The organism is Pseudomonas palleroniana (assembly GCF_003031675.1).
Lineage (GTDB): Bacteria > Pseudomonadota > Gammaproteobacteria > Pseudomonadales > Pseudomonadaceae > Aquipseudomonas > Aquipseudomonas palleroniana.
In genome coordinates this window covers 56,667-111,542 of sequence record NZ_PYWX01000031.1, presented here as the reverse complement: position 1 = coordinate 111,542, position 54,876 = coordinate 56,667, and the positions used below count along the sequence as shown (strand labels likewise).

Below are 54,876 nucleotides of genomic sequence, written 5' to 3'. Positions count from 1 at the left end.
ACGACCGGCGCTGAAACCGACAAGTTTGCCGCTTACGGCCTGCAAACTTTTAGCGGGGAGCACACCGAAGCGCCGCTGCTGGAAGGCTGCGTGGCCTGGTTGGAATGCCGCTTGTTACCCGAACCCCACAACCAGCAGACCTACGATCTGTTTCTGGGCGAAGTGGTTGCCGCCTACGCCGATGTGCGCGTGTTCAGCGAGGGGCATTGGCATTTTGAAGGGCATGATGAGCTACGCACCTTGCACCACATTGCCGGCGGGAATTTCCTGAGCATCGGCGCACCGGTTGTCGGGCGTCAACTTTTGCCCTGAATCCACCCTCTGTAGGAGCGAGCAAGCTCGCTCCCACACATAGGGCGAGCCAGTTTTTTCAGCGCCCGAGCATCTTCACCCAGCGCGACGGCGGCATGCCGTAGGTGCTGCGAAATTGCCGGGTCATATGGCTCTGGTCGGTGAAGCCGGCGGTCAGTGCCGCGTCTACCAACGATTGCCCCTGGGCCAGCAAGCTGCGTACCAGGTCCAGCCGCCGCATGGTCAGGTAGCGATAAGGGCTGGTGCCGAACAACAAGCGAAAATCCCGCGACAAGGCCCAGCGATCACGCCCGCAGTGGTCGGCCATTTCATCCAGGGTAATGCTGCGGCCCAGCGCGCTGTGGATAAATTCCCGAGCGCGCTCGGCGGCGACGTAGTCGAACGACTTGCGGCTGACAATCACCCCCGAGGCGGCGTTCAGTGCCTGGGCCAGGTCGTACAGTGCGTCCTGCTCCTGCATCGGGTCGATCGGGCAATCGAGGCTTTGCAGCAACACTTCGCTGGCGCGAAATAACCGTGGGTCTGTCGATAGGCCCTTGTGGATAAACGGTAAAGGCCGGCCTCCGAGAATCTGCTGGATCAACGCCGGTTCTACATAAATCATGCGGTACTTGAAGCCTTCCACGCTGCTGGCGCGGCCGTCATGGGTTTCATCCGGGTGAATCACCATGGTCGTGCCGGGCAGGCTGTGGGTCATGCAGCCCCGGTAGTGATAGCTCTGTACGCCAAACAAAGTGCGCCCGATCGCATAGGTGTCATGGCGATGGGGATCGAATGCAAAGCCCGCAAAGTACGCCTCGATACGGTCCAGGCCGCTGGCGTGCGGGGCGCGGTGCAGCCAGTCGAGGGTGGAGGTGGGTTGGCCCATGGTGACTTGTCACAAATAGAGGTGGAAACACGTTAACCCAGTCTGTGCAGGTTGTGGGGCGTGGTCTTGAACGATTGTGCAGGTTTTTTTGGGGAGGATGAGCGATTTTAATCGTTTATCGGTAAATTATTATTGTTTTACGATAATAAATTCGCTATTTTGCCTCGACATTAATTCAACGAGGTTGTTTATGAACACTCAACGTCTTGCCCTGCTTAGCCAACGAATGTCAGTGATCACATTGTTGCTGATTGTCGGCATGCTGGTCCTGAACGCGGCTGTGTGGTTGTTTCCAACCTTGAGCTCCTCTACTGGTGGGCGAGGCTTCAGTTTTGCGCTGAGCGATCGCCTGATCCAGGGGCGCATGGACCAGGTAGCCCTGTTCCCGCTATGGCAAACCCTGGGCGCCATTGTGCTGTCGAGTATTCCGCTGATGGCCTTGGCGAGTGGCTTGAATCATCTGCGCAAGCTGTTCCAGCGCTATTCGCGGGGTGAGTACTTTTCCAGCACGGCCGCTTCGCACTTGGGCAAGGTTGGGAAAGCCGTCGCGATCTGGGTCTTGCTGGACTTCCTATGCGAACCATTGCTGAGCGCCTGGATAACAATGACCTTGCCGGTCGGCGAGCGATTGATCACCCTGAGCGTGACGGCGCCCAGCGTTGTGGCACTGTTTCTAGCCGGTTGTATCGCAGTGATTGCGCGTATTCTGTGGCAGGCCAGTGAAGTCGATTCCGAAAACCGCACCTTTGTCTGAGATTGAAATGCCCATTGTGATTGAGCTGGACGTCATGCTTGCCCGGCGCAAGGTCAAATCCAAGGACCTGGCGGCCGCCATCGGAATTACCGAACAGAACCTGTCGTTGCTCAAACAAGGCAAGGTCAAGGGTATACGGCTGGGGACGCTGGATGCCATCTGCACCTATCTGCAGTGCCAGCCCGGTGATCTGTTGGTGCATATGCCGGAACCTCCGGTCGAGCGGTAGCGGCTAACTATTTTTCGAACAGGGATCGGCTTATGCTGCTTTCACACGGATTGGCGATTTTTTCGAGCAGGGGTCAGTTTATGGAGCTTTCACACTGGGTCTATACCGCGCCATTGCTCTCGTTAGCGTTGCTCTGGATAGTTGCTGTCGTCACCCCGGGGCCGAATTTTTTCAACATCGCCCAGTTAGCCGCCAATGCCTCGCGCCGCCATGGTGTGGCGGCCTCGGCAGGTGTCGCCTCGGGTACGGTGCTGTGGGGAGTGGCCGGTGGCCTGGGCATCAAGTCGTTGTTTACGGCGGCGCCCATGTTGTACCTGGCGTTCAAGATTATCGGTGGCTGCTACCTGATTTACCTGGGGCTCAGGCTGTTCAAACGTTCGGTACCGGTCGCGGGCCGGAACCCGCTGGCGGATGGGCAGCGACGCTCGCTGTTGTCGGCTTGGCGGCTGGGTTTGCTCGGTAATTTGTCCAACCCGAAGTCCGCCTTGTTTGTCGCGACGATCTTCGCCTCGACCATGCCTCCTTCGCCCTCGCCGTTGCTGCTGACGCTGGCTGTGGTCGTCATGGCCAGCTTGTCGTTCAGTTGGTATTGCGCCGTTGCACTGGTGTTTTCCAGTGAGCGCATGGCCAACCTCTACAGTCGTTCGCGCAAGTGGCTCGACCGTTTTGCCGGTGGTTGCTACGTACTGTTCGGTGCACATCTGGTGGCGAATCGCTAACCGCCCGTGTTAAGAAGCCTTACTTTCAACTGTGAGGCTGGGTCATGAGCAAGGTGCGGGTGGGTATTATTTTTGGTGGCCGTTCGGCCGAGCACGAAGTCTCTTTGCAATCGGCGCGCAATATCGTCGACGCCTTGGACCGTACGCGCTTCGAGCCCGTCCTGATCGGCATCGACAAGGCCGGCCACTGGCACCTCAACGACACGTCGAACTTCCTGATCAACCAGGAGAACCCGGCGCTGATCGCCCTCAACCAGTCCAACCGCGAACTGGCGGTGGTGCCAGGCAAGGGCAGCCGGCAAGTCGTGGAAACCTCCGGGCAGGGTATGCTGGAACACATCGACGTAATCTTCCCCATCGTCCACGGCACCCTGGGTGAAGATGGCTGCCTGCAAGGTTTGCTGCGCATGGCCGATATGCCTTTCGTTGGCTCCGATGTGCTCGGCTCGGCGGTGTGCATGGACAAGGACATCAGCAAGCGCCTGCTACGCGATGCCGGTATTGGCGTTACCCCGTTCATCACCCTGACCCGTGGCAATGCGGCGCGCACATCCTTTGAAACGGCCGTCAACAAACTGGGCTTGCCGATGTTCGTCAAACCCGCGAACCAGGGGTCTTCGGTGGGGGTGAGCAAGGTTGCCAGCGAAGCCGAGTACCACGCAGCCGTCGAGCTGGCTTTGGGTTTTGATGAAAAAGTGCTGGTGGAATCTGCCGTTCAAGGCCGCGAAATCGAATGCGCCGTATTGGGCAACGACAACCCCATCGCCAGTGGTTGTGGCGAGATCGTGGTGAGCAACGGCTTCTATTCCTACGACAGCAAATACATCGACGAGCAGGCCGCCCAAGTGGTGGTGCCGGCCGCTATCAGCCATGACGCCAGTGAGCGTATCCGCCAGTTGGCCATCGAGGCATTCGGGGTGCTGGGCTGCTCCGGGCTGGCCCGGGTCGATGTGTTCCTCACCGAGGATGGCGAAGTGCTGATCAACGAAATCAACTCACTGCCCGGCTTCACCCGCATCAGCATGTACCCCAAGCTGTGGCAGGCAGCGGGGATGAGTTACAGCGAGCTGGTGAGCCGCTTGATCGAGCTGGCACTGGAGCGGCATGCCGGGCGCAAGGGGCTCAAGATCAGTCGGTAGTCATCGACCGACAGCTCAGTAGCGTCATCAGGCGTTACTGAGTACTTCCCGGAAAACGTCTGGCCGTATGGCTGCTATGTGCAGCAGTGAGCGTGCGGCCCCGGAAGGAGAGCGACGCCCTTGTTCCCACTCTTGAAGTGTTCTTACCGAAACCCCTAAAAGCTCGGCAAACTTGGGTTGTGACAATCCGGTTTTACTCCTGGCTTCTGCAGCTTGAGTGATTTCAACCTGATGCACTGCGCCGTAATGTCCCGCTTTGACATCCTGTATGGCGGCCAGTAACTCTTCGCCAATATTACGTTTGGCGTCACGTTCCTTCAGTTGCTTCTCAGTGAGTGGCATGGTTCATGTCCTTTGCGATTTTGTGCAGGATATGCGCTGGAATATTCTCGGTATCCTTTGTAAGTTCTCTCTCACCTGTCTGAGCGAGCAATCCACGAATAGATCAACGTCTTCGGTTCCTGCGGGTGATGAGTTCTTCGGCGGTAGCTGGCGAAGGTGGGTGATGTGCAATAAGTGCACACCTTACTGACCTCGATCTGCTCACGCTTGAGTCCCGCCGCTTGCAGAAGCATCACCCCATACCCGCTCAAATCGAACCAGGCACTTCCCGCTTGCCTGGCATACGGCGGTGTAATCCGGGGTGGCAGCAATGGGGTCGGTTGCGCAAAGCTCCATGGCGCCAGACCATCACGCCACAAGTGGCCTTGATCGATCTGGAACTGCCCGATAAACCCCTCGCTCACTTCATAACAGCACGGCTTGATCGACGGTCCGATGGCCACTCGCAATTGGTCCACGGGAATGCCTTGGTCGGCAAAGCGTTGCACCGCGTTGGCGATGATCCCGCCTTGCAGTCCCTTCCAACCGCCATGCACGGCGGCAACCATTGCGCCGTTTTCCGAGGCGATAAGCACCGGCAGGCAGTCGGCTGTAATCACCGCAATCGCCTGATGCTCGCGGGTGAACACGCCGTCCGCCTCAAGGGTGTTGGGCACCTGATCGGCCTGCCATTCAATCACCGAGGCGCTGTGCACCTGCTTGCAGATGAACACGGTTTCTGGCCGTAGAGGATCATTGATCGAGCAAAAGCCATGGTCGACGCCGGGGACGGCGCCGAGATTGTCTGCCTGCTGCACAGGATGTCTCCGCTGAAAAAATTAGTCGCCGACCGCTTCGCCTTCACGCCGAGGGTCCGCGCCGCCGCTCAGCGACACCTTGCCCTGGGCATCCCGCGTGCGCACGATGGCCTGGATGCCGCTGGTCATCTCAATCTCGCTCAACGTATGGCCTTTGTCCTGCAACGCCTGTTTCAACCCTGGGCTGAACAGGCCAGCCTCCAGTTCGGTCGCACCGTTGCGGCTGCCGAAGTTCGGCAGGCTGATGGCGGCTTGCGGGTCGAGGTTCCAGTCGAGCATAGCCACCAAGGATTTGCTCACATACTCGATGATCTGTGAGCCGCCCGGCGAGCCTACCGTGGCCAGCAATTCACCGCTCTTGCGGTCGAACACCAGGGTCGGTGCCATGGCCGAGCGTGGGCGTTTTCCCGGCTCGACGCGGTTGGCCACCGGCTGGCCGTTTTCTTCGGGGATGAACGAAAAATCGGTCATCTGGTTGTTCAGCAGAAAGCCTTGGACCATCAGGTGCGAGCCGAACGCCGCTTCCACCGTGGTGGTCATCGATACGGCGCCGCCCTGGTCGTCCACGGCCACCACTTGTGAGGTGGAGATACGCAGCGGCGAACGGTCCGGCGCGTACGCCACCTGGATGCCCGCAGGTCGGCCCGGTTTGGCGATGCCCATGCTGCGCTCGCCGATCAGCGTGGCGCGTTGGGCCAGGTAGTCCGGTGCGACGAGGCCCGCGACGGGGACGGGGGTGAAGTCTGAATCGGCCACATACAGTGCGCGGTCGGCGAAGGCCAGGCGACCGGCCTCAGCGATCAGGTGCACGGCTTCGGGGCTGGGCTCAAGACCGGCGGGCGAGGCACTTTTCAAGGGTGCCATCGGCGCGATGGCCAGGCGCGGGTCGCGGGCCTCCACGGCCTGCAACGTGCCGAGGATTTGCGCAACGGCAATCCCGCCCGAGGAGGGGGGCGGCATGCCGCACACGCGGTACTGTTTGTAGTCGGTGCAAAGCGGTGTGCGCTCCTTGGCGACATAGCCCTTGAGGTCGGCCTGCGACAGGCTGCCCACATTGCGATTGCCCTGGACCTTGCGTGCGATCTCGTCGGCGATCGGGCCGTGGTACAGCGCGTCGGGTCCTTCCTTGGCAATGCGCTTGAATACACTCGCCAGTGCCGGGTTTTTCAACAGCGTGCCGGCGGCTTTAGGTGTGCCATCGGCGTTCAGAAAGTAGGCCGCCATCTCCGGCGACTGCGCGATGTAGCGGTCGGCGGCAATCAGCGCGTGCAAGCGTGGGGATATCGCGAAGCCCTGCTCCGACAAACGAATGGCGGGCTCGAACAACTTGGCCCATTGCAGGTGGCCGGTTTGCTTGTGTGCCATTTCCAGAGCACGCAAGACGCCCGGCGTGCCGACCGAACGCCCGCCGATCTGCGCCTCGGGAAACGCCATGGGAGTGCCGTCGGCCTTCAAGAACAAGCGCTCGGTCGCACCGGCCGGCGCCGTTTCGCGACCGTCGTACGCGTGTACGGTTTGCCCATCCCAGAGCATGATGAACGCACCGCCGCCGATGCCGGACGACTGCGGTTCCACCAGGGTCAGCACTGCCTGCATGGCGATCGCCGCATCAATGGCCGAGCCTCCTTGGCGCAACATCTCACGCCCGGCTTCGGCCGCCAACGGGTTGGCGGCGGCGGCCATATGGCGCTCGGCGTGTTGCGTCACAAGATCGCTGCGGTAACCCGAACCCAGCTCCGGTGCTGGAGGTTGTTCAGTGACGGGGATGTGACAGCCGGCCAGGGCGAAGGCTGCGGCAACCATTGACAGTTGACGGCGGGAAATCGAAAGCACGTGCTGAACTCCGTTCATTGTGAGAATGATCTGTTGTCCTTGGGTGGCTCCTTTTTACAGGTAAATCGTGCCCTTGAGGTAGAGCACTGCGTGCCCGGCGATAATCACGCGGTCGCCCTTGAGTTCGCAACGCAGTTGTCCACGACGGTTGCCTCCCTGTTCGGCGCTCAATTGCGACTTGCCCAGGCGCTCGGCCCAGAATGGCGTCAGCGAGGTGTGCGCAGAGCCGGTGACAGGGTCTTCATTGATACCGACATTCGGGCCGAACCAGCGAGAAATGAAATCAAACCGCGTGCTTTTGGCCGTCACCGCAATTCCGCGTTTAGGCAGGCCCTTGAGGCGAACGAAATCCGGCGTCAGGGCGGCGACCTGGGCTTCGTCTTCCAGCAGCACGATGTAGTCATCGGTGGCATACACCTCGGCGTGCTCAACCCCCAAGGCGTTCAACAGGCCGGTGGGTGGCTCACAACGCTCGGGCTGCTTGGCCGGGAAATCCATCGCCAGTTCGTCGCCATTGCGCGTTACGCGCAACTCACCGCTGCGGGTGGCGAAGCGCAACACATCCGGTGCATCCGGCAACTGGTGAATCAAGACCCATGCCGCCGCGAGCGTGGCGTGGCCGCACAGGTCCACCTCGACTTCCGGGGTCAGCCAGCGCAACTCGTAAAATCCATCACGGGGCACGAAGAACGCGGTTTCCGAGAGGTTGTTCTCGGCGGCGATGTTGTGCAGTTGCTCATCGGTCAGCCATTCGGTCAGCGGGCAGACCGCCGCCGCGTTACCGCCAAAGGGATGTTGGCTGAAAGCATCGACCTGGTAGATATCCAATTTCATCAGGAGCACTCCGTGTAGGGGAGGCCGGACACTAACAGTGGGTCCCCGGAGCGTCAAAATACAGATACGAAGTTTTTTTGAGCGCAAACGCTGTTCAGCCCAGGCGCAATACCATCGCCCCGCCGGCAATGATGCAGGCGGCGAGGAGGCGAGCCCGCGTCAGATGCTCTTTGAGTACCCATGCACAGATCACCACGCCAAACAGGATGGAGGTTTCCCGTAGCGCAGAAACCGTGGCGATCGGTGCGGCAGTCATCGCCCACAGGGCCAGGCCATAGGACGCCAGTGTGCCGAAGCCGCCCACCACGCCAAGGTGCCAGTGGCGCCTGACGTATTCAATGAAGACGCCGCGCTGTGTGGCCAGGGCCCATGCGCAAAGCGGGATGCCGGTCAGCAGGAATATCCACAGGGTGTACGCCGCCGGCGCGCTGGATTTACGCACACCCACGCCGTCGATCAGGGTGTAGCCCGCGATCACGCCGGCGTTGATCAAGGCCAGCACCACGCCCTTTCGCGAACCTGCCGAAGGGACGGCGGCCATGCTCAAGATGCCGAGGGAGATGATTGCGATGCCGAGCCAGGCGAATGCCGACAATGCCTCGGACAACAGCAGCACGCTCACCGTCGCCACCAGCAGTGGCGCGGTACCGCGCATGATCGGATAGGTCTGGCTCATGTCGGCCACGCGGTAGGTCGAGGCGATGAGGGCGAAATACAGCACCTGGAAAACCACTGATGCCCCTATGAACGGCCAACTGCCTCGCGCCGGGGGCTCCAGGAACGGGACAGTCGTCAACGCGATCAGCGAAGCGACTGAGGCGATCATGCAGGTGGTCAGGAGCTTGTCGGCCCCCCCTTTGACTACGGCATTCCAGGTGGCGTGAAGTGCGGCGCCCAGCAGAATGATGGCGAATACGTCGAGGCTCATGAAGGGCGTTCCTGCTGCGCTCAAGGGTATGTCAGACAGGCAAGAGTGTGATGAAGTAGCTCACAAAGAGGAAGACCCGTTACGGGCTGCATCCTTGCAGCCCGTAACGGGTCGGTGTTGCAGTGAGCCGGGCGGGATACTCGATCCTATCCACAACGGGCTCTTTATCGAATTCGAGCCCGCTGCCCAAACACCCTGTTTCGCTGTTATTGGAGTGCTACATCGAGCATCGGCGGAATGTAACCGTAGTCATACTCGGCCACCACGAACGTCTGCTGCCCTTTGATCTTGATCCCCACCGTCGGTGCTTCGGTACCGCCGATACGAATCTGCTTGCCGGTTTCGTCGGTCGGCACACTGTCGATAAACGAGGTCACCAGGCCGTTGGGCATCACACAGTGCGAGTAGGTCTGGAACGGCTGGGAGGACGGGTTGCCCAGCACCAGGCCGGAACCGTTCAACGGCACGTAAGGGCCGAACAGCGAATCGGCGACGAAACCGTACACCCCGTCCGGCCCGGTCACGCCGTCGGCATAGGTAAAGGTGTGGCTGATGGTGAACAGGTAGTACTTGCCGTCCTGGAACACGAAGTGTGGGCGTTCGGTCTGGTCGTTGACGCCGACCGCGGTCAGCAGCGGCGGCAGCATTTCCCAGTCGTCCCCGTCTTCGTCACGGGCCACGGCGATACCGACACAGGCGGTCTGGAAGCGCGAGTTGCCGACGTCTTCATAACCCGGCGGCACATCGCCGATTTCGGCTTTCCCGACCTTGTGCGAACCGCGCTCGCCGGCCACGTTGCCTTCAAACAGCATGTACAGTTTGCCGTCGTTGGGGTCACGGAACGGCCAAGGATCGCGAAAGCCCCAGAAGGCGTTCTGCGCTTCGGTCTGATACATGTGGCCGTCGGCTTCGAACAGCGGCTTGACCTTTTCAAAGCCGACCATGCTGACACCATGCTCGGTCGTCACCACCCGACCGCGCACCTTGACGATGGTCGCGCCTGGCGTGACGGCGGTGTAGTACAGGTCAATGTCCCCCTTTTCGTTCAACAGGATTGGCGTGCCGGCCCATTCGCGAGCGGTCGGCGAAACCCCTTCGGCCATCACTCGGCCACCGAGTTTCCAATCCTTGCCGGTACGGGAAAACCAGTAGTACATCTTTGCCCGGCCATGGCGGTCGTTCCAGTCGCGGGTGATGTCGTAGTTACCGTTCTCGTCGATGTACTCCGGGTCGTTAGGATGGCGATCCGCGGTCAGGGTGAAGATCACCGACCAGCCATCGACGGAGGTCACGTTTCCGTCCAGATCGCGCAGCGGCATGGTGTCCCAGATGAACACCTCATTGCTCAATACCGGGAAATCCGCACTGACCAGTGGCTGGGTCGTAGTGGGATCGTCCGCGTGGACTTTCAGCGCATCGGCCCGAGTCCAGAGGCTGGGTTGATGGGGGATCTTGCCGAATTTTTCAGTGTTGCTTTTCATGGGTAATACCTCGTCCGTGAAGGAAGTTATAAAAAATACTGTATGTACATACAGTAATTTCATCTTAGGCAAACCGGTTTTTGGGGTCAAGCGTAAATTTGCATTTGTGCATAATTTGACTTTTTACACAGGCTGATACGTTTCAGCTTGATGCGTTTCTAGAAGTTAGCTTTAAGCCTGATCGGCGACGATGTCTGCACGATATTCGCGAGAGAGCACTGTGGTGCGTTGGTCTGGGCGTGGACGGGCGTCTTCAAAGCCTGAAGCACAGGCATGATCAAGCAGCCAGGTTGGCGAGTGTCGTATTGGAGAGGGTGAGTTTGACGTCGCTGGACCCGCATGGATGTCCAGAAACAAGAAAGCCCGCACGAGGCGGGCTTCTTGAGGTGATTCACAGACTGCTGTAGACATCTATGGATCGGTACTTGGTGGCTACACAGGGACTTGAACCCCGGACCCCAGCATTATGAATGCTATGCTCTAACCAACTGAGCTATGTAGCCAAGTGGCGCGCATTATTCGCGTAGAACGGGAATGCGTCAAGCGTTTTTGTTGAAAATTTTTCTACGCTTTCAACTGTTTAAGGAAAATCGGGCTAAACAGCGACGAGTGGCGGGTTGGGCGTCAGGTTTCGGCGGGATGGGCACGGCCTTGCTGTCGCGCATGAAAAGGCTAGATCGAGTTGGGCTGATATCCCTGTCGCCCAACGATGGCCAGCTGGTCTGGCTTAAGGTCGCAACGGCGTGTGGGTGACGCGCTTGAGTTGTTCACGTGCCCGTGACAGGCGCGAGCGAACAGTGCCGATAGGGATGTCCAGTGCATCGGCGGTGTCCTGATAGCTGCCATCCGTCTCCAGCGAGGCATACAGGGTTTTGCGCATTTCCTGCGGCAGGTCCTTGATGGCTATCAGGGTTTTTTCCAGCCGGCGATTGACCTCGAACTCCCAGTCCAGATTACGGCTGTCCTCCTGGCCATGCCACAGCGCCTCGTCGAATTCGCAATGCACCGGTTTGGCATACAGGCGCCGGAAGTGGTTGCGAATCAGGTTCTGCGCGATTCCGCACATCCAGGTGCTGAGTGTCGCCTGGCCGCTGTAGCGCTCGCGGTTACGCCAGGCTTCCAGGTAGGTGAGTTGCAGAAGATCGTCCGCATCTTCCGGGTTGAGCACGCGCTTATGAATGAAGCGCCGGAGTTTTTTTTGTTGGTCGTCCGTCAGGTGGAGCATGAATTGAGGCGAGCTGCCAACAAGATGAGCGAGGGCACCAATAGGGATATCCATGATTTTTTCCTCTGGGTGGACACGGTCGAAGTGGTTTCGACGTGACCCCTTTTGCACTGGCTGTGCCAAAGGAAAAAAAGTTTTAATTCGTTGATTTATAAGTAGATATTTATTTTTTTTGTGCTGGGTTTTGTGCAGTCTTTTGCAAAAAGCGGGGATGCTGTTGTGCGGGTATTTTCAAAAACGCCGCAGGGATAGTTCGATGGAACCGTATGGCGCGCGCCTGCCACATAGGGACACAAACTCCCTGTCCTGGCCCGCCCATGAAAGTCGAACCGTTCAACGATGTGCAACCGATCCTGAGCCCGGATCAACCCCGCATCGGCGTTACTCAAACGCAGGCCGGTGCCACGGCTATCGACGACATTGCCCAGATATTCAACGAAGAAATGGCGCTCAATGGCGTGGCTCTGGGCCGCCGTTCGATTGGGCGGCAGGTCACACCGATTGAGCACATCACCCAGCTCTATGAACAACTGGGCCATCCTGCGCAGGCGTCATTGGCAACCGTTGCTCGCCAGGTCCGCATGCAACTGTTGCTACAGCCTGGTATCGACACATTGCTCGAACTGACTGGCCGCGATCCTGCGCGCACCTTCGTGGTACTTCAGCGGGTGGCGGCCGAGGCCCAGGCTGAAGCGCGCAAAGTCGAGGCGGCCCTGGCGCGAGATGCACTCGCAAAGTTGGAAATCCGCTTCAAGCGGGAAATCCAGGCCGGGCTGAATATCGCACTGACGCTGCAGCAGGCCAGTGGTGACCCAGAGGAACGCCAAGCGGTGCGTGCGTTGTATTACGCCAGTGTGGTCATGCGCCAATCCCTGGCGTTCATGATGCAATCGCTGCTCGGGGTGTACGGTGGCGAGCAGTTTGGCGCCGGGCTCAACCTGATGCGTCGTGCTTTGGCCGACGATATCGCCGCCCACACGCCTTCGGTACCCACGGCACAACTGCGTACGTTGCTGCTGGGTTTGCAGAGCTGCAGCCAGCTGGGCGGGGCGTTATCCAATTGCCAGGCGTTGATCCAGCGCCTGGATGCGGAGCTGGATGCGGTAGGCCTGCTGCAACGGCTTCTGGGTTATGCCGGCACCGGTATCGAATCGGCGGAAGTCCAGCGGCTAGCTTGCGATTTTGGCGGCGCGCTACCGGCTGCCCAACTGGTGTCTCTCAACGGCTTGTACCCGGTGATGCAACGTTTGCCCCTGGCTCTGTGGCGTGACAGCCGTGGGCGTGAAGAAGCCCTGCATAACATCTTGCTGGTGATGGACGAATTCACCCGTGCCGAGCGCGGTCACCTGCACTTCGACGGTGAGTCGAGGAGCCTCCCGTGACAGTGCTGGCCGCCATCAACGCTGTGCTGCTCAAAGTGGCGCAGCGTGCTGAAGTGTTAGGCGCGGTGGTGGTCATGGCCATCGTGTTCATCTTTATTGTGCCGTTGCCCACCTGGTTGGTGGATATCCTGATCGCACTCAATATCTGCATTTCCTGTTTGCTGATCGTGCTCGCGCTGTACCTGCCCGGGCCGTTGGCATTCTCGTCGTTCCCGTCGATTTTGCTGCTGACCACAATGTTTCGCCTGGCATTGTCGATCGCCACTACGCGTTTGATCCTGCTGGAGCAGGACGCGGGTGACATTGTCGAAGCCTTCGGCAATTTTGTGGTGGGCGGTAACCTCGCGGTAGGCCTGGTGATTTTCATGATTCTGACCCTGGTCAACTTCCTGGTGATTACCAAGGGCTCCGAACGGGTCGCCGAAGTCGCCGCGCGCTTCAGCCTGGATGCCATGCCGGGCAAGCAGATGTCGATCGATAGCGATTTGCGCGCCGGGCTGATCGACGGTGGGCAAGCTCGCGACAAACGCGAGCAGTTGTCCCGTGAAAGCCAGCTGTTCGGGGCCATGGACGGGGCCATGAAATTCGTCAAAGGCGACGCCATTGCCGGCTTGATCATCGTGCTCATCAACCTGCTGGGTGGTTTCTCCACCGGGATGTTCCAGCATGGGATGAGTGCGGGAGAATCGATGGCGTTGTATTCGGTGCTGACCATTGGCGATGGCCTGATCGCACAGATTCCGGCGCTGCTGATCTCCCTGACCGCCGGCATGATCATTACCCGTGTGGCACCGGATGGGCGCAAGGGCGCCAATAACATGGGCGCCGAAATTGCCCGGCAGATGACCAGTGAGCCCAAGAGCTGGATGATCGCCTCGGTAGGCATGCTCGCCTTCGCCGCGCTGCCAGGCATGCCCACGGTGGTGTTTATTCTGATCTCGCTGATGACCGGCAGCCTGGGCTACTACCTGGCGCGCCAGCGCCAGCGCGAGGCTGCCCCGCCGCCGCAGGCTGAAAAAGTGGTGCGGCCCGAGGAAAACGGCGACGAAGACTTGCGCGGTTTTGATCCGTCACGCCCCTATCTGTTGCAGTTCCACCCGACGTTGTACGCAACGCCGCAGGTCATCGATATCGTTCATAAGATTCGCCAGGCCCGGAACGGGCTGGTCACAAGCATCGGCCTGACGCTGCCGCCGTTTGAAGCCGAATTCGATGACTTGCTGGCGCCTGACGAGATGCGCTTCTGCGTGCACGAAGTGCCGGTGATGGCGGCGACCCTGAGTGATCGCATCGCCGTTGAATACGCATCGCTGACGCCACCCTTGGAGCGAGGTGAGAGAGGGCTTCCTGAGCGCGATGAGCAGGATTGGTTATGGCTTGCTCCCGATGACCCTTTATTGGACGACCCCCAGGTCGAGCGTTTCACTGCCCCGAGCCTGATCATCGAGCGCATGACGCGAGCGATGATGCTTAGCGGGCCGCGCTTTCTCGGTATCCAGGAGAGCAAGGCGATTCTCAGTTGGCTGGAACACAACCAGCCGGAACTGGTGCAGGAACTGCAACGCATCATGCCGCTTTCGCGGTTTTCGTCAGTGCTGCAGCGCCTGGCCAGCGAAGGCGTGCCGTTGCGTGCGGTGCGCTTGATTGTCGAGTCGTTGATCGAGTACGGCCAGCATGAGCGCGAACCGGATGCCTTGGCCGATTACGCGCGCATTGCCCTCAAGTCGCAGATCTACCACCAATACAGCGAGCCCGATGGCCTGCATGCCTGGCTGCTGTCGCCCCAGACTGAAAACATCCTGCGCGAAGCGTTGCGCCAGACCCAGAGCGGCGTGTTCTTTGCCCTCGACAACGAGAGCAGTGCAGCCCTGATCAACCTGCTCAACCAGGCATTTTCGGCGCGGCCCAAAAGCAAGAGCGTGATGCTGGTGGCACAGGATCTGCGCAGTCCCTTGCGCACTTTGTTGCTGGACGAATTCAGCCATGTGCCGGTGCTGTCCTTCGCCGAGTTGGGGAGTACTTCCAAGGTCAGGGTACTGGGGCGTTTTGACCTGGGCCAGGACGAGTTGATGCGCGGAGCAGTGGCATGACACCGCCGTTAATGCTGACACCACAGGTGCGATGATGTTCGAGCTGCGGGTACTCGATGGACTGCAAAAAGGCGCCGCTTTGCCGTTGTTTGGCGAGCAGTGGAGCCTTGGCGCCCACGCGGATGCCGACCTGTTGTTGAGGGACCCGGGTATCACCGAGCACCACGCCCGTTTGCAACTGGTCGACGGACATTGGACGGTGCAGGCCGAAGCGGGGCTGTTGCAAAACAGCGACGGGCAAGTGCTGGCGCAGATCGGCGACCTGGCACTCGATACGCCTTTTGTGATCGGTGCCGTGCGCTTGTGTGTGGTGCCGGCTGATCAGCCTTGGCCGCAGGCGCCGCCTGACCGGCCAACACCGTTGGCGCCGCCGCCTGAACCCGCCCAGCGGCTGGTGCTGTCGTCGATCTCCCCGTCGCAACAGAAACGTTTGATCAGCCTGGTGTTGCTGTGTGCCGTGGTCATCGTCGCGATCGGTATCGTCTCGACGCCAGGGCGCGGGGCACAAGCGTCGCTGATGCCCGCCGTGGAGCAAAAGCAGGAGCTGATCTCGCCCTTCGAGGTGCGGCAGCAGTTGTTGAAGATGCTCAGCGAACGTGAGTTGGCCCAGCGGGTCAGCTTGCAGGTGATCAATGCCCAGATTGTCCTCAACGGCGATGTTTCCCAGGAAGAGGTCGAGTTGGTCGCCCGCATGCTCAGTCGTTTCGCCGAGCAGTTCGACACCGCCGTGCCGGTGATCAGCCGCGTGCAGGTACGCGATAACACACTCCCCTTCAAGATCCTCCAAATCGTCGGCGGCGCCAGCGGCCATGTGGTGCTTGAGCACGGCGTTCGGTTGTTCGTGGGCGACGAACTGAATGGCCTGCGGTTGGTGTTGATCGACAACAACAAAGTGATTTTTGACGGTACGCAACGGTATGAGGTGCGCTGGTGAACAACTCGATACAGGCGCGCCTGGAAGCGTGGCGGCTGAACCAGTCACACGCGTTGACCCGCTTTGCGCCCGTTTCGATGCGCGGTCGCATACAGCGTGTGAACGGCATGCTGTTGCAATGCCGGTTGCCTGACGCACGTATTGGTGACTTGTGCCAGGTGGAGAAAAAACCGGGTGATTGCATGCTGGCCGAAATCATCGGGTTCGATCAGCAGGACGCGGTGCTCAGCGCCCTGGGTAACCTGGAAGGTGTGCGCGTAGGCGCCAGTGTTGAGCGCCTGGGCGTGCCACACCGAGTACAAGTCAGCGAGGCGCTGCTGGGGCAGGTGCTGGATGGCTTTGGTCGGCCTATTGCGGGGGACGGTCCCAGTGCGTTTGTCGTGACCGACACGCTCGATGCCAGCACCGTATTGTGCGAAGCGCCGCTGCCGACCGAGCGACCGAGGATCAATCGGGCGCTTGCCACCGGGGTGCGTTCGATCGATGGCCTGTTGACCTTGGGCGAGGGCCAGCGCGTGGGCCTGTTTGCAGGGGCCGGTTGTGGCAAGACCACCTTGTTGGCCGAGATTGCCCGCAACGTGGACTGCGATGTGATTGTGTTCGGCCTGATTGGTGAGCGAGGCCGCGAGCTGCGTGAGTTTCTCGACCATGAGCTGGATGACGCATTACGCGCCAAGGCGGTATTGGTCTGTGCCACCTCCGACCGTTCCAGCATGGAGCGCGCCCGCGCCGCTTTCACCGCAACGGCGCTGGCCGAAGGGTTTCGGCGCAAAGGCCAGCGGGTGTTGTTGCTGATCGATTCCCTGACCCGGTTCGCCAGAGCCCAGCGCGAGATCGGCCTGGCGGCCGGCGAACCCCTGGGGCGCGGGGGCTTGCCGCCGTCGGTGTATAGCTTGCTGCCGCGGTTGGTGGAGCGGGCCGGGCTGACGCGAGACGGTGTGATCACCGCCATCTACACGGTGCTGATCGAACAGGACTCCATGAGCGATCCGGTGGCCGATGAGGTTCGCTCCCTGCTTGATGGTCACATCGTGCTGTCGCGCAAGCTGGCCGAGCGTGGTCACTATCCGGCGGTGGATGTACTGGCCAGCTTATCGAGGATTTTGAGCAATGTGGCCGAGCCCGCACATATCCGGGCCGGCACCGCGCTGCGACGCTTGTTGTCGGCGTATCAGCAGATCGAGCTGATGCTCAAGCTGGGTGAGTATCAGCCCGGCAGTGATGCCTTGACCGATATGGCCGTGGACAGCCGTCAGTCCGTCGATGGTTTTCTGCGCCAGGACTTGCGAGAGCCATCACCTATCACGACGACCCTGGAGCAACTGACGGAGCTGACAGCGTATGTCCCCTTCTGAGTCACTGAGCGTTGAAGTCGAGACACTGCGGCGCTTGCGTCGGCATCGCGCGGATCGTGTCGAGCGAGCGTTGAGTGCCGCCCAGCGAGCCCAGCGAACCCTGCTGGAACAGATCGCGCAGGCGCAGCAGGCGCTTGAACACACACGCCTCGAAGAGGCGCGGCAATGCGCACAACTGCTGAGTCAGCATCAGGGGCAGGTCATGACCTTCAAGGCGTTGAAAGATTGGAGCGCCCAAGAGCGCAACCTGTCGGCCGGCACCCAGCGTGAAGAAGACCATCTACACGCCTTGCATGAGCAAAAGGCGCAGCAGGCCGAGCACATCAGCAGCGTGCAGAAGCAGGTCAGCCAATGTTTGCGTGAGGTCGAAAAGCTTCAGGAACTGGCCAGTTTATTGATTCAGGAGGAGGCGTGACTCAGGTGCCGGCAGACAAGGTCGAGCGTCCGCGCCTGCGGGAGCTTCGTGAGGCGCGTGAGGCCGGGGCCGGCGTGGCTATCCCTGAAGAACAAGGGCAGTTGTTCCGCCGGCTATTCGCTGATGAAGGTGAGCCCACGGGCTATGGCAGCCACGCTGCGGCGGGACGAAGCGCAGCCGCAGAGATCGCCATGATCGAGACATTGACCGAACAGTTGGCCCCTCGGTTACACATCGCTTCGCAGTGGCCGCTGGAAGCGATGCTGTACGTGCCTCGGCTGGGGCGGATTCAGACCCGTATCCGCCGAGAGCAGGGCGCCTGGAGCGTTGAGTTGGAGGCCGAGCAGGACACGACGACGCGTTGGCTCAGTGGTGTGCGACAGCGCTGTGAGGATCGGATTGCCCAGGCCGTTGGCCAGCCGGTCAGCCTGCATCTGGCGCATCTGGAGCGCACGTGATGATGCCGCCTCTGGCCTTGCGCCCGGTGCAGGGTGACGTGGTCGCTGCGCTGCGTCGGTTGGGGGGCGGGTTGCGCCTGCCCTTTGAGGTCGACGGCCAGCGCGGGGAGTTGCGGCTTGAGCCCGCGCGCGCACCGGAAGGCGTAACGCCGTTGTGTTTTGAAACGGCCTGCGGGGTGCTGGCGTTCGGTGAGCCTTCTCCGCAGCTCAGCCTGTTGGGCGAGTGCCCGGTGACACTGGCCCAGGCCGGCAATGATCCGGACTCCTGGTTCTGGGCGCTGTTTGAACAACATCTGAGCCCACAGGTTCGCGCGTTGTTCGGCTACCTGCGTTTATCCCCCGCGGTGCCGGTGTTGGACTTCGGTTGTCGGCTGTGGGTGTGCCTTGGCGCATCCAGGGTCGCGGGTTTTCTGTGGATGTCTACGCATAGCTTCCTGGCACTGTGCGAGGCCGGGCCTTGGCAGCCGACAGCCGCGCCGATGCCGGACCGATTCCAACTGACGCTCGCGGTCACGCTGGGGCATTTGCGTTTGTCGATCGCGCAGCTGTGCAGCGTCCGCGAAGGCGACGTCGTGGTGCTCGAACACACCTATTTTCAAGTGCAGGGCACCGGTTACTTGCCCGTCGGCAAGCATCGCCTGCACGGGTGCATTGACGATGCAAGCGGGTCGCTGTGCCTGACCGTGACTTCAATAGAGGAAACAACTGTGGATGAAGATTTGGTTGCTCATCACGCTCCGCAAGGCGGGGACGACCGACCGGTGACGGATGTGTTCGGTCATGAGCCATTTGATGAGTTGAGCATGGCGCTCAATGTACGCTGCGGCACGCTGAACCTGAGCCTCGGCGAGTTGCGCAACCTCGCCCCCGGCGCCGTGTTGGGGATAACCGGATACGCTCCCGGCATGGCCGGGCTTTACTATGGCGACCGGCCCATCGGCCAGGGCCAGTTGGTTGAGGTGGATGGGCGGCTCGGCTTGCAGTTGTCCCGTGTGGTGTTCTCCCGATGACCTTTCAAGGCGTGGACCCGCTCGTTCTCGCGCTGTTTCTGGGTTCATTGTCGCTGATGCCGATGTTGTTGATCGTGTGCACGGCGTTCTTGAAGATCGTCATCGTGCTGATGATTACCCGCAACGCCATCGGCGTGCAGCAGGTACCCCCGAGCATGGCGATCAATGGCATCGCCCTGGCGGCGACGCTGTTTATCATGGCGCCCGTCGGCTATGAGGTGGCGCAGACGCTCAAGGCGTCACCGCTGGACTTGAGCAGCGTGCAGACGATGCAAGAGACTGGCCTGGTGGCCATCCAGCCGTTGCGCACGTTCATGCAGCGCAATACCGATCCGGATGTCCTGACCCACCTGAAGGAAAACAGTGCGCGCATGTGGCCGCCGGAAATGGCGCAGCAGGTTCAGCGCGAAGACTTGATCCTGTTGATGCCGGCCTTTGTTCTCTCGCAGTTGCAGGCGGGTTTCGAGATCGGCTTCCTGATCTACATCCCGTTTATCGTCATCGATTTGATCGTCTCCAATCTGCTCCTGGCATTGGGCATGCAAATGGTCTCGCCCATGACCATCTCACTGCCGCTCAAGCTGCTCCTGTTCGTCCTGGTGTCCGGATGGTCGCGTCTGCTCGACAGCCTGTTCCTTTCTTATCTGTGAGTGGCCTATGGAACCGATCGTGCTGTTCAAGCAAGGCATGTTGCTGGTGGTGGTCCTGTCGGCGCCCCCGTTGATCGTGGCGGTGGTGGTCGGTGTGCTGACATCGCTGGTGCAGGCGTTGATGCAAATACAGGATCAGACCCTGCCCTTTGGCATCAAGTTGGTCGCGGTGGGCGTCACGCTGATATTGACCGGGCGCTGGATTGGAGTGGAGTTGATCCAACTGATCAACCTGACGTTCGACATGATCGCCCGTTCGGCACTGAACTGAGGTTACCGGCTTGCTGCTTCTCGTTGATTACCTGCCCAGCCTGCTGGTCGCCATGGCGCGCATCTATCCCTGTGCTTTTCTGGTGCCTGCATTCTGCTTCCAGCACCTTAGGGGGATGCCTCGACACATCATCGTCATGGTCCTCGCGCTGATTCCGGCACCCGGCATCTACAGCGTGCTCAACGGCCAGGACTACTCGGCCTTGATGATCGCTGGGTTGGTGTTCAAGGAGCTGGTGCTGGGGTTCCTGCTCGGGATCTTGCTGGCCATGCCGTTCTGGATGTTCGAGTCAGTGGGCGCCTTGCTGGACAACCAGCGTGGCGCCCTGGCCGGTGGTCAGCTCAACCCTTCGTTGGGGCCGGATGCTACGCCCGTGGGCCACCTGTTCAAGCAGTTGGCGATCTACCTGTTGATCGCGACCCTCGGGCTTGGCGTATTGACCCAGGTAATCTGGGACAGCTACCTGATGTGGCCGCCGACGGCGTGGCTGCCGGCGGTGGCGGTGAATGGCTTCAGCGTATTCCTCGGGCTGCTTGGCGATACGCTCATGCACATGATGCTGTATGCCGCACCATTCATTGGCGTGTTGCTGTTGCTGGAATTCGGCGTCGCCTTGCTCGGGTTGTATAGCCCGCAACTGCAAGTGTCGACCCTGGCGCCGCCGCTCAAAAGCCTGGCCGGGTTGATGATCCTGATTTTGTACTTTCCCCTGTTGCAGGATTTGATCGTCGGTCGCATGAGCCTGCTGGGTGATCTCAAACACGCCCTGGGCCTATTGCTTCAGGGCTCGACGCCATGAGTGACTCCGGTGAGAAAAAGCACGCGGCGACGCCGAAGAAGTTGCGTGACCAACGTCAAAAAGGCCAGGTCGCGCAGAGCCAGGATGTCGGTAAATTGCTGGTGTTGACCGCCTTGAGCGAGATCGCCTTGTTCACGGCCGAACCCAGCATGCAGCGCTTCCAGCAGCTGATGGTGCTGCCCATGTCGCGAATGGGCCAACCCTTCGCACGTGCTTTGGAAGAGGTGTTGCTGGAAAGCCTGATCGTGTTTTTTGCGTTTGCCCTGATGATGGCCGGCGTGGCGATCAGCGTGAAGTTGATCAGCAGCTGGATGCAGTTCGGGTTGCTGTTTGCGCCACAGAGCCTGCAGCTCAACTTCAGTCGCCTGAACCCTCTGAGTCAACTCAAGCAGATGTTCTCGGCCCAGCAGGTCATGAACCTGTTGATGAGCCTGGCCAAGGCCCTGCTATTGGGCGTGATCCTGTATGCCGTGATCGGTCCGTCCTTGGGAACCCTGATCAAGCTGGCCGGTAGCGACCTGCAAACCTATGTCCAGGCGCTGATTGTAGTGTTCCGCCATCTACTGCATGCCTGTCTGGGCTTGCTGCTGGTCTTGGCGTTGATTGACCTGGCGTTGCAGAAGCATTTTTTTGCCAAGCGCATGCGCATGACCCAAGTGGAGGTACTCAAGGAATACAAGGATATGGAAGGCGACCCGCACGTGAAGGGGCAGCGTCGCTCCCTGGCTTATCAACTGGCCCAGGAAGAACCCAAGGTCAAGCTGCCCAAGCTGGAGGAATCCGACATGCTGGTGGTCAACCCGACGCACTTTGCCGTCGCCTTGTATTACCGCCCAGGCAAGACGCCGCTGCCGTTACTGGTGGACAAGGGCACGGATGCGCAGGCACGCGCGTTGATCGACCGGGCGAAAGCCGCCGATGTCCCGGTGGTCCAATGCGTCTGGCTGGCCCGTACGCTGTACGAGAAAAAGCTGGGGATGGGGATTCCTCGCGAAACCTTGCAGGCGGTCGCCTTGATCTACCGGACCTTGCGTGAGCTTGACGCTGAAGCCAAGCGCGAAACCCTGGAATTGCCGGGACTGGAGCGGCGTTGATTCAGCGAGCGGCGCGCCGGTCCAGCGTCTCGAGATTGGCCAGCGAGAGCAGGCGGCTGATGGTTGCGTCGAGCGCCTGGCGCTGGGTCGGCAGTGCATGCCAGATCACCAGGTTGCCCCTGGCGTCCAGGTAGACAAAGCAGCCACTGAAGGCCACTGCTTGTTCAAACCGGCGCTCAAGTGCCCGCTGCAATTGTCGGGGTTGCAGGGCGTCACGGTTCACCTGCAGGGCCAATCCCGGACCGGCAGCCGTATCCATGGCGTAGATGGCAATGCCGGGGCCGACTGGCAGGTGGGCGCCAGGGCCACCCACCCATGCGTCGCGGAATGCCTCGCGACGCTGCCGGTTATCGGCAAGTGCGTGGGGCGTCATCGTTCCAGCGATATCGTCTGGTAATCCGAACGCTCGCCTGACGGGCCCGACTCGGCCCGCATCTGCGGTGGCCACCAGACCACCAGCGTGTGCTTGCCTGACTGCGGACGTGAGCACGAGTCGCCTTGGCAGGTCGGCGTGCAGCCGGCGACGAGCAGTGCCGCACCGATGAGTGTGGAGCACAACAGTAAAGGCTTCATTGCGGTTGGTTCCGGGTTGGGGTGAGCAGGGAAGGGCGGGAGACGCCGATGTGTTCGTCTTTCACCACGGGACGCATGGCAATAAAGACCTCGGCTTCTTCACCCGGCTTGAGCCAGGCTCGCGGCCAGACGCTGACGGCCAGGGTGTGTGAGTTACTGCACTCCTTTTCATCAATACGTACGTTGCGCTTGAACTGGTTGCGCAGCACGACGACGGCCACGTTGAAGTCCGGGCCGGTGTACCACTGGCTGCGGTCGGTATTGAGCGCCAGCAGATCGCGCGTGACGCATAGGGTATTGAGCCCCAAGGGCAAGGGAGCCATCTTGAAAGGCTTGGGTACCTGGCCGCTCACCAGATGCGCCAGGGTGCTGGTGATATCGCTGCGCTTGATCACCGGTTGGTGAGGGGCATCGCGCCTGGCCAAGGGTTTGAGGGCGGCTTGCAACTCGGCCTGATCGTCTTGTGGCAGGTAGCGCGAAGGGTCGGCCTGATCGCCGATGACCCGCGGGGTCAGGATGAACAGCCTTTCGCGGCGATTGTTCTGGCGTTCAGTGGAAGAAAACAAGGCCTTGCCCAGCAGGGGAATATCTCCCAGCAATGGGACTTTGTTGTGCTTGTCGGTGCTTTCGCTGACGTGGAAGCCACCGATCACCAGTGAGCGTTTCTCCGCCATCACCGCCTGGGTGCTGACTTTGCCACGGCTCACATCCGGTGTTGTGCTCAGGGGGTTGGACTCATTGAAGTTACCGTCTTCGATGTCCACCAGCAGGTGGATCTGATGCTTGCCCCGGGACGTGATGACCCTGGGCACGACCTGGAAGCTGGTGCCGACCGTGACGGGCAAGATGGTTGCGTTCTCGGTGCCGCCGACCAGATATTGAGTGCGGTTGAAATCGATCACCGCGGGGTGGTTTTCCAGGGTCAGGACCGACGGATTCGAGACCAGGGTTGCCAGGCCGCGTTGTTCCAGGGCACGTATGTCTGCGTAGAACCGGTCGCGATTTTCAAATGAAAGTTGTGATGACGTACCGGGGCTCGTGTTCACGCCGCCTCGGAAACGGCTGTTCTGAAACCCCCAGTTAACCCCGAATTCACGCAGTTGAGTGCGCTCGATATCCAGGATGATTGCGTCGATTTCCACCAGCTTGCGCGCTACGTCGAGTTGGGCAATCAGGTCGCGATACATGGCCTGGCGTTCGGGCAGGTCATAGATCAGTACCGCGTTGTTGCGCACGTCCGCCTCGACGCGGATTTTGCCGCTGCCGACGGGCGCACGCGGCGTGACCATGGGGCCAGTGCCTGGGGGCTCCGAAGGTGCCGTGGTGCCCAGCATCTGCCCCAGCAACGGGTTGCTCAAGCGAGCGCCGCTCGCCGCGAGCGGTGCGGGTGCGGAAGGGGGCGTGGTACGGGGTGACAAGGCTGAGGCTGGGCGCGTTTCCAATAGCCCGCGCAGCATATTGGCGACGCCGGGGACGTTGTATTTTTCGCCACGATAATCAATCTGCCGGTCTGCGGCATTGGCAAACTTCAGAGGGAACGTCAGTACGCTCTGTTTTTCATCGGGCGACCGGCGCTGGCTGGCGAACTGTTTGATCTGCTCGATGTAGCGTCTGGGGCCGGAAACCAATATCACACCGTCCTCGGGGAGCTCGCCCCAGCCGAAGCGGCTTTCCAGCAAGCCGATATCAGTCAATGCCTGCTTCAAGTCCGCGATGGTTTCCGAGGAGACCTCGAGGCGTGCGGATTCCTGTTGGTCCAGGGTGCTGATATACAAAGTGTTGTTGTACAAGTACCACTGGAAACGATGCTCAACGCCCAACCTGTCGAGCAGCGACTGGGGGGTATTGGCGCGGATCTTTCCATTGACGACACCCTCCAGCAGGCCCTCGATCTGCAACTGCGTGCCGAAGGTCTGGGCGAAGTCTTCAAGTACCTCGCGCAAAGGCTTGTGTTCGGCTTCATAGGCATACGCGGTGTTTTTCCATTCGCTGGGAATGGCGGCCTGTGCGCTTTGCCAAGGGATCAGCAACCATGGCAGAACGAGCAGGCCGCGCCAGCCGGAGCGCTTTGCAGTTAACCGGGGCGAGGGGGCATGCAAGCCATCAGGCTTGTCGGAGGTATTGTTCATAAGGCGTTCTCTGATTAAGGCGAAAGCGGATGTCGCGAGGTGGTGCGCAGCGCACGGGCAGGGCGTGCAAGGCGGGCCATGACTGCCCGCCAGGTGTCACGCTGATTGAGCAGCGCCTCGAGGCTTTTCTGCACCTGCGTCGGGTGTGGCGCGTCGTGCAGGCACTCGAGCAACCACAGCGCGCCATGGGCCGGGTCTTGGGCGAGCGCCCCTGGAAAATGATGCAAGCTGGCGGCGCCCGGACGCATCCAGTTCTCCAACTGGGCATTGGTGGGCACGTGCTGAGTGAGTTCAACGCCCAGTACCAGCGCGCCGCTGTCACGTCGCAGGACGATACGGCTATCGCCTTCAGTCAAGGTGATCTGCGGATCGGAACCGCTCAACCAGTGCGCCAGGTCATCCTCACCTTCAAGGGATTCCATCAAAGACGATCTTCCCTTTATCGGCCATGTGATTGGTCATCGCGAAGGTTGAGGTCACCAGTTGGTTGGCATCCATTTTTAGCTCGAGGGCTTCACCCAATAACGCCTCGAATGTTTCGTTATCGAGCGCCTCTTCCGTAGCTTTCTTCATCTGTTCGATGCGGCGGTTGACGGTATCCAGTTCCCTGTATTGCCGTTGCTGCTGGCGGTAATCAAAACTCATGGGCGGCTCTCCGGTGGCTTTGCCGTTATAAGTGGCTAAAGCCTGGTAACGGTTCCACGCCAAGAGTTTTGAAAGGCAATGTAATCAGCGCTGCCGGAAATTCCTTACCTGCCGCGGGACACGGGCTCAAGCAATAGCAGGCTATCAACGGTAGAGCGCCACTCGATGTGGAAGCGGCCTTCTTCGGTTTCCAGTATGAGTGTCTCGGCCGCCAGGGAGTCATCAAGGCGCAGGCACCAGGGGGCCTCAGTGTGAAGCTGCAGCCATTGCTCGACCTGCGCGTGGTCCTGCGGGTGGCAGACCAGGTTGGCGGCGATTGCCGGGACTTGCGTGTTCAGCAGTTTTTTAAGCAGTGCGCTGAGGCGCTCGGCGGGAGGTGTCAGCTCCAGCAAGCTGATCAGCGCTTGATTGGTGACGGAGGTGGCAATCTGCTCGAGGCGCTCGCAAATGGCCTGCCGCTCTACTTCCCAGCGTTCGAGCTGGCGATTGGCACGCTGCCAGAACTCGACCTGGGCCTGTTCAAGCAATTGCTCGCTGTGTGCCTGAGCCTGGCGCAGCAGCGCGTCGGCTTGGGCCTGGGCGTTTTCGAGCAACTGCTCGGCCTGTCGGCTGTCGGCAAGGACAGCTCGGGGAATCAAGGCATGCGGCAGGCTTGCGGTGGGCATCGACAGTTCAATCTTGCGTCGGCATAACATGGTGCGGGGGCACTCCGGAGGGGGCAGCGTGAAAGTCGTCTTCCGCCGCAGCGGTGGCACGCCAGATCACTGCCTGCCAGACAGTGTCCAGTTTGCTTCCCACTTGCGGCAGGTATTGGCTTTCGAGTTCCAGTACCCGACGTCGCGCAAAACTGAGGCGCAAGCGCTGCCACACGGTGTGATCGACCCAGGCGCGCAGATGATGCAGAGGGTCTTCACCGGGTTGTCGGGACGAGGAGGGCAGGGCCATGGATAGGCGGGCGCACCACTGGCGCTGGTCATGATTCAAAGCCGTATCGCGCCGTGGGTGGTAAATGCCGTCGACCAGGGTCAGCATCAACGCTTGTTGCTCCGGCGGTGCCAGTACCATCCGCAATAGCGCGGCAGAGGGCTGGATCGGCAGGCAGGGCGTGATGCCCAATGCGCGACTGATCAGCTCATGTCGGCCGCGGCATAACGCCAGGCTGGCGGGTGAGTTGAGATCGAAGGCGACCCATGGATGCTGCGAACGGCTCCAGGGGCAGGCCCACCAATGCACCCAGTCACGGATATCAGGCATGTGGTGGCGAACTCGAAGGTGATGCGGTTCGCGTCTTGCGAAGCCATAGAGCAGCGGCAACGAGTGACACTATCAAGAGGATCAGCAAGACCGTCACACAGATCTGCCAAAAGGCCAGGTCAGCCTCGGGTACTAGAAACGCGCCGAAGTAGACCAGTCGTTCGCGCTCGATATAGGTCGCGGCCGGCACGAACGTAACGGTGAGTTTTTGCGGGTTGTCCGCCGTGGTACTCATGCCGGGGATGCTGCTGGCAACCATCCTGCGTACGCGTGGCCTGATGTTGTCCGGCTCCAGCCTTGGATCGTGCTTGATAAAGACCGAGGCTGAAGCCGGTTGTACGGGTTCGCCCGGCGCTACACGCTCGGGCAGCACAACATGGACGCGGGCAACGATGACCCCATCTATGTTGGATAGCGTCGCCTCCAGTTCCTGGGACAAGGCATAGATATAGCGCGCACGCTCTTCCAGCGGGGTGGAAATAACCCCTTCCTTACGGAAAATTTCACCGAGTGTGGTGCGCGCGGTTTTTGGCAGCCCTGCCGCCTCCAGCGTTCGAACCGCACGGGCGATATCGCTTGTGCGGACCCGTACCACGACACCGTCTTTCTCCAGCGCTTTCTGGGCACGGATATGCTTGTCCGCCAGTTCGGCGATCACATCGTTGGCTTCCTGCTCGGACAGTTGGCGGTGAAGGTCAATGCGTTCGCCACAGCCGCTCAGCATGAACATCAGCGCAAGTAATAAATAGATGAAACGCGTGCGCATAAGCGGCCTACTGCAAGTTGGTGGTTTTTTCTACCATCGAAACGCAGTGCTTAATGATTTTCACCGACACGGTCAGGACCTCTTTGCTTTCAGCCAGCGCCTGCGGGACTTCAACTGATTTTATCGAGTTCTTGTCTTTCACCAGGTCGCTCAAGCCCTTGGAGACATCGTTGGCGCGCGCCCTCAGATAGTTGGATTGCTCGGCCAGAAAGTGCGTGCCGATGGTGGGGGGCGATGTTTTGACGCTGTCATTGGTTGCCAGGGCTGACGCAAAAAAGTGGCTGTCGATGGTGCTGTCAGGGCCCGTCGTGGCTTCGGCGATTGGAAGCGGTGTGGAAGGCGGCGAGGCCCACTCGTTTTTTAAAAGCATGTAATCTCCACCCATTGCACGAGGTTGAAAACGAAAAGAGTTGCCTCCCTTGCTAAGCAAACAAAGGAGGCAGTAGAGTCATGGCCTGGCTGAGCCTATTTGTTGCATTATTTTTGTCGAATTATCGATATGAATGGTATTGATAGCGTGCTTGACGTTATCCCCATTCTTTTTCTTTTGCAGCTCAGCTAGTACCTGTTCCGTTTGCTCGTTTGAGATGAGGCCGTTGCTAGGAATGAGTGAGGATATGTTGTTGGTATCCATATGCAGTACCTTTTACAGTTGGAAATGTCTATGTGGTTAGCAAAGTTTACTTGTGCGAGTGTTAAGGGCTAACGCTCACATCGTGGGTGGCTGAATATGTTTCAATAGTTCCGGGCTTGCGCTTTTTAGTCGTTGCCAGATATTTCGTAAATGTTGTCTGTTGACGGGGCTAATTGAATATATTCAAGTGCTTCAAACGGTAGTACAGCGTCCGCTTGGGGATTCCCAGTTCCATCGCCACACTTTCCACACAATCGGCATGACGTTTCAGGGAGGCCTCAATCAGTGATTTCTCGATTTGTTGCAGTTTTTCCTTGAACGGTTGCACCCTCTGCTCCACCAGCGGTTCGCACAGGGGCGGCAAGCCCAACACAAAGCGCTTTGCCGCTGAACGCAGCTCCCGGATGTTGCCGAGCCAGGCGTGACACAGCAATTGTTGGAACAACGTAGGGGAAGGCGTCGGTGCGGCGCATTTGAAGTGCTCGGCTTCCTGTTGAACCATGCTCAAGAACAACGGAATGATTTGCTCCTGGCGAGTACGCAGCGGTGCGAGGCGGATGCTGACAACATTGAGCCGGAAGAACAGATCGCGCCTGAAGGTCCCTTGTTCAACCATGTCATGCAGCGATTGCTGGGCAGAGGCGATCACGCGCATGTCTACCGGGATGAAACGAGTCGACCCCAGGCGTTCCACTCCGCGAGACTCCAGTGCACGTAATAGCTTGGCTTGCAGCGCGAGGGGCATGCTATCGATTTCATCCAGATACAACGTGCCCAAGTGCGCTGCTTCAATAAATCCTGCACGTGACTGCACCGCACCGGTATAAGCGCCACTGTTCACGCCGAACAGCTGGCTCTCCGCCAGGCTTTCCGGAATCGCCGCACAGTTCACGGCGACGAAGTTTCCTCGACGCCCGGATAAACGATGAACGCGTTGGGCCAGTGTGTCTTTGCCGGTCCCCGTTTCTCCTAATAACAGAATGTCAACATTGAGTGTTGCAGTGCTATTGATTGTATGCTCGATATCGGAACTTTCAGTGAGTGGATGGTCTGTTTCGTGTTCTTCTTGAAAGACGGCCGACATAGTGTGGATGCTCTACTCTCACGTTTAATTCACTGTGGGTGGCGCAAATGATAAAGGCCACTCAGTAGAGCTCAAATTGCGAAGAATGTCATGAGTTCTTCAATGGATAATGGCAGGAAGTAGAGTGGGAAAAGTTGGATTGAGTGAGCGGTTAAGTTGTGCAAGTGCTTTTTTGTTTTTAACGCCGCACAGCAAGTAAGAATAATCTTAAAGTGGTGATGAGTGGAGGGAAGTAACAGCTTGTTTGTGGTTTTAAATCCAACGCCCACAAAAAAGCCGATGCATTGCATCGGCTTGATGTTGTAGCGAAGTCTTGCGGTAATGCTTACACGTTAAAACGGAAGTGCATCACGTCACCATCCTTGACGATGTATTCCTTGCCTTCCAGGCGCCACTTACCGGCTTCCTTGGCACCGGCTTCACCCTTGTACTGGATAAAGTCGTTGTAGGCGATCACCTCGGCGCGGATGAAGCCTTTTTCAAAGTCGGTGTGGATCACACCCGCAGCCTGTGGCGCGGTGGCACCGACCTTGACGGTCCAGGCGCGGACTTCTTCAACACCGGCCGTGAAGTAGGTCTGCAGGTTGAGCATTTCGTAACCGGCACGAATCACGCGGTTCAGACCCGGCTCTTCCAGGCCCAGGGCCTCAAGGAACATGTCTTTCTCTTCGCCGTCTTCAAGCTCGGCGATTTCCGCTTCGATCTTGTTGCACACAGGCACAACCACTGCGCCTTCTTCCTCGGCGATGGCCATGACCACGTCGAGCAGCGGGTTGTTCTCGAAGCCATCCTCGGCGACGTTGGCGATGTACATCACAGGCTTGGTGGTCAGCAGGTGGAAGCCTTTGATCACGGCCTTCTCGTCCGCGCCCATGTTCTTCATCAGGCTGCGTGCCGGCTTGCCTTCGGTGAAGTGAGCGATCAGTTGCTCCAGCAGGCCCTTCTGGACCACGGCGTCCTTGTCACCGCCTTTGGCGTTGCGCGCGACTTTCTGCAGTTGTTTCTCGCAGCTGTCGAGGTCAGCGAAGATCAGTTCCAGATCGATGATCTCGATGTCGCGTTTCGGGTCGACGCTGTTGGAGACGTGAATCACGTTCTCGTCTTCGAAGCAGCGGACCACATGGGCGATAGCATCGGTTTCACGGATGTTGGCCAGGAACTTGTTGCCCAGGCCCTCACCTTTCGAAGCACCGGCCACCAGGCCGGCGATGTCGACGAATTCCATGGTGGTCGGCAGGATGCGCTTCGGATTGACGATAGCCGCCAGTGCGTCCAGGCGTGGGTCCGGCATCGGCACGATGCCGCTGTTGGGCTCGATGGTGCAGAAGGGGAAGTTCTCCGCCGCAATACCGGACTTGGTCAGGGCGTTGAACAAGGTGGATTTGCCGACGTTGGGCAGGCCGACGATGCCGCAATTGAATCCCATGGTGTTTTCCCCTCGGTAAGAGTCAGGCCTTCTGGCTGTGCAGGTTTTTCATCGCACGGTTCCATTCACCGGCGAAGATATCCGGCAGCACGCCGAGGGCAAAGTCGATGCTGGCATCGAGTTTTTCCTGTTCGGCGCGTGGCGCACGACCCAGGACGAAATTTGAAACCATACTGGCGACGCCTGGGTGGCCAATGCCGAGCCGCAAGCGGTAGAAATTATTCTGATTACCCAACTGCGCAATGATGTCGCGCAGACCGTTATGCCCACCATGCCCGCCGCCGAGCTTGAGTTTGGCGACGCCGGGAGGCAGGTCCAGTTCGTCATGGGCCACCAGGATTTCTTCGGGTTTGATCCGAAAGAAGCCCGCAAGCGCCGCGACGGCCTGGCCACTGCGGTTCATGTAGGTGGTGGGAATCAGCAGACGAACATCCTGACCTTGATGCGAGAAGCGTCCGGTCAGGCCAAAATATTTGCGATCGGCCGCAAGGTTCACACCTTGTGCGTGGGCGATACGCTCAACAAAAAGGGCCCCTGCGTTATGCCGGGTCTGTTCGTATTCGGCGCCTGGATTTCCCAGGCCAACGATCAGTTTAATGGCAGTCACGACAGGGGCCCTTCCTTTGGAGTTGTGGATAAGATCGCCAGACCTGAGTGCGGCGAAAGTGGACGACATTACATCATTTACTCAAGAGTAAACGCCGCGTTATCGCCCGCTTTCTCGCTACGTCTCGGTCCGCGATGTTTCCTCAAGCTCCGGCAATACAGAGTAATTACTCTGCAGCGCCTTCTTCAGCTTCTGGAGCAACGCGTGGAGCGTGAACGTTGGCAACAGCTTTGTCATCACCGTGAGCCAGTGCAACGAACTCAACGCCTTTTGGCGCCTTGATGTCGGACAGGTGAACGATGGCGCCGATTTCCAGAGCCGACAGGTCGACTTCGATGAACTCAGGCAGGTCTTTCGGCAAGCAGGTCACTTCGATTTCGTTCAGAACGTGCGAGATCTCGCCGCCTTTCTTGACCGGAGCTTCTTCACCAACAAAGTGCACAGGCACGATCGCGGTCAGTTTCTGGCCGGCAACAACGCGAACGAAGTCAGCGTGCATGATGAATTGCTTGGACGGGTGACGCTGCATCGCTTTAACGATGACGTTCTGCTTGGCGCCATCGACGTTCAGCTCGATCACGTGGCTGTAGGCAGCTTCGTTTTCGAACAGCTTGGCGATTTCTTTGGCCAGGATGGTTACGGATTCAGCTGGCTTGTTGCCACCGTAAACAACAGCAGGGATGTTGGCGGCGTGACGCAGGCGGCGGCTCGCACCTTTCCCCAGGTCAGTACGCGCTTGGGCGTTCAGAGTAAAGTCAGTCATTTTGTATCTCCAAAATAGCCATCATCGAGGGGCGTTTGCGACCAGCGCCGCACTCGATATGGGCAAAAAAGCCCCGCCCCGACAGGATGCCGGGGCGGGGCGCTTTTCGTCAGTGAGGTGTTCCGAAGGTTTAACCCTTAACGGAACATCGCGCTGATCGATTCTTCATTGCTGATGCGGCGAACCGCCTCGGCAACGACCGGTGCGATATCCAGTTGGCGGATACGCGCACAGGCTTGAGCTGCGGCGGACAACGGGATGGTGTTAGTCACCACCAGTTCATCCAGCACGGAGTTCTCGATGTTCTCGATCGCTCGGCCCGACAGCACAGGGTGTGTGCAGTAGGCGAAGACTTTAGCCGCACCGTGCTCTTTCAAGGCTTTCGCCGCGTGGCACAGGGTGCCGGCGGTGTCGACCATGTCATCAACCAGAATACAGGTACGCCCTTCGACATCACCGATGATATGCATCACTTCAGAGTGATTGGCTTTTTCACGGCGTTTGTCGATGATCCCGAGGTCCACGCCCAGGGATTTGGCAACAGCCCGTGCACGCACGACGCCACCAATGTCCGGGGACACGATCATCAGGTTTTCAAAGCGCTGATCTTCGATGTCATCCACCAATACTGGGGAGCCGTAGATGTTATCTACCGGAATATCGAAGAACCCCTGGATTTGGTCAGCGTGCAGGTCAACCGTGAGAACACGGTCGATGCCTACCACGGTCAGCATGTCAGCAACGACTTTCGCGCTGATAGCCACACGTGCGGAACGCGGACGGCGATCCTGACGAGCATAACCAAAGTAAGGGATTACAGCTGTGATTCGAGTCGCTGAGGAGCGGCGGAAGGCATCAGCCATCACGACGAGTTCCATCAGGTTATCGTTGGTCGGAGCGCAAGTCGGCTGAATAATGAAGACGTCTTTACCGCGAACGTTTTCATTGATCTCGGCTGTAATTTCGCCGTCGGAAAACTTGCCGACAGAGATGTCACCGAGAGGGATATGCAGCTGACGTACGACACGTCGAGCCAGATCGGGGTTAGCGTTCCCCGTAAAGACCATCATCTTGGACACGCGCAGTACCTAGAGGCTGAGGGTAACCTGGATGAGTATTAGAAAATGGCAGGGGCGGCTGGATTCGAACCAACGCATGGCAGGATCAAAACCTGCTGCCTTACCGCTTGGCGACGCCCCTGTATCTGTTGCAACGAGTGCCTAACACTCGGTTCCTTTAGAGCAGACTTTGCAGCTTGCGATGCAACATCGAAACGTTGCTTCCCTTTGCTACAAACCCTGTAAGGGTCTCTGTAAGAAGGGCCGAGACTTTATCAGCTTCAGCTTTGTTTGGGAAGCCCCCAAACACACAACTTCCAGTTCCGGTTAATTTTGCTTCGGTAAAATTACCTAACAAATTCAAAGCGTTACGTACCTCTGGATAACGCCTTGCTACAACCGGTAAGCAGTCATTTCGACTGTTTCCCTTGGGAACGGGGCGCACTTTAATGGGAGAAGAGTTACGTGTCAACAACGGATCTGAAAAAATTTCTGCTGTACTTACAGATACTTGCGGAACAAGCACGACGTACCACGGCTCTTCGGGGTATTCCGGCGTGAGTTTCTCCCCCACGCCCTCAGCAAAAGCGGCCCGTCCGTGCACGAAAACCGGGACGTCGGCGCCTAGCGTCAGGCCCAGCGCGGCCAGGCGATCAAGGTCCCAGCCCAGTTGCCACAAGTGATTCAGACCCAGCAGTGTGGTTGCGGCGTTCGAGCTGCCACCACCGATTCCACCGCCCATGGGCAGAATTTTATCGATCCATATGTCGATGCCCAGTGAGCAACCGGATTGTTCCTGAAGTTTTTTGGCCGCCTTCACAATCAGGTTGCTGTCGTGGGGCACGCCTTCGAATTCGGTGTGCAAGCGGATCACGCCATCGTCGCGCACGGCGAAGGTGAGTTCATCGCCGTAGTCGAGAAATTGAAACAGTGTCTGCAATTCGTGATAGCCGTCTTCACGGCGACCGAGAATGTGCAGCATCAGATTGAGTTTGGCAGGCGAGGGTAGGGTCAACTTATCTACGGTCACGTTATTGCCCCAGCTTGCGTGGTTGCCAGTCCTTGATCACCAGGGTGACGTCCAGGTCTGTGCCATGCAGCTTGATACGCTCCGGCAGCCAGTAGCCGCCCTGTTCTACATAGCTGAGGTAATCGACCTGCCAGCCATCCTGCTCCAGTGACGCGAGGCGGCTGTCGCCATTGAGGCTCAGACGGCTCTTGCTGTCCGGTGCGGGCAAGCCGCGCACCCACCATACAAGGTGCGACACGGGCAGTTTCCAGCCAATCTGCTCTTCCAGCAGCGCCTCCGGCGATGCCGCTTCATAGCGCCCCTGGTTGGCCACTTCGAGGCTCACCTGGCCAGGTCGACCGGTCAGGCGAGCTGCGCCGCGACCGAGCGGGCCGGACAGGCGAATATCGTAGTAGTCCTGGCGTTGCAGCCAGAACAGCGTGCCGCTGCCCGAATCTTTCGGCGCGCGCACTCCGACCTTGCCCTCTATCTGCCAGCCATCAATGCTGCTGAGCTGGTTTTTGTGCTGTTTCCATTGCCCTGGGTTGCCCTGGCCTTCAACGGATTCGCGGCTACCGACACCCGCGCAACCGGCGAGCAGGGCAATAAGACTGAACACTACAATGTGGCGCAAGAACATAAGCTTAAAGGGTCTCGGATCCGGTCAGGCGTTTGATGGTGCCGCGCAGAATGGGGCTTTCGGGTTGTTCCTTGAGGAATTTTTCCCAGATTTGTCGCGCTTCGCGCTGCTTGCCGTTGGCCCACAGCACTTCACCCAGGTGGGCGGCGACTTCCTGGTCGGGGAAGCGTTCCAGTGCCTGGCGCAGCAGGCGTTCCGCTTCGTCCAGGTTACCCAGGCGGTAATTCACCCAGCCCAGGCTGTCGAGTACGGCCGGGTCTTCCGGGTTGATCTTGTGCGCTTGCTCGATCAGCGCCTTGGCTTCGTCGTAGCGCGTGGTGCGATCAGACAAGGTGTAACCCAAGGCGTTGAGTGCCATGGCGTTTTCGGGGTCGCGCTTGATGATCAGGCGCAGGTCTTTTTCCATCTGCGCCAGGTCATTGCGTTTTTCCGCCTGCATGGCGCGCGTATACAGCAGGTTCAGATCATCGGGGTATTGCAGCAAGGCTTGTTGCAGCAATTTCCAGGCGCGCTCGCCCTGCTTGTTGGCGGACAAGGTTTCGGCCTGGATCAAGTACAGCTGGATCGCGTAGTCCGGTTCGGCATCGCGGGCCGCGGCCAGGCGTTTTTCCGCTTCATCGGTACGGCCGTTGCTCATCAGGATGTCGGCCTGGCGCAACTGGGCGGGCAGGTAGTCGTTACCTGGGCCGACCTGGGCGTATTCCAGCAGGGCGGCCTGGGGATCATTGCGCTCTTCGGCAATACGGCCAAGGTTCAGGTGCGCCGAATCGACGTGGCTTTCCCGCGCAATCAGCTCCTCCAGGTAACCCTTGGCTTCGTCCCAGGCCTTGGCCTCCAGGCACACCAGCGCCAGGGAATAGCGCAGCTCGTCATCGTCCGGGTACTGCTGGACCAGGTTGGCGAACTGGACTTTGGCGTCCTCCATGCGGTCCTGCTCGACCAGCATTCGCGCGTAGGTCAGGCGCAGGCGCTTGTCGTCCGGGTATTTCTTGATGCTTTTTTCCAGCAGTGGAATCGCTTCCTTGCCACGATTGAGGTTCTGCAGCAGGCGTGCGCGCAGCAGGATCGGAGCGATCTCACCCTCTTCCGGCGGGTTCTGTTCCAGCAGTTTCAAGGCTGCATCGGCTTCGTCATCCTGTTGCAGCAGCAACGCCTTGCCGAAAATCAGCTGGCTGTTCTTCGGATGCTTTTGCAGCAGGCGGTCGAAACCCTTCATCAGGCCATTACGCGTGTCCTGGTCGGTATCGGCGGCCGACAGCGCGAGGAAGTCGAAATGGGTGTCACCCTTGCCTTGCAGGACTTTCTCCATATAAACCATGGAGTCGTCATAGCGCCCGGCGCGTGCCAGTTGAACGGCTGCGGCCCGCTGGGCTTCCAGGTCGTCCGGGGCGTTTTTTGCCCAGATCAGCGAGCTGTCCAGCGCAGCCTGGTCAGCGCCCAGGTATTCGGCGATGCGAAACGCCCGCTCGGAAATGCCGGGGTCCTGGGTGTTGATCGCCTGGGTCACATAGTTATCCAGCGCAATATCGAAACGATTTCGCTGGCCGGCCAGTTCCGCCGTCAGCAGGCTGTAGACCGTCTCTTCACTGAACGAGGAGTAAACCTTGGGTTTTTCAGGGGCGGGAGTGCTGTCTTCCACCGGTGGCGTACCGTCCGGCGATACGGGTGCCATGGCCTGGCAGCCGCTGAGGAAGACAAAAGCAAGGAGCAACGCGGAGGATCTATTCATATAGGAAGAGGACGACTAACCTGCGGTCGGATCATCATGACACAAGCCTTCGGCCAAACATAACCGAGTCTCAGTTGATGCCTTTATAGACACAAGGCATTAGGACAATAGCCTACGGTGGTTGTTCTGAATCATTCGAAGTAGGACAATTGTCGGCTTCCCGACATCATCAGCGATATTGAATGGCCTTCCTCGCACTCGGTATTAACCACAAGACTGCTACCGTAGACGTGCGCGAGCGCGTGGCGTTTACGCCAGAGCAGTTGGTTGAGGCCTTGCAGCAGCTCTGCCGGCTCACCGACAGCCGCGAAGCTGCAATCCTTTCGACCTGCAATCGCAGCGAGCTTTATATAGAGCAGGAGCATCTTTCAGCGGATGGGGTACTGCGCTGGCTGGCCGATTACCACCATTTAAGCCTCGACGACCTGCGCGCCAGCGCCTATGTGCACGAAGAAGATGCGGCAGTTCGTCACATGATGCGCGTCGCCGCAGGGCTCGACTCGCTGGTGTTGGGCGAACCGCAAATCCTCGGCCAGATGAAGTCCGCCTATGCCGTGGCCCGCGAGGCCGGCACCGTGGGGCCGCTGCTGGGCCGCCTGTTCCAGGCCACGTTCAATTCGGCCAAGCAAGTGCGCACCGACACGGCCATCGGCGAAAACCCGGTTTCCGTGGCGTTTGCCGCCGTCAGCCTGGCCAAGCAGATTTTCAGTGACCTGCAGCGCAGCCAGGCGCTGCTGATCGGCGCCGGTGAGACCATCACGCTCGTCGCCCGGCACCTGCACGACCTGGGCGTGAAACGTATCGTGGTGGCCAACCGTACGCTTGAGCGCGCGAGCATCCTGGCCGAGCAGTTCGGTGCGCACGCCGTTCTGCTCTCGGACATTCCGGCCGAACTGGTGCGCAGCGATATCGTGATCAGCTCAACCGCCAGCCAGTTGCCGATCCTGGGCAAGGGCGCGGTGGAAAGCGCACTGAAACTGCGCAAGCACAAGCCGATCTTCATGGTCGATATCGCTGTTCCCCGCGATATCGAACCCGAAGTCGGCGAGTTGGACGACGTTTACCTCTATAGCGTCGACGACTTGCATGAAGTGGTCGCCGAAAACCTCAAGAGCCGCCAGGGCGCTGCCCAGGCCGCAGAGGAAATGGTCAGCGTCGGCGCCGAAGATTTCATGGTGCGCCTGCGTGAACTGGCAGCGGTGGATGTACTCAAGGCGTATCGTCAGCAGAGCGAACGCCTGCGCGACGAGGAGTTGGCCAAGGCCCAGCGGTCGCTGGCCAACGGCAGCAGTGCCGAAGAGGTGTTGATGCAACTGGCCCGTGGCCTGACCAACAAATTGCTGCATGCACCCAGTGTGCAGTTGAAAAAGCTTACTGCCGAAGGCCGCCTTGATGCGCTGGCCATGGCCCAGGAACTCTTTGCCCTCGGTGAGGGCGCGTCAGATAGCTCTTCGGATAAAAAACCGCAATGAAAGCGTCACTGCTCAATAAACTGGATGTGCTCCAGGACCGTTTCGAAGAACTGACCGCCTTGCTCGGCGATGGTGAGGTCATCTCCGATCAGACCAAATTCCGCGCCTATTCCAAGGAATACGCCGAAGTCGAGCCGGTGGTCGCCACCTATAAGAACTTGCTGAAGGTGCAGGCCGACCTCGAAGGCGCCCAGGCGCTGCTCAAGGACAGCGACCCGGACATGCGTGAAATGGCCGTGGAAGAAGTCCGCGAGGCCAAGGAAAAGCTGGCCGAGCTGGAAGGCGACCTGCAACGCATGTTGCTGCCCAAAGATCCGAACGATGGCCGCAACGTGTTTCTCGAAATTCGCGCCGGCACCGGTGGTGACGAGGCGGCGATCTTCTCCGGCGACCTGTTTCGCATGTACTCGCGTTATGCCGAACGTCGTGGCTGGCGCGTGGAGATCCTGTCCGAGAACGAGGGCGAACACGGTGGCTATAAAGAAGTCATCGCCCGGGTTGAAGGCGACAACGTCTACGGCAAGCTCAAGTTCGAGTCCGGCGCGCACCGTGTACAGCGGGTTCCTGCGACTGAGTCCCAGGGCCGCATCCACACCTCGGCGTGTACCGTGGCGGTGTTGCCCGAGCCGGACGAGCAGGAAGCCATCGAGATCAACCCGGCGGACTTGCGCATTGACACCTACCGTTCGTCGGGTGCCGGCGGCCAGCATGTGAACAAGACCGACTCGGCGATCCGGATCACCCACTTGCCGTCAGGGATCGTGGTGGAGTGCCAGGAAGAGCGTTCCCAGCACAAGAACCGTGCGCGGGCCATGTCCTGGCTGTCGGCCAAACTCAACGACCAGCAGACCAGCGCTGCCGCCAACGCGATTGCCAGCGAGCGTAAATTGCTGGTCGGGTCGGGTGACCGTTCCGAACGCATTCGTACCTACAACTTTGCCCAGGGCCGGGTCACCGACCACCGCGTCAACCTGACCCTTTATTCCCTCGACGAAATTCTTGCCGGCGGCGTTGAAGCGGTGATCGAGCCGTTGCTCGCTGAGTACCAGGCTGATCAATTAGCGGCGATCGGTGAATAAATGACCATCATCGCCAGCCTGCTGCGCGCCGCCGACCTGCCCGACTCGCCCACTGCGCGCCTGGATGTGGAACTCTTGCTGGCGGCTGCCCTGGGCAAATCGCGCAGTTACCTGCACACCTGGCCGGAGAAAATCGTCAGCAGTGAAGACGCGCTGACCTTCGCCGGTTACCTGCAGCGCCGCCGCAGCGGCGAGCCGGTGGCGTATATCCTCGGCCAGCAGGGTTTCTGGAAGCTGGACCTGGAGGTCGCGCCCCACACGCTGATCCCGCGTCCGGAAACCGAACTGCTGGTAGAAGCCGCCCTGGAACTGTTGCCCGCAACGCCCGCCAAGGTCCTCGACCTGGGCACCGGCAGCGGCGCCATTGCCCTGGCCCTGGCCAGCGAGCGGCCGGCCTGGCAAGTCACCGCCGTCGACCGGGTATTGGAAGCCGTGGCCCTGGCCGAGCGCAATCGCCAGCGCCTGCACCTGAAGAACGCCAGGGTGTTGAACAGCCATTGGTTCAGCGCCCTGCTAGGCGAGAGCTTTGATCTGATCATCAGCAACCCGCCGTATATCGCCGACAACGATCCGCATCTGGTCGCCGGCGATGTGCGTTTTGAGCCGGCCAGCGCACTGGTGGCGGGCCACGATGGCCTGGATGATTTGCGGTTGATCAGCCAAGCGGCGCCTGCTCATCTGAATGCCGGTGGTTGGCTTTTGCTTGAGCATGGTTACGACCAGGCGGCCGCCGTGCGTGATCTGTTGCTGAGCCAGGGGTTCGAACAGGTGCACAGCCGCATCGATCTTGGCGAGCACGAACGCATCACCCTGGGGCGCCGGCCATGCTGACCGACCAGGAGCTGTTGCGCTACAGCCGACAGATTTTGTTGCAGCATGTCGACATCGAAGGTCAGTTGCGCCTGAAAAACGGCCGGGCGCTGATCATCGGCCTCGGCGGGCTGGGCGCGCCGGTCGCGTTGTACCTGGCGGCTGCGGGCGTGGGCCAATTGCACCTGGCGGACTTCGATACGGTCGACCTCACCAACCTGCAACGCCAGATCATCCACGACACCGACAGCGTTGGGCAGACCAAAGTCGATTCAGCCATGCGCCGCCTGACGGCCATCAACCCTGATATCACCTTGCTTGCCCACCGTGTGGCGCTGGATGCCGATTCCCTGGCGGCGGCGGTGGCGAATGTGGATGTGGTGCTCGATTGCAGCGACAACTTCTCCACCCGTGAGGCCGTTAACGCAGCCTGCGTCGCCGCTGCCAAGCCATTGATCAGCGGCGCGGCGATTCGGCTTGAGGGGCAATTGTCGGTGTTCGATCCGCGTCGCGCCGAGAGCCCGTGCTACCACTGTTTATATGGGCACGGCAACGATACCGAACTGACTTGCAGCGAGGCCGGCGTCGTCGGGCCTCTGGTGGGGCTGGTCGGTAGCCTGCAAGCGCTGGAGGCGTTGAAGCTGCTCGCCGGTTTTGGTGAGCCGTTGGTGGGCCGCTTGTTGCTGGTCGATGCCTTGACCACACGGTTTCGCGAACTGCGGGTCAAGCGCGACCCGGGTTGCAGCGTGTGCGGGACTCAGCGTGGATAAGGGCGCGCCTATCGGTGTGTTCGACTCCGGCGTCGGCGGCTTGACGGTGCTGGATGAAATTCAACGGTTGTTGCCCCATGAGTCGCTGCTGTATGTCGCGGACTGTGGGCATATTCCCTACGGCGAGAAAAGCCCGGCGTTCATTCTCGAGCGCTCCCGCACAGTCGCCGAGTTTTTCCGCAAGCGCGGCGCCAAGGCGTTTGTGATCGCCTGCAACACCGCGACTGTCGCCGCCGTCGCTGACTTGCGCCAGGACTACCCCGACTGGCCTCTGGTGGGAATGGAGCCCGCGGTCAAGCCTGCGGCTGCCGCGACGCGCAGCGGCGTCGTCGGTGTGCTTGCCACTACCGGTACCTTGCAAAGTGCCAAGTTCGCCGCCTTGCTCGACCGCTTCGCCACCGACGTGCGGGTGATTACCCAGCCTTGTCCGGGGCTGGTGGAGTTGATTGAAACCGGCGACCTCGTCAGCCCTGCGCTGCGCACTATGTTGCAGGGTTATGTCGAACCGCTGCTCAACGCCGGCTGCGACACCATTATTCTGGGCTGCACCCACTACCCATTCCTCAAGCCGTTGCTGGAGCAGATGCTCCCGCCGAGCATCATCCTGATCGACACCGGCGCCGCCGTGGCACGTCAGCTCAAGCGATTATTGGGCGAGCGCGACCTGATAGGCACTGATAAGCCTGAACATGCGCAGTTCTGGACCAGTGGTGATGTCGATCATTTAAGAAATATCTTACCGACACTATGGAAATATCCTGGCGTTGTGAGTAGTTTTGGCTCGTGAAAAATTCGTGAAAAAACCTCGGTTAGAAGCTGAACTTCTGACACTACGCAGGCTTCTATACCGAGTTAGCCCTTACATATCACTCTAACTCCGTTCTTAAAGGACTGTTTCTTATGAAGCGTTTGTTCGCTTTGGCTACGATTGTGGCCGCTGTGGTGGGACACTCTGTTTCGGCCCAGGCCGCCGGCCTGGAATTCGGGGTGGGGGGCACGAGTGATTCGACGATGACCTATCGCCTGGGTCTGACTTCCGACTGGGATAAAAGCTGGTGGCAGAGCGATACCGGCCGACTGACCGGCTATTGGAGCGGCGCCTATACCTATTGGGACGGTGACAAGCGCGCCAGTGTAAGCAGCGTGTCGTTCTCACCGGTGTTTGTGTATGAGTTTGCCGGAGAGTCGGTCAAACCCTACATCGAGGCTGGGGTCGGTGTGGCGCTGTTCTCGCGCACGCGGGTCGAGGACAATAACATCGGCCAGTCCTTCCAGTTCGAAGACCGGTTGGGCTTTGGCCTGCGTTTTGCGGGTGGGCATGAAGTGGGTATCCGTGCCACGCACTATTCCAACGCGGGCATCAGCAACAACAACGACGGGGTGGAAAGCTACTCGCTGCACTACACCCTGCCGTTGTAGTTCTTCAGAGCACTGCCACACCCCTGTGGGAGGGGGCTTGCCCTAATGCCTGTCAGTTAAGCGATAGAGCGGACGATGGATAACCTGTGGGAGGGGGCTTGCTCCCGATAGGCCGCGCAGCGGCCTCAAAAATGGGCCTGCTACGCAGTCCATCGGGAGCAAGCCCCCTCCCACAATGACCGCGTTAAGCCTTAACTGACTGGCATTAGGGCTTGCCCCCGATAGCGCGGGTTCAGTCAATGCATCTGCAACTGACACCACGCAATCGACCGCAAGCCCTTCCCGCATTCTGCTCTGCGCTCATCTCAACATCAGCGATAAGCGGTCGCAATCCCTTCACGCTCGGTCAGGCACTCCGGCGCTCCCATCTCGAACTCCCGGCAAATCAGCGGTCGTCTGTCGTAAATGGTGCACATCATCGTGTCCCGATCCAGCGCCGCACACCAGCCGTCGTCAAGGCGCAGCATGACTTCGCCGCCCCATTCATCGGTATCGATATAGCGCTCCGGCACACCGGTATCGGTGATCAGCATGACTTCCAGCTGGCAACAGCAGGCTGCGCATGTCGAACAGGTGACGGCGGGTTCGGTGATCTGGGTATGGGGGATGTGGGTCATAGGTGCGCAGTGTAAGGCAAGCGCATGATATGCGTATGAATGCTCTGACAGACGTCACTGCTCCAGTTGCCGTGCGATCCAGTGCAGCAGTGGGAACAGCGCCGCCCACAGCAGCGCCAGGCCGATGAGGGTGAGTGTCGTGCCGTAGCCGAAACGCACGCCCGCCAAGTGGCTACCGGCGTAATAAGACAACGGCCCGCCGATCGCCCCCAACAGGCTCGCCCGCCACCACGGCTGAGCGCTCCAGGCCAGGCAATGCCGCAGGGTGGTTGCCAGCAACGCCCACAGCAGCATCAGCCAAAAGGGAATCAGCGGCCCTGGAAAGCTGAAATGAAACACCCCAAATGTACGCAGGAAGGTATCGATCACGATGCCCAACAAGGCCACGGCAAGGATCACCTGGCCTTCCTGGGACCATGAACTGGTCCATAGCAAGTGGATGGCCAGCACCGCGCCTCCCACCAGTAACCAGCGACTGTCACCGCCGAGCACACAGGCAAACCAGCCGCACTGGAATAGCACGGCGTTTGCCAAGGGTTTAAGCACTGAAGCGCCCGAGCAAGGGCGGGGTGATCGCCGCGGGTTTGGCCAGCAGTAACTGCGCGGTGCCAATGGTTCGTTCCATGAAGCCTCCTTCGCAGTAGCACAAGTAGAACTCCCACAAACGCAGGAAGTACTCATCGTAGCCCAGCTCGGAGAGCCGCGCGTGAGCGCGGCGCAGGTTTTCATGCCACAGGCGCAGGGTGCGTGCGTAATGCAGGCCGAAGTCTTCCATGTGCAGCAGGTTCATGTCGGTGTCACGGCAGACGATCTGCAGCATGTTTTGCACGCACGGCAGGGCGCCACCGGGGAAAATGTAGCGTTGGATAAAGTCGACGCTGCGCTTGGCCTGTTCGAAGCGTTGCTCGCGAATGGTGATGGCTTGCAGCAACATCAGGCCCTGCGGCTTGAGCAGGTGGGCGCATTGCTTGAAGTAGGTGGGCAGGAAACGATGGCCGACCGCTTCAATCATTTCGATGGACACCAGCTTGTCGTACTGGCCGCTCAGGTCGCGGTAATCCTGCAGCAACAGGGTGACCTGGCCCTGCAATCCCAGCGCCTCGATGCGTTTCTCGGTGTAGGCGAACTGCTCTTTGGACAGCGTCGTGGTGGTGACCTTGCAGCCGTAGTGCTGCGCCGCGTACAGCGCCATGCTGCCCCAGCCGGTGCCGATTTCCAGCAAGTGGTCGGTGGGCTTGAGTGCCAGTTTCTGGCAGATGCGTGCAAGCTTGTTCAGCTGCGCCTGTTCCAGGGTGTCATCGGGCGTGAGGAATTGGGCTGCCGAATACATCATGGTCGGGTCGAGGAATGCTTCGAACAGGTCATTGCCCAGGTCGTAATGGGCCGCGATATTCTTCTGCGAGCCCTTGCGGGTATTGCGGTTGAGCCAGTGCAACGCCTGGGTGAACGGTCGGGCCAGGCGCGCCAGGCCGCCCTCCATGGCGTCGAGCACCTCCAGGTTGCTGACCATCACTCGCACCACGGCGGTCAGGTCCGGGCTGCTCCAGTAACCATGAATGAACGCCTCACCGGCACCGATAGAGCCGTTGGCCGCCACCAGGCCCCATACCGCCGAATCGAGGATGTGGATTTCCCCAAGCAAATGCGCTTCCCGTGCGCCGAACACCTGCCGTTCGCCGTCCTCGATCACCACCAGTTGACCGTGGCGCAGTTGGCTGAGTTGACGCAGCACGCCTTTGCGCAGCAGGGCGCCGGTCATGCCGTTGACGTTCATGCGGTGGGGCTTGACCGATAAGCTAGGGGATTTCATGGCGGTGATCCTTGGTATACCCGACTGCAGTGCGAGAGGCGCCATCGGCGGCCTGATGGGAAAAAATCGGTGTGCGTTTGAGCAGCAGGCGCAGCGCCTGCCAGTAAATCGCCAAGCAGGTCTTGGCGGTCATCCAGGGAAAGCGCCACAGGTAGCGATGCAGGCTGGCGCGATCCAGTGCTTGGCGTTGCAGGCTCAAGGTGGCGTCGAAGACTTTTTGCGCGCCCTGCCAATCAGCCATATGCACGCCCAGCCTGGCGCCGGGAGGGCTGAAACTCATGCGATATTCCAGGTCGCGGGGCAAAAACGGCGACACATGAAACGCCTTGGCTACGGCGAAGTGCTGGTGCTCACCGGCATCGAGGGCCTGGGCCGGCAGCACGTAGTGGTAGCGTTCGCGCCACGGGGTGTTGGTCACTTCACACAGGATGGCGGCCAGTGATCCATCGGCCTCGTAGCAATAGAAGAAGCTCACCGGGTTGAACGCCAGGCCCCAACTGCGGGCCTGGGTCAGCAGGCAGATAGCGCCTTGGGGTGTGCGCCCCAGCGCCTGGCCGACTTGCTGGCGCACGGCGTCGCTCAAACTCATGCCATGGCGAGTGAACTCACGCAGGTAATCCTGCTGACGAAAACCGAAGGGGGCCAGCCGGCCGGCGCCGGCCAAGGGGGACAGCCCGAGTACTTGGTGTTCTTCGTTCAAATCCAGGTACAGCAGGCCGATGCGGTAGCGAAAAGCATGGCCTCTGGGCGTAAACCGGCGATGGGCGATCCAGCCGCTGTACAAGGCGCTGTTCACAGGCTTTCTCCAAAGGCTTGCGCCACGCGCAGGGCGCTGACCACGCCGTCTTCGTGAAAACCGTTGGCCCAGTAGGCGCCGCAATAAAAGGTGTGGCGTGCGCCGTGCAATTCTTCCCAGCGCGCTTGTGCGGCCACTGCCGCGAGGCTGTATTGCGGATGGGCATAGGTGTAGCGCCCGAGGATCTTCAGTGGGTTGATCATCGGCGTCTGGTTGAGGCTGACGCAGAAGGTCGTCTCGCTGTCGATGCCTTGCAGGATGTTCATGTCATAGGTCACGGCCGCCTGCGTCTGCGCATTGCCGGCCAGCCGGTAGTTCCAACTGGCCCAGGCCAGCTTGCGCTCAGGCAACAGGCGCGTATCGGTGTGCAGCACCACATCGTTGTTGGCGTAGGGCAGGGCGCCAAGGATCTCCTGTTCGGCCTGGCTCGGGTCGGCGAGCAACGCCAGGGCTTGATCGCTGTGGCAGGCCAACACTACCCGGTCAAAGGCCTCGCTGCCGGCAGGGCTGTGGATAACCACGCCCTCTGGCGTGCGCTCGACCTTATGCGCGGGGCAATTGAGGCGGATCCGTTCGCGAAAGCCTTGGGTCAACGGTTCTATGTAACGGCTGGAGCCACCTTCAATCACGCACCACTGCGGCCGTTTGTTTACCGACAGCAAACCGTGGTTCTTGAAGAAACGCACAAAGAACTGCAAGGGAAACCCGAGCATATCCGCCAGGGACATCGACCAGATCGCCGCGCCCATCGGCACAATGTAGTGCCGGATAAACCTTTGGCCATAACCGCCCGCTTCCAGATAAGCCCCCAGGGTCATCTCGGCGCTGATGCGCTGCTGTTGCAGGTCCAGCGGCGCCTGATGGTTGAAGCGCAGGATGTCGCGCAGCATGCCCCAGAATCCTGGCGACAGGATGTTGCGGCGCTGGGCAAAGAGACTGTTGAGGTTATTGCCGTTGTACTCGAAACCGGTGTTCTGATCGCACACCGAGAAGCTCATCTCAGTGGGTTTGAATTTCACCCCAAGCTGCTCCAGCAGGCGAATGAAGTGGGGGTAGGTCCAGTTGTTGAACACGATGAAACCGGTGTCCACCGCATAGTGCCTGCCCTCGACAGTCACGTTGGCGGTGTGGGTATGTCCGCCAATACGGTCGCCGGCCTCGAACAGGGTAATGTCGTGGCGACGGTTGAGCAGGTAGGCGCTGGTCAGCCCGGCGATGCCGCTGCCGATAATGGCGATCTTCACAGGTCGTCCTTCTGCGGTGGCGGGCTGCGCAGCATGCGCTTGCCGATGATCAGTTGCGCGCGGTTGGGCAGTTTCGACAACGGCCACAGCGTGGCGATGAACAGCGCGGGAAAGGCGATTTCCAAAGGCCGTTTGGCAAGCTGGCCGAAGATATGCTTCGCCGCTTTGTCGGCGGACCAACTCAAGGGCATCGGGAAATCATTGCGTTCGGTCAGTGGCGTGTCGACAAAGCCCGGGCTGATCACCGTCACGTCGATATTCTCCGGCGACAGGCTGATGCGCAGCGCTTCGAACAAGTAGCGCAGCCCGGCCTTGGACGCACCATAGGCCTCGGCACGGGGCATCGGCAGGTACGTCACCGCGCTGGCTACCCCCACCAGATGCGGACTCTGCCCTTTGCGCAAGAGCGGCAAGGCGGCCTCGATGCAGTAACTGCTGGCCAGCAGGTTGGTGCGTATCACGTACTCGATGATCGATGAGTCGAACTGTTTGGCATCGACATATTCACAGGTGCCGGCGTTGAGGATCACCGTGTCCAGCGAACCCCAGGCCGCCTCGATCCGCTCGCCGATCTCGCGTACGGTCTGACTGTTGGTCAGGTCGCCGGCCACTACCAGCACCTGCCCCGAATAACGTTGGGCGAGTGCTTCCAGCGGGCCTTTGGTGCGCGCGCTCAGTGCCACGTGGGCACCGCTGTTGAGCAATTCCACGGCGAGCGCGGCACCGATGCCACTGCTGGCGCCGGTCAGCCAATAACGGCGGGGCGGTGTAGGGCTCATCCCAGTCTCCTCTTCAGCCAACGGATCAATCGGCCGAATAGCGGCAAGTGTTCATAGAGCAGTGCGCCTGCATCAAAATAGTCGCGATGGCGGTAGACCTTTTCGTGCCACAGCAGGTGTGAGCAGCCTTGTACGTTCACCTCCTCACCGTGGTTCAGGCGTGGGTGGCGAAAACTCATGTTCCAGCGCAGGTAGCCTTCGCCTTCCGCCACTTGGTCAAACCCCTGGAAGTCAAAGCGCAACTGGCTGACATGGCTGTACAGCTGGGTGAAGTAACGGTGCATTGCGGGGAGCCCGCGGACTTCGTGCAGCGGGTCGGCGAACACAATGTCCGGGCTGTACAGGTTGTCGAGCCGGTGCAGGTTGTGCTTGTCCAACGCGGCGAAGGCCTGGGCGAACCGTTGCAGGAAATCACTCATGTTCAGCCGCCTCCTGGCGTTGCGGCAGGCTGCGGAACGCGGCCAATGCGCGCTCGCGGGAGTGTTTCAGGTCGACCATCGGGCGCGGGTAATCGGCCACGCCGAACAGGCCGCCGACGGACTCCGGGTTGTGCACTTGTTTTTTATTCAGCGCGGCCAGTTCCGGCAGCCAGCGCTTGATGAACACACCCTCGCCGTCGAATTTTTCCGATTGGCTCAATGGGCTGAAAATCCGGAAGTACGGCGCCGAGTCGGTCCCGGTGGAAGCGCTCCACTGCCAGCCACCGTTATTGGCGGCTAGGTCGCCGTCGATCAGGTGACGCATGAAAAAGCGCTCGCCCTCACGCCAGTCGATCAGCAGATTCTTGGTCAGGAACATCGCCACGACCATGCGCAGGCGGTTGTGCATCCAGCCGGTTTCCAGCAATTGGCGCATGGCGGCGTCGATGATCGGCAGGCCGGTGCGTGCTTGCTGCCAGGCGGCCAGTTCCTTGGGCGCGTGGCGCCAGGCCACGGCTTCGGTTTCGGGGCGGAAGGCGCGATGGCGCGACACGCGCGGGTAGCCGACGAGGATATGTTTGTAGAACTCGCGCCAGAGCAGCTCGTTGATCCAGGTGATAGCGCCGATGTCGCCGCTTTCGAATTCACCCTGGTTGGTTTGCAGCGCGGCATGCAGGCATTGGCGCGGCGACACCACGCCGGCGGCAAGGTATGCCGATAGCTGGCTGGTGCCGGGTTTGGCCGGATAGTCGCGTTCGTCCTTGTAGTAGCTGATCTGTTGATCGGCGAAAGCATCGAGACGGCGGCGGGCCTCGTCCTCACCCGCAGGCCACAGGGCACGCAGGCTTTCACTGGGTGTTTCGAAGCCTTCAACGGTGGTTGGCACAGCATCACTGTCGAGCTTGAGTGGTGCCTGGGCTTCTGGCGTGGGCACGATCGGCGGCAAGGCGCTGTGCAGGCGGGTATAGCAGACTTTGCGGAACTGGCTGAATACCTGAAAGTAGGTGCCGGTCTTGGTCAGTACGCTGCCTGGCTGGAAAAACAGTTGGTCGAGGTAGCTGTGGAACGTCACGCCGTCGGCTTCCAGGGCCTTGGCCACTGCGGCATCGCGGCGGCTTTCGTGGATGCCGTATTCCTCGTTGACATGCACCGACGCGACCGACAGCTTCCGACACAGTGCGCTCAGCACGCCCGGTACCTCTTCCCAGGTCGCAGCTGTGCGAATCAGCAAAGGAATATTCAGCGTACCCAGCGCCTGGCTCAAGTGCTGCAGGTTGCGCAACCAGAAGTCGACTTTGCACGGTGCATCATCGTGAGCCAGCCATTGTTCGGGCGTGATCACGTAGATGGCCGCGGTCGGGCCTCGCCGGCACGCGGCAGCCAGGGCGGTGTTGTCGTGTAGGCGCAGGTCGGTGCGCAGCCAGATCAAATGCATTTAGACAATTCCACGCTGGATCAATAGCTGATGAGCCGACAACGGGTCTTCGGCCACGAACAATTGCGGGGTATCACGGCTCAACGCGACCAGTTCGGCTTGGTGGATGCATACCGTGGGGCCGGCAATCAATAGAGGGCAAGCAACGCCGCTCAAGTGTTTGGGCAGCGCCGCCAACTGAAGCGATTTGCTCGAATACAGCACCACGGCGCGGGGTTTCAGGTGAGCCACGGCCAGCGCCAGTTCGCCGGCCGGCAGTGGCCAGTCGAAGACTTCCACCGGGCAGTCGGCGCTGCTGGCCAGCCAGGCGCACAGCCACAGGTGCGGCTCCACGGGCAAGTCGGAATGGTTGATCAGCAGCAACGGGGCGCCATGCAGTTGACGATTGTTGTGATAGATGCGCGCGCCGAACTTGCTGCGCAGCCATGACAGGAAAAACACCCGCTCCATTTGTGCGCCGAGTTGGCCCTGCCACTTTTGCTCCAGTTCATTGAGCAGCGGCAGCATTAATTGCTCGCACAAGGTCCGTGGCGGGTACAACGCCATGGCCTGGTTGAACGCATCGTCGACCCGGCGCTCGGCCAGCTCGCTGATGGCCTGCACCAGTGTCTGGCGCAGGGCGTGCCATTCGTTTTCGACGGCGTCAGGCGGAGATTGGGCGGAGTCGATCAGGGATTTCACCTGGCTGACCGGCACGCCGCGATTGAGCCAGGTCAGAATGGTGTGGATACGTTGGACATGCTCGGCGCTGAACAGCCGGTGGCCCTTGGGCGTACGCTGCGGCACGATCAGGCCATAACGGCGTTCCCAGGCGCGCAGGGTGACCGGGTTGACACCGGTCTGGCGCGCCACTTCACGGATCGGCAGCCAGCCATTTTGCAGGGCTTGCGCGATGTCCTCGCCGGGTTCGTCTAGCAGGGCAGCTTTCATATGAGTCAGATCGCGTTTCGCAGGCTGAGATTTTCCGGGTGCGGTTGCAGGTACGCCTGCTGCGCGATATAGCGGTCCGGGTGTTGGCGAAAGTGATGCTTGAGCAAGGTCAGCGGCACCACCAGCGGTACGATGCCATGGCGGTATTGGCCGATGATCGTTTGCATTTCTTGCTTATCCTCGGCGCTGATGGCCTGTTTGAGGTAGCCGCTGATGTGTTGCAGCACGTTGGTGTGGGTGCCACGGGTGGCGCATTTTTTCAGGCCGGTCATCAACTCGCTGAAATACCCGGCAGCCAGGTTTTCCAAGTCGATGTCTTTGGTCATGCTGCCAAGGAGGTGGCCGAGGCTTTTGTAATGCGCCGGGCTATGGGCCATCAGCAAGTATTTGTAGCGCGAATGGAAAGCCAGCAGGCGATGGCGGGTGAGGCCCTCAGCCAATAGCTGTTGCCAACTGGCATAGACGAAGACGCGGGTCAGGAAGTTTTCCCGCAGCACCGGGTCATTCAGGCGGCCGTCTTCCTCCACCGGCAGGTTGGGGTGACGTGCGCAAAACGCCTGGGCATAAATGCCCCGGCCGCCGCCATCGACGGGCGTGCCGTTGTCGCGGTAGACCTTGACCCGCTCCAGGCCGCACGACGGCGATTTCTGCATAAAGATGTAGCCGCACAGGTCGGTATGTTGCTCAGCCATTTGCTGGCCATAATTATCCAGCGGCTGGGTGACATTCAGTTCGCGGCGTACGGTACCGACGGCTTGCGGCTGCGCCGGGTCGCCTACCAGGCGAATCGGTTCGCGGGGGATGCCCATGCCGATCGCCACTTCGGGGCATACCGGCACAAAGTCGAAATAGTCGGCGAGGGTCTGACTGCACAACAGGGATTGTTTGTGTCCGCCATTGAAGCGCACGTTCTCGCCGAGCAGGCAGGCACTGATGGCGATCTTCGGTTTTGCAGTGCGGGACATGACCAAACCTCTGTGAAATTCCTGTACAAGCCGTGGAGGCTCGTACAACTACATTCATCATAGGTTTAATGTTGTACAAATCAAATGTTTTGTACAATTTTTTAAGCGTGAACTACGCCATATGTTCGATCAGCCGTCGCGCTGCTTCCTGGCCGCTGAGCCAAGCCCCTTCCACTCGACCGGACAGGCACCAGTCGCCGCATACGTACAGGCCCAGGTCAGCGTCGGCCAATACGCCGAACTCATGGCTGCTGGACGGCCGGGCGTACAACCAGCGATGCGCCACGCTGAACGACGGTGCTGGCATGGCACAGTGCAGCAGTTCAGCGAAGGCGCCGTGCAAGTGCTCGATCACGGCTTCCTTGGAGAGGTCCAGATGAGCTTTGCTCCAGGCGCTGGTGGCGTGCAGTACCCAGGTGTCGAGCGCGCTGTCGCGCCCCGGCTTGCTGCGATTGCGTGCCAGCCAGTCGAGAGGGCTGTCTTGGACGAAGCAGCCTTCCATGGGGGTATCCAGAGGCTGGTCGAACGCGAGGGCGATGGCCCAGGTCGGGTCCATTTTTACCCCGGCGGCGGCACTCGCCAGCTTGGGCGCGGCGGCCAGCAGAGCCGTTGCTTGAGGGGCCGGCGTAGCGATCACTACGTGGCTGAACGGGCCGTGATTGCCGCCGTCGGCGTCCAGCAGGTTCCAATGGTGTTCGCCTTGAAACACTTCGGTGATGCGGCAACCAAACTCGACCGGCAGGTCGTCGAGCAAGGCGCGGGTGATGGCGCTCATGCGCGGCGTACCCACCCAGCGGCTCTGTTCATCGGGGGAGGGGCTGAGCTGGCCGGACTTGAAATTGTACAGCTGCGGTTTCCATTGTTCGGCCCAGCCATTGCTCTGCCAGCGCTGTACTTCGTTGACGAAACGTCGGTCGCGGGCGGTGAAGTATTGCGCGCCCATGTCCAGTGAGCCGGCATCGCTGCGCTTGCTGGACATGCGCCCGCCACTGCCACGGCTTTTATCGAAGAGTTGTACGGTGTGCCCCGCGTCTTGTAACGCTCGGGCGGCGGAGAGACCGGCGATGCCGGTGCCGATGATCGCGATGGGAACAGTCATGGAAGGCCTCGTTTACCGTTGGGTACAGCCTACGCCGACACTAATAGCTGTACAATATTGTTTTTTGGTATAAGTTTTGGCGTAACTGTTCTTACAACGTGACCTATGGTTAAAGCAGAGGCTTGGAACCCTGCGGTTCTAGGCCACGGCTACGCCCGATAACAAATGAACCCTGCTTATAAAATAGACCAGTGGCGGGCGGCAAACGTTACATGAGGAGCGTCTTATGCATATTTTGCTGACCGGCGGTACTGGTTTGATCGGTCGCCAACTCTGCCGCTATTGGCTCGCTCAAGGCCATCGCCTGACCGTGTGGAGTCGTGACCCGGAGCAGGTCGCCCGACTCTGTGGCGAGCAAGTGCTGGGTGTCGGCAGCCTGCAAGAGGTTATCGGCGCGGTGGACGCTGTCGTTAACCTGGCCGGCGCGCCGATTGCCGATCGCCCGTGGACGAAGAAGCGCAAGACGCTGCTGTGGAGCAGCCGTATCAGCCTCACCGAAACCCTGGTGGCATGGATGGAAAGCCTCGAGCAGAAACCGGCCGTGTTGATTTCCGGCTCTGCGGTGGGCTGGTATGGCGATGGCGGCGAGCGCGAGCTGAGCGAGGCGAGCGGTCCGGTGCAGGATGATTTTCCCAGCCAGCTGTGTATCGCCTGGGAAGAAACGGCATTGCGCGCCGAAGCATTGGGCCTGCGCGTGGTGCTGGTGCGCACCGGCCTGGTGCTGGCAGCCGAGGGCGGCTTTTTGTCGCGGTTGCTACTGCCGTTCAAGCTGGCGTTGGGCGGGCCGATCGGCGATGGTCGGCAATGGATGCCGTGGGTCCATATCAAAGATCAAATCGCCCTGATTGATTTTCTTCTGCACAAGCCTGACGCCAGTGGTCCTTATAATGCCTGCGCCCCTCACCCGGTGCGTAACCGCGAGTTTGCCAAGACGCTGGGCCAGGTGCTGCACCGCCCCGCATTCATGCCGATGCCGGCCTTGGCGTTGAAGGTTGGTTTGGGCGAGTTGTCCGGGTTGTTGCTGGGCGGGCAGAAGGCCGTCCCCGAACGGCTGCTGGCCGCCGGTTTCACTTTTCAGTTCACTGATTTGCACGCGGCCCTGGAAGATTTGTCCAGCCGCCTCTAGAGATAGGATGTTGCATGACGGATCACGCGTTGTTACTGGTCAACCTGGGCTCACCGGCGTCCACTTCGGTGGCCGATGTGCGCAGCTACCTCAATCAGTTCCTGATGGACCCCTACGTGATCGACCTGCCGTGGCCGGTGCGGCGTTTGCTGGTATCGCTGATCCTGATCAAGCGGCCCGAACAATCGGCCCACGCTTATGCCTCGATCTGGTGGGAAGAAGGCTCCCCGCTGGTGGTGCTCAGCCGTCGCCTGCAGCAGCAGATGACGGCGCAATGGACCCAAGGCCCGGTCGAGCTGGCCATGCGGTATGGCGAGCCCTCGATTGAAAGCGTGTTGACCCGGCTGGCGAGCCAAGGTATCCGCAACGTCACCCTGGCGCCGCTGTATCCGCAGTTTGCCGACAGCACCGTAACCACCGTGGTGGAAGAGGCGCGGCGGGTGATGCGGGACAAAAAGCTCAACGTGCGCCTTGCCATCCTGCAACCCTTCTACGACCAGCCCGAATACCTCGATGCCTTGGTCGCCAGTGCCAAGCCGCACCTGCAGCAGGACTACGATCACCTGCTGTTCAGTTTTCACGGCCTGCCGGAGCGGCACCTGAAGAAGCTCAACCCAGGCCATGCCTTTGATGGCGCCACGGACTGCTGCGCCAACGCGTCACCCGAAGTGCGGGCGACTTGTTACCGTGGCCAGTGCTTCAGTGTGGCGCGAGAGTTTGCCGCGCGCATGGGGCTGCCCGAAGATAAGTGGTCGGTGGCTTTTCAATCGCGGCTGGGCCGGGCGAAGTGGATCGAACCCTACACCGAGGCGCGCCTTGAGACCCTGGCCCAGCAGGGGGTTAAAAAGCTGCTGGTGATGTGCCCGGCGTTTGTCGCTGATTGCATCGAGACGCTGGAAGAGATCGGCGATCGCGGGTTGGAACAATTCCGCGAAGCGGGGGGCGAGGAGTTGGTGTTGGTGCCGTGCCTCAATGACGACCCGCAATGGGCAGTGGCGCTCAACACGTTGTGTGAAAGAGCGCCTTTGGACCTGTGAACCCCCTTACTCGTGGTGGGGTTCGCCGAGGAACGTCAGCGAGGTGAATAACCCTCGTGTCGCCACGTCGGGGTTGTCCTTGAGCGGCACGACCACCTGCGCGGCGATCACGTTCAAGCCCTCATTGCGCACCAGCACCTGGGCACGTCCGTCTTTATCGGTTTCGGTGCTCAAGGTGTTCGGTGCGTTGCGATAATCGCCCACCAGCTTGACCCCGGCCACCGGCTTGCCGTCGAGCAGCACTCGCACGGGCAATGATCGACCCGGGCCGACAGTCAGCGGGTCGGCTTCCGGCAGGATCAGCAGCTTGAGCGCGTCCAGCTTGGGCAGCTTGGCGCCAGGTGTGTAGATCGCCAGGCTGTACTTGAAGGTCTGCGTTGACTCAATGGCTCCAGGCACCTGGGTACGCCCTTTGTTGATCCACTGTTTATCCGCCGTTTGCGACCACATGCCGTTATCCAGCGCCACTGCCAATACCGCCGGTGCTTTGAGCGGCTTGAGGCGTGCGTGATCGTCAAGGCGCTGCACAGTCACCGGGATCATTTTGCCGCCGGCGTCGTAGGCCCAGGCGCCGCTGATTTTCTGGGCCTTGAAAGCGTTGTCCTCGGCGCCATGGCCGTAGATCACTTCGATGTTGCCGCGACGTTCTTCGGTCCATAGGCCATGGGCCGATACCTGAGTGGCGAAGAGCAGGCCAAGCAGGGCGAGGGGTTTGAACGGGTGCATGGTGAGATCCTTTTACAGGTTGAGGGTCAAGCTCAGGGTCAGGTTGCGCGGCTCGCCGGGTGTGACCCAGTAGGTGCTGTAGGAGCGCTCGTAGTATTTTTCATCGA

The 54,876-nt window shown here is 60.1% G+C and carries 63 protein-coding genes and 2 tRNA genes (2 of these 65 running past the window's edge); 24 read left to right on the top strand and 41 right to left on the bottom strand.

The features are described 5' to 3' along the window. Window positions 1–312, top strand: the 3' portion of a protein-coding gene (locus C9383_RS11255; RefSeq protein ID WP_090366958.1) for a flavin reductase family protein. It extends 270 nt beyond the left edge of the window; only the last 312 of its 582 coding nucleotides appear in the window; its start codon lies off the left edge, out of view; its stop codon occupies window positions 310–312. Window positions 313–370: 58 nt separating this feature from the next. Here the strand turns inward: C9383_RS11255 and C9383_RS11250 are convergent, their stop codons facing one another. Continuing rightward, window positions 371–1,180 (bottom strand): AraC family transcriptional regulator, encoded by an 810-nt coding sequence (locus C9383_RS11250; RefSeq protein ID WP_060754780.1) that lies wholly within the window; start codon window positions 1,178–1,180, stop codon window positions 371–373. Window positions 1,181–1,370: 190 nt separating this feature from the next. On the opposite strand from C9383_RS11250, the gene C9383_RS11245 reads away from it, so the two are divergent. From C9383_RS11245 to ddlA, 4 genes are all read left to right on the top strand, one after another. Next, window positions 1,371–1,934, top strand: coding sequence for a DUF2975 domain-containing protein (locus tag C9383_RS11245; RefSeq protein ID WP_090366957.1), 564 nt, complete (start codon window positions 1,371–1,373; stop codon window positions 1,932–1,934). Window positions 1,935–1,941: 7 nt separating this feature from the next. Further along, on the top strand, window positions 1,942–2,163 hold the full coding sequence (locus tag C9383_RS11240) for a helix-turn-helix domain-containing protein (protein WP_060754782.1): 222 nt from the start codon (window positions 1,942–1,944) through the stop codon (window positions 2,161–2,163). Window positions 2,164–2,243: 80 nt separating this feature from the next. Beyond that, entirely contained in the window at window positions 2,244–2,882 is a 639-nt protein-coding gene (locus C9383_RS11235; RefSeq protein WP_090366956.1) for a LysE family translocator, read from the top strand. Window positions 2,883–2,926: 44 nt separating this feature from the next. Next, window positions 2,927–4,021 carry a D-alanine--D-alanine ligase gene (ddlA, locus tag C9383_RS11230; protein ID WP_090366955.1) on the top strand — a complete coding sequence of 365 codons (1,095 nt, stop codon included), beginning with the start codon at window positions 2,927–2,929 and terminating at the stop codon, window positions 4,019–4,021. Window positions 4,022–4,048: 27 nt separating this feature from the next. On the opposite strand, the gene C9383_RS11225 is transcribed toward ddlA, so the two are convergent. The 8 genes from C9383_RS11225 to C9383_RS11190 all read right to left on the bottom strand — a co-directional run bounded on the left by C9383_RS11225 (window position 4,049) and on the right by C9383_RS11190 (window position 11,515). Next, complete coding sequence (locus C9383_RS11225) at window positions 4,049–4,363, bottom strand: helix-turn-helix domain-containing protein (protein ID WP_090366954.1); 315 nt, start codon at window positions 4,361–4,363, stop codon at window positions 4,049–4,051. 71 nt (window positions 4,364–4,434) lie between these two features. After that, on the bottom strand, window positions 4,435–5,160 hold the full coding sequence (gene pgeF / locus C9383_RS11220) for a peptidoglycan editing factor PgeF (RefSeq protein ID WP_090366953.1): 726 nt from the start codon (window positions 5,158–5,160) through the stop codon (window positions 4,435–4,437). A 21-nt stretch (window positions 5,161–5,181) separates the two neighbouring features. Further along, a complete protein-coding gene (ggt, locus tag C9383_RS11215) occupies window positions 5,182–7,011 on the bottom strand; it encodes a gamma-glutamyltransferase (RefSeq protein WP_090366952.1) in 1,830 nt (609 codons plus the stop codon). 36 nt (window positions 7,012–7,047) lie between these two features. Beyond that, entirely contained in the window at window positions 7,048–7,827 is a 780-nt protein-coding gene (locus C9383_RS11210; protein WP_090366951.1) for a PhzF family phenazine biosynthesis protein, read from the bottom strand. A 94-nt stretch (window positions 7,828–7,921) separates the two neighbouring features. Further along, window positions 7,922–8,755: an EamA family transporter gene (locus C9383_RS11205; protein ID WP_090366950.1), complete on the bottom strand. Its 834-nt coding sequence runs from the start codon at window positions 8,753–8,755 to the stop codon at window positions 7,922–7,924. A 206-nt stretch (window positions 8,756–8,961) separates the two neighbouring features. After that, window positions 8,962–10,236 (bottom strand): glycoside hydrolase family 68 protein, encoded by a 1,275-nt coding sequence (locus tag C9383_RS11200; RefSeq protein WP_060754790.1) that lies wholly within the window; start codon window positions 10,234–10,236, stop codon window positions 8,962–8,964. A 426-nt stretch (window positions 10,237–10,662) separates the two neighbouring features. Further along, window positions 10,663–10,739: transfer RNA gene (locus tag C9383_RS11195), tRNA-Met, on the bottom strand. A 224-nt stretch (window positions 10,740–10,963) separates the two neighbouring features. Beyond that, window positions 10,964–11,515, bottom strand: a complete 552-nt coding sequence (locus C9383_RS11190) for an RNA polymerase sigma factor (protein ID WP_060754791.1) — start codon at window positions 11,513–11,515, stop codon at window positions 10,964–10,966. 263 nt (window positions 11,516–11,778) lie between these two features. Here C9383_RS11190 and sctW point away from each other — a divergent pair, with 263 nt between their 5' ends. The 11 genes from sctW to sctU are packed head-to-tail and all read left to right on the top strand — an operon-like array spanning window position 11,779 to window position 21,919. Next, window positions 11,779–12,843, top strand: a complete 1,065-nt coding sequence (gene sctW / locus C9383_RS11185) for a type III secretion system gatekeeper subunit SctW (RefSeq protein WP_090366949.1) — start codon at window positions 11,779–11,781, stop codon at window positions 12,841–12,843. Further along, window positions 12,840–14,933, top strand: a complete 2,094-nt coding sequence (sctV, locus tag C9383_RS11180) for a type III secretion system export apparatus subunit SctV (protein WP_090366948.1) — start codon at window positions 12,840–12,842, stop codon at window positions 14,931–14,933. The genes sctW and sctV overlap by 4 nt, the downstream gene beginning before the upstream one ends. Before the next feature lie 34 nt (window positions 14,934–14,967). Further along, the gene (locus tag C9383_RS11175; RefSeq protein WP_162843516.1) at window positions 14,968–15,867 is read left to right on the top strand and encodes an FHA domain-containing protein; all 900 of its coding nucleotides are present in this window, start codon (window positions 14,968–14,970) and stop codon (window positions 15,865–15,867) included. Next, window positions 15,864–17,222, top strand: coding sequence for a FliI/YscN family ATPase (locus C9383_RS11170; RefSeq protein ID WP_060754795.1), 1,359 nt, complete (start codon window positions 15,864–15,866; stop codon window positions 17,220–17,222). The genes C9383_RS11175 and C9383_RS11170 overlap by 4 nt, the downstream gene beginning before the upstream one ends. Further along, on the top strand, window positions 17,209–17,637 hold the full coding sequence (sctO, locus tag C9383_RS11165) for a type III secretion system stalk subunit SctO (protein ID WP_090366946.1): 429 nt from the start codon (window positions 17,209–17,211) through the stop codon (window positions 17,635–17,637). The genes C9383_RS11170 and sctO overlap by 14 nt, the downstream gene beginning before the upstream one ends. Next, window positions 17,634–18,095, top strand: coding sequence for a type III secretion system HrpP C-terminal domain-containing protein (locus tag C9383_RS11160; protein ID WP_060754797.1), 462 nt, complete (start codon window positions 17,634–17,636; stop codon window positions 18,093–18,095). The genes sctO and C9383_RS11160 overlap by 4 nt, the downstream gene beginning before the upstream one ends. After that, a complete protein-coding gene (locus tag C9383_RS11155; RefSeq protein ID WP_060754798.1) occupies window positions 18,092–19,105 on the top strand; it encodes a FliM/FliN family flagellar motor switch protein in 1,014 nt (337 codons plus the stop codon). The genes C9383_RS11160 and C9383_RS11155 overlap by 4 nt, the downstream gene beginning before the upstream one ends. After that, window positions 19,102–19,755, top strand: a complete 654-nt coding sequence (gene sctR, locus C9383_RS11150; protein WP_090366944.1) for a type III secretion system export apparatus subunit SctR — start codon at window positions 19,102–19,104, stop codon at window positions 19,753–19,755. The genes C9383_RS11155 and sctR overlap by 4 nt, the downstream gene beginning before the upstream one ends. A 7-nt stretch (window positions 19,756–19,762) precedes the next feature. Then, window positions 19,763–20,026 carry a type III secretion system export apparatus subunit SctS gene (gene sctS, locus C9383_RS11145; RefSeq protein ID WP_060754800.1) on the top strand — a complete coding sequence of 88 codons (264 nt, stop codon included), beginning with the start codon at window positions 19,763–19,765 and terminating at the stop codon, window positions 20,024–20,026. 10 nt (window positions 20,027–20,036) lie between these two features. Further along, window positions 20,037–20,825 (top strand): type III secretion system export apparatus subunit SctT, encoded by a 789-nt coding sequence (sctT, locus tag C9383_RS11140; RefSeq protein ID WP_090366943.1) that lies wholly within the window; start codon window positions 20,037–20,039, stop codon window positions 20,823–20,825. Beyond that, window positions 20,822–21,919 carry a type III secretion system export apparatus subunit SctU gene (gene sctU / locus C9383_RS11135; protein WP_090366941.1) on the top strand — a complete coding sequence of 366 codons (1,098 nt, stop codon included), beginning with the start codon at window positions 20,822–20,824 and terminating at the stop codon, window positions 21,917–21,919. The genes sctT and sctU overlap by 4 nt, the downstream gene beginning before the upstream one ends. A 1-nt stretch (window position 21,920) precedes the next feature. On the opposite strand, the gene C9383_RS11130 is transcribed toward sctU, so the two are convergent. From C9383_RS11130 to C9383_RS11040, 19 genes are all read right to left on the bottom strand, one after another. Next, the gene (locus C9383_RS11130; RefSeq protein WP_090366939.1) at window positions 21,921–22,292 is read right to left on the bottom strand and encodes a transcriptional regulator; all 372 of its coding nucleotides are present in this window, start codon (window positions 22,290–22,292) and stop codon (window positions 21,921–21,923) included. Beyond that, window positions 22,289–22,492 carry an HrpT family type III secretion system protein gene (gene hrpT, locus C9383_RS28385; protein WP_060754804.1) on the bottom strand — a complete coding sequence of 68 codons (204 nt, stop codon included), beginning with the start codon at window positions 22,490–22,492 and terminating at the stop codon, window positions 22,289–22,291. Before hrpT ends, C9383_RS11130 begins: the two co-directional genes overlap by 4 nt. Continuing rightward, complete coding sequence (gene sctC, locus C9383_RS11120; RefSeq protein ID WP_090366937.1) at window positions 22,489–24,621, bottom strand: type III secretion system outer membrane ring subunit SctC; 2,133 nt, start codon at window positions 24,619–24,621, stop codon at window positions 22,489–22,491. The genes hrpT and sctC overlap by 4 nt, the downstream gene beginning before the upstream one ends. 14 nt (window positions 24,622–24,635) lie before the next feature. Next, on the bottom strand, window positions 24,636–25,043 hold the full coding sequence (locus tag C9383_RS11115; protein ID WP_090366935.1) for a hypothetical protein: 408 nt from the start codon (window positions 25,041–25,043) through the stop codon (window positions 24,636–24,638). Next, entirely contained in the window at window positions 25,030–25,266 is a 237-nt protein-coding gene (locus tag C9383_RS11110; protein WP_090366934.1) for a hypothetical protein, read from the bottom strand. The genes C9383_RS11115 and C9383_RS11110 overlap by 14 nt, the downstream gene beginning before the upstream one ends. 104 nt (window positions 25,267–25,370) lie before the next feature. Beyond that, window positions 25,371–25,931: a type III secretion system stator protein SctL gene (sctL, locus tag C9383_RS11105; RefSeq protein ID WP_235863192.1), complete on the bottom strand. Its 561-nt coding sequence runs from the start codon at window positions 25,929–25,931 to the stop codon at window positions 25,371–25,373. A gap of 7 nt (window positions 25,932–25,938) precedes the next feature. Further along, the gene (locus C9383_RS28380; protein WP_235863190.1) at window positions 25,939–26,520 is read right to left on the bottom strand and encodes a type III secretion protein; all 582 of its coding nucleotides are present in this window, start codon (window positions 26,518–26,520) and stop codon (window positions 25,939–25,941) included. Continuing rightward, entirely contained in the window at window positions 26,513–27,286 is a 774-nt protein-coding gene (gene sctJ, locus C9383_RS11095) for a type III secretion system inner membrane ring lipoprotein SctJ (RefSeq protein ID WP_090366930.1), read from the bottom strand. Before sctJ ends, C9383_RS28380 begins: the two co-directional genes overlap by 8 nt. A gap of 7 nt (window positions 27,287–27,293) precedes the next feature. Further along, a complete protein-coding gene (locus C9383_RS11090; protein WP_090366928.1) occupies window positions 27,294–27,656 on the bottom strand; it encodes a hypothetical protein in 363 nt (120 codons plus the stop codon). A gap of 78 nt (window positions 27,657–27,734) precedes the next feature. Next, window positions 27,735–27,920, bottom strand: a complete 186-nt coding sequence (locus C9383_RS11085) for a hypothetical protein (RefSeq protein ID WP_060754811.1) — start codon at window positions 27,918–27,920, stop codon at window positions 27,735–27,737. A gap of 169 nt (window positions 27,921–28,089) precedes the next feature. Further along, window positions 28,090–29,004 (bottom strand): sigma 54-interacting transcriptional regulator, encoded by a 915-nt coding sequence (locus tag C9383_RS11080; RefSeq protein ID WP_090366926.1) that lies wholly within the window; start codon window positions 29,002–29,004, stop codon window positions 28,090–28,092. A gap of 325 nt (window positions 29,005–29,329) precedes the next feature. Beyond that, window positions 29,330–30,430 carry a redox-regulated ATPase YchF gene (gene ychF, locus C9383_RS11075; RefSeq protein ID WP_090366924.1) on the bottom strand — a complete coding sequence of 367 codons (1,101 nt, stop codon included), beginning with the start codon at window positions 30,428–30,430 and terminating at the stop codon, window positions 29,330–29,332. Window positions 30,431–30,452: 22 nt separating this feature from the next. Beyond that, on the bottom strand, window positions 30,453–31,037 hold the full coding sequence (gene pth, locus C9383_RS11070; RefSeq protein WP_003171596.1) for an aminoacyl-tRNA hydrolase: 585 nt from the start codon (window positions 31,035–31,037) through the stop codon (window positions 30,453–30,455). A gap of 166 nt (window positions 31,038–31,203) precedes the next feature. Continuing rightward, window positions 31,204–31,800: a 50S ribosomal protein L25/general stress protein Ctc gene (locus tag C9383_RS11065; protein ID WP_060754814.1), complete on the bottom strand. Its 597-nt coding sequence runs from the start codon at window positions 31,798–31,800 to the stop codon at window positions 31,204–31,206. 137 nt (window positions 31,801–31,937) lie between these two features. Beyond that, window positions 31,938–32,879, bottom strand: a complete 942-nt coding sequence (locus tag C9383_RS11060; RefSeq protein ID WP_003171603.1) for a ribose-phosphate pyrophosphokinase — start codon at window positions 32,877–32,879, stop codon at window positions 31,938–31,940. A 46-nt stretch (window positions 32,880–32,925) separates the two neighbouring features. Continuing rightward, window positions 32,926–33,000, bottom strand: a tRNA-Gln gene (locus tag C9383_RS11055). A gap of 36 nt (window positions 33,001–33,036) precedes the next feature. After that, complete coding sequence (ispE, locus tag C9383_RS11050; RefSeq protein WP_218580446.1) at window positions 33,037–33,840, bottom strand: 4-(cytidine 5'-diphospho)-2-C-methyl-D-erythritol kinase; 804 nt, start codon at window positions 33,838–33,840, stop codon at window positions 33,037–33,039. A 49-nt stretch (window positions 33,841–33,889) separates the two neighbouring features. After that, on the bottom strand, window positions 33,890–34,507 hold the full coding sequence (gene lolB / locus C9383_RS11045; RefSeq protein ID WP_090366920.1) for a lipoprotein insertase outer membrane protein LolB: 618 nt from the start codon (window positions 34,505–34,507) through the stop codon (window positions 33,890–33,892). Window positions 34,508–34,511: 4 nt separating this feature from the next. Further along, a complete protein-coding gene (locus C9383_RS11040) occupies window positions 34,512–36,236 on the bottom strand; it encodes a tetratricopeptide repeat protein (RefSeq protein WP_090366918.1) in 1,725 nt (574 codons plus the stop codon). Window positions 36,237–36,418: 182 nt separating this feature from the next. Here C9383_RS11040 and hemA point away from each other — a divergent pair, with 182 nt between their 5' ends. The 6 genes from hemA to C9383_RS11010 all read left to right on the top strand — a co-directional run bounded on the left by hemA (window position 36,419) and on the right by C9383_RS11010 (window position 41,786). Next, entirely contained in the window at window positions 36,419–37,708 is a 1,290-nt protein-coding gene (hemA, locus tag C9383_RS11035) for a glutamyl-tRNA reductase (RefSeq protein WP_090366916.1), read from the top strand. Continuing rightward, window positions 37,705–38,787 (top strand): peptide chain release factor 1, encoded by a 1,083-nt coding sequence (prfA, locus tag C9383_RS11030; protein ID WP_060754819.1) that lies wholly within the window; start codon window positions 37,705–37,707, stop codon window positions 38,785–38,787. Before hemA ends, prfA begins: the two co-directional genes overlap by 4 nt. Next, entirely contained in the window at window positions 38,788–39,618 is an 831-nt protein-coding gene (gene prmC, locus C9383_RS11025) for a peptide chain release factor N(5)-glutamine methyltransferase (protein WP_090366914.1), read from the top strand. Next, complete coding sequence (locus C9383_RS11020) at window positions 39,612–40,367, top strand: molybdopterin-synthase adenylyltransferase MoeB (RefSeq protein WP_090366913.1); 756 nt, start codon at window positions 39,612–39,614, stop codon at window positions 40,365–40,367. Before prmC ends, C9383_RS11020 begins: the two co-directional genes overlap by 7 nt. Continuing rightward, a complete protein-coding gene (murI, locus tag C9383_RS11015; RefSeq protein WP_090366911.1) occupies window positions 40,360–41,154 on the top strand; it encodes a glutamate racemase in 795 nt (264 codons plus the stop codon). Before C9383_RS11020 ends, murI begins: the two co-directional genes overlap by 8 nt. Before the next feature lie 113 nt (window positions 41,155–41,267). Then, entirely contained in the window at window positions 41,268–41,786 is a 519-nt protein-coding gene (locus C9383_RS11010) for an acyloxyacyl hydrolase (protein ID WP_090366909.1), read from the top strand. Window positions 41,787–42,097: 311 nt separating this feature from the next. Here the strand turns inward: C9383_RS11010 and C9383_RS11005 are convergent, their stop codons facing one another. From C9383_RS11005 to C9383_RS10955, 11 genes are all read right to left on the bottom strand, one after another. Further along, window positions 42,098–42,403, bottom strand: coding sequence for a YkgJ family cysteine cluster protein (locus C9383_RS11005; protein ID WP_060754824.1), 306 nt, complete (start codon window positions 42,401–42,403; stop codon window positions 42,098–42,100). 54 nt (window positions 42,404–42,457) lie between these two features. Then, window positions 42,458–42,949 carry a DUF2878 domain-containing protein gene (locus C9383_RS11000; protein ID WP_090366907.1) on the bottom strand — a complete coding sequence of 164 codons (492 nt, stop codon included), beginning with the start codon at window positions 42,947–42,949 and terminating at the stop codon, window positions 42,458–42,460. After that, window positions 42,942–44,213, bottom strand: coding sequence for an SAM-dependent methyltransferase (locus C9383_RS10995; RefSeq protein WP_090366905.1), 1,272 nt, complete (start codon window positions 44,211–44,213; stop codon window positions 42,942–42,944). Before C9383_RS10995 ends, C9383_RS11000 begins: the two co-directional genes overlap by 8 nt. Then, the gene (locus C9383_RS10990; protein ID WP_090366903.1) at window positions 44,200–45,009 is read right to left on the bottom strand and encodes a DUF1365 domain-containing protein; all 810 of its coding nucleotides are present in this window, start codon (window positions 45,007–45,009) and stop codon (window positions 44,200–44,202) included. The genes C9383_RS10995 and C9383_RS10990 overlap by 14 nt, the downstream gene beginning before the upstream one ends. Continuing rightward, complete coding sequence (locus tag C9383_RS10985) at window positions 45,006–46,253, bottom strand: NAD(P)/FAD-dependent oxidoreductase (protein WP_090366901.1); 1,248 nt, start codon at window positions 46,251–46,253, stop codon at window positions 45,006–45,008. The genes C9383_RS10990 and C9383_RS10985 overlap by 4 nt, the downstream gene beginning before the upstream one ends. Then, window positions 46,250–47,032: an SDR family NAD(P)-dependent oxidoreductase gene (locus C9383_RS10980; protein WP_060754829.1), complete on the bottom strand. Its 783-nt coding sequence runs from the start codon at window positions 47,030–47,032 to the stop codon at window positions 46,250–46,252. The genes C9383_RS10985 and C9383_RS10980 overlap by 4 nt, the downstream gene beginning before the upstream one ends. Further along, window positions 47,029–47,451 carry a nuclear transport factor 2 family protein gene (locus tag C9383_RS10975; protein WP_090366899.1) on the bottom strand — a complete coding sequence of 141 codons (423 nt, stop codon included), beginning with the start codon at window positions 47,449–47,451 and terminating at the stop codon, window positions 47,029–47,031. The genes C9383_RS10980 and C9383_RS10975 overlap by 4 nt, the downstream gene beginning before the upstream one ends. Beyond that, entirely contained in the window at window positions 47,444–48,886 is a 1,443-nt protein-coding gene (phrB, locus tag C9383_RS10970) for a deoxyribodipyrimidine photo-lyase (protein ID WP_090366897.1), read from the bottom strand. Before phrB ends, C9383_RS10975 begins: the two co-directional genes overlap by 8 nt. Beyond that, complete coding sequence (locus tag C9383_RS10965; RefSeq protein ID WP_060754832.1) at window positions 48,887–49,816, bottom strand: MerR family transcriptional regulator; 930 nt, start codon at window positions 49,814–49,816, stop codon at window positions 48,887–48,889. 5 nt (window positions 49,817–49,821) lie between these two features. Then, window positions 49,822–50,781, bottom strand: a complete 960-nt coding sequence (locus C9383_RS10960) for a YbgA family protein (RefSeq protein ID WP_090366895.1) — start codon at window positions 50,779–50,781, stop codon at window positions 49,822–49,824. Window positions 50,782–50,893: 112 nt separating this feature from the next. Further along, a complete protein-coding gene (locus C9383_RS10955; RefSeq protein WP_060754834.1) occupies window positions 50,894–51,880 on the bottom strand; it encodes an NAD(P)/FAD-dependent oxidoreductase in 987 nt (328 codons plus the stop codon). A 226-nt stretch (window positions 51,881–52,106) separates the two neighbouring features. Here C9383_RS10955 and C9383_RS10950 point away from each other — a divergent pair, with 226 nt between their 5' ends. Next, complete coding sequence (locus tag C9383_RS10950) at window positions 52,107–53,006, top strand: TIGR01777 family oxidoreductase (protein ID WP_090366893.1); 900 nt, start codon at window positions 52,107–52,109, stop codon at window positions 53,004–53,006. Between the two features lie 14 nt (window positions 53,007–53,020). Beyond that, window positions 53,021–54,043, top strand: a complete 1,023-nt coding sequence (gene hemH / locus C9383_RS10945) for a ferrochelatase (RefSeq protein WP_090366891.1) — start codon at window positions 53,021–53,023, stop codon at window positions 54,041–54,043. Window positions 54,044–54,049: 6 nt separating this feature from the next. On the opposite strand, the gene C9383_RS10940 is transcribed toward hemH, so the two are convergent. Beyond that, on the bottom strand, window positions 54,050–54,769 hold the full coding sequence (locus C9383_RS10940; protein WP_090366889.1) for a DUF4198 domain-containing protein: 720 nt from the start codon (window positions 54,767–54,769) through the stop codon (window positions 54,050–54,052). Window positions 54,770–54,781: 12 nt separating this feature from the next. After that, on the bottom strand, window positions 54,782–54,876 hold the end of the coding sequence (locus C9383_RS10935) for a TonB-dependent siderophore receptor (RefSeq protein WP_090366887.1). Its footprint extends 2,002 nt past the window's final position; only the last 95 of its 2,097 coding nucleotides appear in the window; its start codon lies beyond the right edge, outside the window; it ends in the stop codon at window positions 54,782–54,784.

Bases quoted from the DNA above. Each gene is read 5' to 3' on its own strand.
- C9383_RS11065 (WP_060754814.1), bottom strand. From the start codon at position 31,800: ATGACTGACTTTACTCTGAACGCCCAAGCGCGTACTGACCTGGGGAAA.
- C9383_RS10960 (WP_090366895.1), bottom strand. From the start codon at position 50,781: ATGTCCCGCACTGCAAAACCGAAGATCGCCATCAGTGCCTGCCTGCTC.
- C9383_RS11090 (WP_090366928.1), bottom strand. From the start codon at position 27,656: ATGCTTTTAAAAAACGAGTGGGCCTCGCCGCCTTCCACACCGCTTCCA.
- sctW (WP_090366949.1), top strand. From the start codon at position 11,779: ATGAAAGTCGAACCGTTCAACGATGTGCAACCGATCCTGAGCCCGGAT.
- sctO (WP_090366946.1), top strand. From the start codon at position 17,209: ATGTCCCCTTCTGAGTCACTGAGCGTTGAAGTCGAGACACTGCGGCGC.
- hemA (WP_090366916.1), top strand. From the start codon at position 36,419: ATGGCCTTCCTCGCACTCGGTATTAACCACAAGACTGCTACCGTAGAC.
- sctR (WP_090366944.1), top strand. From the start codon at position 19,102: ATGACCTTTCAAGGCGTGGACCCGCTCGTTCTCGCGCTGTTTCTGGGT.
- C9383_RS28380 (WP_235863190.1), bottom strand. From the start codon at position 26,520: ATGCCTGATATCCGTGACTGGGTGCATTGGTGGGCCTGCCCCTGGAGC.
- sctL (WP_235863192.1), bottom strand. From the start codon at position 25,931: ATGCCCACCGCAAGCCTGCCGCATGCCTTGATTCCCCGAGCTGTCCTT.
- C9383_RS11020 (WP_090366913.1), top strand. From the start codon at position 39,612: ATGCTGACCGACCAGGAGCTGTTGCGCTACAGCCGACAGATTTTGTTG.
- C9383_RS11175 (WP_162843516.1), top strand. From the start codon at position 14,968: ATGTTCGAGCTGCGGGTACTCGATGGACTGCAAAAAGGCGCCGCTTTG.
- C9383_RS11205 (WP_090366950.1), bottom strand. From the start codon at position 8,755: ATGAGCCTCGACGTATTCGCCATCATTCTGCTGGGCGCCGCACTTCAC.
- ddlA (WP_090366955.1), top strand. From the start codon at position 2,927: ATGAGCAAGGTGCGGGTGGGTATTATTTTTGGTGGCCGTTCGGCCGAG.
- phrB (WP_090366897.1), bottom strand. From the start codon at position 48,886: ATGCATTTGATCTGGCTGCGCACCGACCTGCGCCTACACGACAACACC.
- C9383_RS10950 (WP_090366893.1), top strand. From the start codon at position 52,107: ATGCATATTTTGCTGACCGGCGGTACTGGTTTGATCGGTCGCCAACTC.
- C9383_RS11040 (WP_090366918.1), bottom strand. From the start codon at position 36,236: ATGAATAGATCCTCCGCGTTGCTCCTTGCTTTTGTCTTCCTCAGCGGC.
- C9383_RS10965 (WP_060754832.1), bottom strand. From the start codon at position 49,816: ATGAAAGCTGCCCTGCTAGACGAACCCGGCGAGGACATCGCGCAAGCC.
- C9383_RS11080 (WP_090366926.1), bottom strand. From the start codon at position 29,004: ATGTCGGCCGTCTTTCAAGAAGAACACGAAACAGACCATCCACTCACT.
- ggt (WP_090366952.1), bottom strand. From the start codon at position 7,011: ATGAACGGAGTTCAGCACGTGCTTTCGATTTCCCGCCGTCAACTGTCA.
- C9383_RS11115 (WP_090366935.1), bottom strand. From the start codon at position 25,043: ATGGAATCCCTTGAAGGTGAGGATGACCTGGCGCACTGGTTGAGCGGT.
- ispE (WP_218580446.1), bottom strand. From the start codon at position 33,840: ATGCTGCACATTCTCGGTCGCCGTGAAGACGGCTATCACGAATTGCAG.
- C9383_RS11190 (WP_060754791.1), bottom strand. From the start codon at position 11,515: ATGGATATCCCTATTGGTGCCCTCGCTCATCTTGTTGGCAGCTCGCCT.
- C9383_RS10975 (WP_090366899.1), bottom strand. From the start codon at position 47,451: ATGAGTGATTTCCTGCAACGGTTCGCCCAGGCCTTCGCCGCGTTGGAC.
- hrpT (WP_060754804.1), bottom strand. From the start codon at position 22,492: ATGAAGCCTTTACTGTTGTGCTCCACACTCATCGGTGCGGCACTGCTC.
- C9383_RS11210 (WP_090366951.1), bottom strand. From the start codon at position 7,827: ATGAAATTGGATATCTACCAGGTCGATGCTTTCAGCCAACATCCCTTT.
- C9383_RS11005 (WP_060754824.1), bottom strand. From the start codon at position 42,403: ATGACCCACATCCCCCATACCCAGATCACCGAACCCGCCGTCACCTGT.
- C9383_RS11130 (WP_090366939.1), bottom strand. From the start codon at position 22,292: ATGACGCCCCACGCACTTGCCGATAACCGGCAGCGTCGCGAGGCATTC.
- sctC (WP_090366937.1), bottom strand. From the start codon at position 24,621: ATGAACAATACCTCCGACAAGCCTGATGGCTTGCATGCCCCCTCGCCC.
- sctU (WP_090366941.1), top strand. From the start codon at position 20,822: ATGAGTGACTCCGGTGAGAAAAAGCACGCGGCGACGCCGAAGAAGTTG.
- C9383_RS11250 (WP_060754780.1), bottom strand. From the start codon at position 1,180: ATGGGCCAACCCACCTCCACCCTCGACTGGCTGCACCGCGCCCCGCAC.
- ychF (WP_090366924.1), bottom strand. From the start codon at position 30,430: ATGGGATTCAATTGCGGCATCGTCGGCCTGCCCAACGTCGGCAAATCC.
- C9383_RS10980 (WP_060754829.1), bottom strand. From the start codon at position 47,032: ATGAGCCCTACACCGCCCCGCCGTTATTGGCTGACCGGCGCCAGCAGT.
- C9383_RS11240 (WP_060754782.1), top strand. From the start codon at position 1,942: ATGCCCATTGTGATTGAGCTGGACGTCATGCTTGCCCGGCGCAAGGTC.
- lolB (WP_090366920.1), bottom strand. From the start codon at position 34,507: ATGTTCTTGCGCCACATTGTAGTGTTCAGTCTTATTGCCCTGCTCGCC.
- C9383_RS10940 (WP_090366889.1), bottom strand. From the start codon at position 54,769: ATGCACCCGTTCAAACCCCTCGCCCTGCTTGGCCTGCTCTTCGCCACT.
- C9383_RS11225 (WP_090366954.1), bottom strand. From the start codon at position 4,363: ATGCCACTCACTGAGAAGCAACTGAAGGAACGTGACGCCAAACGTAAT.
- C9383_RS11235 (WP_090366956.1), top strand. From the start codon at position 2,244: ATGGAGCTTTCACACTGGGTCTATACCGCGCCATTGCTCTCGTTAGCG.
- prfA (WP_060754819.1), top strand. From the start codon at position 37,705: ATGAAAGCGTCACTGCTCAATAAACTGGATGTGCTCCAGGACCGTTTC.
- C9383_RS10955 (WP_060754834.1), bottom strand. From the start codon at position 51,880: ATGACTGTTCCCATCGCGATCATCGGCACCGGCATCGCCGGTCTCTCC.
- C9383_RS11085 (WP_060754811.1), bottom strand. From the start codon at position 27,920: ATGGATACCAACAACATATCCTCACTCATTCCTAGCAACGGCCTCATC.
- C9383_RS10995 (WP_090366905.1), bottom strand. From the start codon at position 44,213: ATGAAATCCCCTAGCTTATCGGTCAAGCCCCACCGCATGAACGTCAAC.
- prmC (WP_090366914.1), top strand. From the start codon at position 38,788: ATGACCATCATCGCCAGCCTGCTGCGCGCCGCCGACCTGCCCGACTCG.
- C9383_RS11200 (WP_060754790.1), bottom strand. From the start codon at position 10,236: ATGAAAAGCAACACTGAAAAATTCGGCAAGATCCCCCATCAACCCAGC.
- sctS (WP_060754800.1), top strand. From the start codon at position 19,763: ATGGAACCGATCGTGCTGTTCAAGCAAGGCATGTTGCTGGTGGTGGTC.
- C9383_RS11245 (WP_090366957.1), top strand. From the start codon at position 1,371: ATGAACACTCAACGTCTTGCCCTGCTTAGCCAACGAATGTCAGTGATC.
- hemH (WP_090366891.1), top strand. From the start codon at position 53,021: ATGACGGATCACGCGTTGTTACTGGTCAACCTGGGCTCACCGGCGTCC.
- C9383_RS11110 (WP_090366934.1), bottom strand. From the start codon at position 25,266: ATGAGTTTTGATTACCGCCAGCAGCAACGGCAATACAGGGAACTGGAT.
- C9383_RS11010 (WP_090366909.1), top strand. From the start codon at position 41,268: ATGAAGCGTTTGTTCGCTTTGGCTACGATTGTGGCCGCTGTGGTGGGA.
- sctJ (WP_090366930.1), bottom strand. From the start codon at position 27,286: ATGCGCACGCGTTTCATCTATTTATTACTTGCGCTGATGTTCATGCTG.